Annotated in this window: 52 protein-coding genes and 1 pseudogene (2 of these 53 only partly in view); 8 read left to right on the forward strand and 45 right to left on the reverse strand. The window is 47.4% G+C overall.

Annotated elements, in window-relative coordinates; translation table 11 throughout:
- The 6 genes from BLS14_RS21165 to BLS14_RS21190 form a co-directional block, all read right to left on the reverse strand.
- Positions 1–198: the beginning of an NfeD family membrane protein gene (locus BLS14_RS21165; protein ID WP_063566870.1), read on the reverse strand. The gene continues 339 nt to the left of window position 1, outside the view; 198 of the gene's 537 nt are visible here — the first part of the coding sequence; its start codon is at positions 196–198; its stop codon lies off the left edge, out of view.
- Between the two features lie 261 nt (positions 199–459).
- On the reverse strand, positions 460–1,623 hold the full coding sequence (locus tag BLS14_RS21170) for an iron-containing alcohol dehydrogenase (protein ID WP_090953803.1): 1,164 nt from the start codon (positions 1,621–1,623) through the stop codon (positions 460–462).
- Between the two features lie 93 nt (positions 1,624–1,716).
- Positions 1,717–2,304, reverse strand: a complete 588-nt coding sequence (locus BLS14_RS21175; RefSeq protein ID WP_090809510.1) for an MSMEG_1061 family FMN-dependent PPOX-type flavoprotein — start codon at positions 2,302–2,304, stop codon at positions 1,717–1,719.
- Positions 2,305–2,453: 149 nt separating this feature from the next.
- Positions 2,454–4,052, reverse strand: a complete 1,599-nt coding sequence (locus BLS14_RS21180; protein WP_090953804.1) for a UDP-glucose--hexose-1-phosphate uridylyltransferase — start codon at positions 4,050–4,052, stop codon at positions 2,454–2,456.
- Between the two features lie 15 nt (positions 4,053–4,067).
- Complete coding sequence (galE, locus tag BLS14_RS21185; RefSeq protein WP_063566867.1) at positions 4,068–5,057, reverse strand: UDP-glucose 4-epimerase GalE; 990 nt, start codon at positions 5,055–5,057, stop codon at positions 4,068–4,070.
- A gap of 1 nt (position 5,058) precedes the next feature.
- Entirely contained in the window at positions 5,059–6,240 is a 1,182-nt protein-coding gene (locus tag BLS14_RS21190; protein WP_090953805.1) for a galactokinase, read from the reverse strand.
- Positions 6,241–6,396: 156 nt separating this feature from the next.
- On the opposite strand from BLS14_RS21190, the gene BLS14_RS21195 reads away from it, so the two are divergent.
- Positions 6,397–7,359 carry an AraC family transcriptional regulator gene (locus BLS14_RS21195; protein ID WP_063566865.1) on the forward strand — a complete coding sequence of 321 codons (963 nt, stop codon included), beginning with the start codon at positions 6,397–6,399 and terminating at the stop codon, positions 7,357–7,359.
- A 104-nt stretch (positions 7,360–7,463) separates the two neighbouring features.
- On the opposite strand, the gene mgrA is transcribed toward BLS14_RS21195, so the two are convergent.
- The 6 genes from mgrA to BLS14_RS21225 all read right to left on the reverse strand — a co-directional run bounded on the left by mgrA (position 7,464) and on the right by BLS14_RS21225 (position 12,741).
- Entirely contained in the window at positions 7,464–8,471 is a 1,008-nt protein-coding gene (gene mgrA / locus BLS14_RS21200) for an L-glyceraldehyde 3-phosphate reductase (protein ID WP_063566864.1), read from the reverse strand.
- A gap of 88 nt (positions 8,472–8,559) precedes the next feature.
- Positions 8,560–9,300, reverse strand: a complete 741-nt coding sequence (locus tag BLS14_RS21205; RefSeq protein WP_090953806.1) for an NAD-dependent protein deacylase — start codon at positions 9,298–9,300, stop codon at positions 8,560–8,562.
- A 21-nt stretch (positions 9,301–9,321) separates the two neighbouring features.
- Positions 9,322–10,107 carry an HAD family hydrolase gene (locus tag BLS14_RS21210; RefSeq protein ID WP_090953808.1) on the reverse strand — a complete coding sequence of 262 codons (786 nt, stop codon included), beginning with the start codon at positions 10,105–10,107 and terminating at the stop codon, positions 9,322–9,324.
- A 61-nt stretch (positions 10,108–10,168) separates the two neighbouring features.
- The gene (locus BLS14_RS21215; protein WP_090953810.1) at positions 10,169–10,933 is read right to left on the reverse strand and encodes an alpha/beta fold hydrolase; all 765 of its coding nucleotides are present in this window, start codon (positions 10,931–10,933) and stop codon (positions 10,169–10,171) included.
- Between the two features lie 90 nt (positions 10,934–11,023).
- Positions 11,024–11,689, reverse strand: a complete 666-nt coding sequence (locus BLS14_RS21220; protein WP_063566860.1) for a bifunctional 2-keto-4-hydroxyglutarate aldolase/2-keto-3-deoxy-6-phosphogluconate aldolase — start codon at positions 11,687–11,689, stop codon at positions 11,024–11,026.
- An 86-nt stretch (positions 11,690–11,775) separates the two neighbouring features.
- On the reverse strand, positions 11,776–12,741 hold the full coding sequence (locus BLS14_RS21225) for a sugar kinase (protein WP_063566859.1): 966 nt from the start codon (positions 12,739–12,741) through the stop codon (positions 11,776–11,778).
- A 221-nt stretch (positions 12,742–12,962) separates the two neighbouring features.
- On the opposite strand from BLS14_RS21225, the gene BLS14_RS21230 reads away from it, so the two are divergent.
- The 3 genes and pseudogenes from BLS14_RS21230 (at position 12,963) to ilvD (ending at position 16,378) form a co-directional block, all read left to right on the forward strand.
- On the forward strand, positions 12,963–14,015 hold the full coding sequence (locus BLS14_RS21230; protein ID WP_090953812.1) for an acyltransferase family protein: 1,053 nt from the start codon (positions 12,963–12,965) through the stop codon (positions 14,013–14,015).
- A gap of 112 nt (positions 14,016–14,127) precedes the next feature.
- Positions 14,128–14,376: pseudogene (locus tag BLS14_RS21235) on the forward strand (KGG domain-containing protein); the annotation flags it as partial.
- A gap of 316 nt (positions 14,377–14,692) precedes the next feature.
- Positions 14,693–16,378, forward strand: coding sequence for a dihydroxy-acid dehydratase (ilvD, locus tag BLS14_RS21240; RefSeq protein WP_063566857.1), 1,686 nt, complete (start codon positions 14,693–14,695; stop codon positions 16,376–16,378).
- A 107-nt stretch (positions 16,379–16,485) separates the two neighbouring features.
- Here the strand turns inward: ilvD and BLS14_RS21245 are convergent, their stop codons facing one another.
- Positions 16,486–17,886: a polysaccharide deacetylase family protein gene (locus BLS14_RS21245; protein WP_072734753.1), complete on the reverse strand. Its 1,401-nt coding sequence runs from the start codon at positions 17,884–17,886 to the stop codon at positions 16,486–16,488.
- A 186-nt stretch (positions 17,887–18,072) separates the two neighbouring features.
- Here BLS14_RS21245 and BLS14_RS21250 point away from each other — a divergent pair, with 186 nt between their 5' ends.
- Entirely contained in the window at positions 18,073–19,269 is a 1,197-nt protein-coding gene (locus BLS14_RS21250) for an AI-2E family transporter (RefSeq protein ID WP_090953814.1), read from the forward strand.
- Here the strand turns inward: BLS14_RS21250 and BLS14_RS21255 are convergent.
- The 16 genes from BLS14_RS21255 to cymR form a co-directional block, all read right to left on the reverse strand.
- Positions 19,248–21,056: a peptidoglycan D,D-transpeptidase FtsI family protein gene (locus tag BLS14_RS21255; RefSeq protein WP_256336623.1), complete on the reverse strand. Its 1,809-nt coding sequence runs from the start codon at positions 21,054–21,056 to the stop codon at positions 19,248–19,250. The genes BLS14_RS21250 and BLS14_RS21255 overlap by 22 nt on opposite strands.
- Positions 21,057–21,179: 123 nt before the next feature.
- A complete protein-coding gene (locus BLS14_RS21260) occupies positions 21,180–23,462 on the reverse strand; it encodes a methyl-accepting chemotaxis protein (RefSeq protein ID WP_256336624.1) in 2,283 nt (760 codons plus the stop codon).
- A gap of 235 nt (positions 23,463–23,697) precedes the next feature.
- Positions 23,698–25,026, reverse strand: coding sequence for a peptidase U32 family protein (locus tag BLS14_RS21265; protein WP_090953816.1), 1,329 nt, complete (start codon positions 25,024–25,026; stop codon positions 23,698–23,700).
- A gap of 17 nt (positions 25,027–25,043) precedes the next feature.
- Positions 25,044–25,973, reverse strand: a complete 930-nt coding sequence (locus BLS14_RS21270; protein WP_090953818.1) for a peptidase U32 family protein — start codon at positions 25,971–25,973, stop codon at positions 25,044–25,046.
- Positions 25,974–25,988: 15 nt separating this feature from the next.
- Entirely contained in the window at positions 25,989–27,029 is a 1,041-nt protein-coding gene (mltG, locus tag BLS14_RS21275; protein ID WP_256336625.1) for an endolytic transglycosylase MltG, read from the reverse strand.
- 75 nt (positions 27,030–27,104) lie between these two features.
- The gene (locus BLS14_RS21280) at positions 27,105–27,419 is read right to left on the reverse strand and encodes a DUF1292 domain-containing protein (protein WP_024633076.1); all 315 of its coding nucleotides are present in this window, start codon (positions 27,417–27,419) and stop codon (positions 27,105–27,107) included.
- The gene (locus BLS14_RS21285; protein ID WP_024633075.1) at positions 27,420–27,719 is read right to left on the reverse strand and encodes a DUF1292 domain-containing protein; all 300 of its coding nucleotides are present in this window, start codon (positions 27,717–27,719) and stop codon (positions 27,420–27,422) included.
- A 12-nt stretch (positions 27,720–27,731) separates the two neighbouring features.
- Entirely contained in the window at positions 27,732–28,148 is a 417-nt protein-coding gene (gene ruvX / locus BLS14_RS21290; RefSeq protein WP_063566850.1) for a Holliday junction resolvase RuvX, read from the reverse strand.
- Between the two features lie 16 nt (positions 28,149–28,164).
- Complete coding sequence (locus tag BLS14_RS32695; RefSeq protein ID WP_176854664.1) at positions 28,165–28,305, reverse strand: hypothetical protein; 141 nt, start codon at positions 28,303–28,305, stop codon at positions 28,165–28,167.
- The gene (locus tag BLS14_RS21295; protein WP_024633073.1) at positions 28,274–28,534 is read right to left on the reverse strand and encodes an IreB family regulatory phosphoprotein; all 261 of its coding nucleotides are present in this window, start codon (positions 28,532–28,534) and stop codon (positions 28,274–28,276) included. The genes BLS14_RS32695 and BLS14_RS21295 overlap by 32 nt, the downstream gene beginning before the upstream one ends.
- 242 nt (positions 28,535–28,776) lie before the next feature.
- Positions 28,777–31,407: an alanine--tRNA ligase gene (gene alaS / locus BLS14_RS21300; RefSeq protein WP_090953820.1), complete on the reverse strand. Its 2,631-nt coding sequence runs from the start codon at positions 31,405–31,407 to the stop codon at positions 28,777–28,779.
- A 421-nt stretch (positions 31,408–31,828) separates the two neighbouring features.
- On the reverse strand, positions 31,829–32,896 hold the full coding sequence (locus BLS14_RS21305; protein ID WP_063566848.1) for an AI-2E family transporter: 1,068 nt from the start codon (positions 32,894–32,896) through the stop codon (positions 31,829–31,831).
- A 243-nt stretch (positions 32,897–33,139) separates the two neighbouring features.
- Positions 33,140–33,349: a hypothetical protein gene (locus BLS14_RS21310; protein WP_024633070.1), complete on the reverse strand. Its 210-nt coding sequence runs from the start codon at positions 33,347–33,349 to the stop codon at positions 33,140–33,142.
- A 10-nt stretch (positions 33,350–33,359) separates the two neighbouring features.
- Positions 33,360–33,881 (reverse strand): PRC-barrel domain-containing protein, encoded by a 522-nt coding sequence (locus BLS14_RS21315; protein WP_024633069.1) that lies wholly within the window; start codon positions 33,879–33,881, stop codon positions 33,360–33,362.
- Between the two features lie 164 nt (positions 33,882–34,045).
- A complete protein-coding gene (locus BLS14_RS21320; RefSeq protein WP_090953822.1) occupies positions 34,046–35,197 on the reverse strand; it encodes a cysteine desulfurase family protein in 1,152 nt (383 codons plus the stop codon).
- A gap of 125 nt (positions 35,198–35,322) precedes the next feature.
- Positions 35,323–35,742: a cysteine metabolism transcriptional regulator CymR gene (gene cymR / locus BLS14_RS21325; protein WP_063566846.1), complete on the reverse strand. Its 420-nt coding sequence runs from the start codon at positions 35,740–35,742 to the stop codon at positions 35,323–35,325.
- A 323-nt stretch (positions 35,743–36,065) separates the two neighbouring features.
- On the opposite strand from cymR, the gene mnmA reads away from it, so the two are divergent.
- Positions 36,066–37,190, forward strand: a complete 1,125-nt coding sequence (mnmA, locus tag BLS14_RS21330) for a tRNA 2-thiouridine(34) synthase MnmA (RefSeq protein WP_143021570.1) — start codon at positions 36,066–36,068, stop codon at positions 37,188–37,190.
- A 140-nt stretch (positions 37,191–37,330) separates the two neighbouring features.
- On the opposite strand, the gene crcB (BLS14_RS21335) is transcribed toward mnmA, so the two are convergent.
- Genes crcB (BLS14_RS21335) through BLS14_RS21350 form a run of 4 tightly spaced genes read right to left on the reverse strand, consistent with a single transcriptional unit; the run spans position 37,331 to position 40,356 of the window.
- Positions 37,331–37,690, reverse strand: a complete 360-nt coding sequence (gene crcB / locus BLS14_RS21335) for a fluoride efflux transporter CrcB (protein ID WP_090953824.1) — start codon at positions 37,688–37,690, stop codon at positions 37,331–37,333.
- Positions 37,687–38,088 (reverse strand): fluoride efflux transporter CrcB, encoded by a 402-nt coding sequence (crcB, locus tag BLS14_RS21340; protein ID WP_090953826.1) that lies wholly within the window; start codon positions 38,086–38,088, stop codon positions 37,687–37,689. Before crcB (BLS14_RS21340) ends, crcB (BLS14_RS21335) begins: the two co-directional genes overlap by 4 nt.
- 28 nt (positions 38,089–38,116) lie before the next feature.
- On the reverse strand, positions 38,117–39,424 hold the full coding sequence (locus BLS14_RS21345; RefSeq protein WP_063566842.1) for a replication-associated recombination protein A: 1,308 nt from the start codon (positions 39,422–39,424) through the stop codon (positions 38,117–38,119).
- A 53-nt stretch (positions 39,425–39,477) separates the two neighbouring features.
- Positions 39,478–40,356: a LysR family transcriptional regulator gene (locus tag BLS14_RS21350; protein WP_090953828.1), complete on the reverse strand. Its 879-nt coding sequence runs from the start codon at positions 40,354–40,356 to the stop codon at positions 39,478–39,480.
- 162 nt (positions 40,357–40,518) lie between these two features.
- Between BLS14_RS21350 and BLS14_RS21355 the strand changes: the two genes are divergently transcribed.
- Together BLS14_RS21355 and BLS14_RS21360 are read left to right on the forward strand one after the other, a co-directional pair.
- Positions 40,519–41,259, forward strand: a complete 741-nt coding sequence (locus BLS14_RS21355) for an SDR family NAD(P)-dependent oxidoreductase (protein WP_176854672.1) — start codon at positions 40,519–40,521, stop codon at positions 41,257–41,259.
- Between the two features lie 34 nt (positions 41,260–41,293).
- A complete protein-coding gene (locus BLS14_RS21360) occupies positions 41,294–42,196 on the forward strand; it encodes a DMT family transporter (protein WP_063566840.1) in 903 nt (300 codons plus the stop codon).
- A 135-nt stretch (positions 42,197–42,331) separates the two neighbouring features.
- Here BLS14_RS21360 and BLS14_RS21365 read toward each other — a convergent pair whose 3' ends face one another.
- The 12 genes from BLS14_RS21365 to BLS14_RS21415 all read right to left on the reverse strand — a co-directional run.
- Complete coding sequence (locus BLS14_RS21365; protein WP_090953832.1) at positions 42,332–44,518, reverse strand: HelD family protein; 2,187 nt, start codon at positions 44,516–44,518, stop codon at positions 42,332–42,334.
- A gap of 177 nt (positions 44,519–44,695) precedes the next feature.
- Complete coding sequence (locus BLS14_RS21370) at positions 44,696–46,489, reverse strand: ABC transporter ATP-binding protein (protein WP_090953892.1); 1,794 nt, start codon at positions 46,487–46,489, stop codon at positions 44,696–44,698.
- A 69-nt stretch (positions 46,490–46,558) separates the two neighbouring features.
- Positions 46,559–47,857: an NCS2 family permease gene (locus BLS14_RS21375; protein WP_063567718.1), complete on the reverse strand. Its 1,299-nt coding sequence runs from the start codon at positions 47,855–47,857 to the stop codon at positions 46,559–46,561.
- 414 nt (positions 47,858–48,271) lie between these two features.
- Positions 48,272–49,030 (reverse strand): tRNA threonylcarbamoyladenosine dehydratase, encoded by a 759-nt coding sequence (locus BLS14_RS21380; protein ID WP_076287755.1) that lies wholly within the window; start codon positions 49,028–49,030, stop codon positions 48,272–48,274.
- A gap of 18 nt (positions 49,031–49,048) precedes the next feature.
- A complete protein-coding gene (gene aspS, locus BLS14_RS21385; RefSeq protein ID WP_063567716.1) occupies positions 49,049–50,827 on the reverse strand; it encodes an aspartate--tRNA ligase in 1,779 nt (592 codons plus the stop codon).
- Positions 50,828–51,030: 203 nt separating this feature from the next.
- Positions 51,031–52,284: a histidine--tRNA ligase gene (gene hisS, locus BLS14_RS21390; protein ID WP_090953834.1), complete on the reverse strand. Its 1,254-nt coding sequence runs from the start codon at positions 52,282–52,284 to the stop codon at positions 51,031–51,033.
- An 831-nt stretch (positions 52,285–53,115) separates the two neighbouring features.
- Positions 53,116–54,384: an SEC-C metal-binding domain-containing protein gene (locus BLS14_RS21395; protein WP_090953836.1), complete on the reverse strand. Its 1,269-nt coding sequence runs from the start codon at positions 54,382–54,384 to the stop codon at positions 53,116–53,118.
- A gap of 615 nt (positions 54,385–54,999) precedes the next feature.
- Complete coding sequence (locus BLS14_RS21400; RefSeq protein ID WP_090953838.1) at positions 55,000–55,446, reverse strand: hypothetical protein; 447 nt, start codon at positions 55,444–55,446, stop codon at positions 55,000–55,002.
- Positions 55,447–55,561: 115 nt separating this feature from the next.
- Positions 55,562–56,068, reverse strand: a complete 507-nt coding sequence (locus BLS14_RS21405; protein ID WP_072734768.1) for a type 1 glutamine amidotransferase domain-containing protein — start codon at positions 56,066–56,068, stop codon at positions 55,562–55,564.
- Between the two features lie 285 nt (positions 56,069–56,353).
- Positions 56,354–56,521: a hypothetical protein gene (locus BLS14_RS32700; RefSeq protein ID WP_157258400.1), complete on the reverse strand. Its 168-nt coding sequence runs from the start codon at positions 56,519–56,521 to the stop codon at positions 56,354–56,356.
- A gap of 77 nt (positions 56,522–56,598) precedes the next feature.
- Complete coding sequence (dtd, locus tag BLS14_RS21410; protein ID WP_063567712.1) at positions 56,599–57,060, reverse strand: D-aminoacyl-tRNA deacylase; 462 nt, start codon at positions 57,058–57,060, stop codon at positions 56,599–56,601.
- A gap of 12 nt (positions 57,061–57,072) precedes the next feature.
- On the reverse strand, positions 57,073–57,671 hold the final stretch of the coding sequence (locus tag BLS14_RS21415; RefSeq protein ID WP_063567711.1) for a RelA/SpoT family protein. Its footprint extends 1,585 nt past the window's final position; only the last 599 of its 2,184 coding nucleotides appear in the window; its start codon lies beyond the right edge, outside the window; the stop codon is at positions 57,073–57,075.

A 57,671-nucleotide genomic window follows, 5' to 3' on the forward strand; every position in this document is an offset into this window, starting at 1 on the left:
CGAGCTATAACGTGTCAGCATAATACCGGCTCCGCCAAAGGTTGTTATGGAACCAGCCAGCACAACAGGTTTGAAAAAATCAAGGCCTGGCAATTCAAAGGCCCCGTCCAGCAAGCCATCAATCAAGTCACCTAGCACAAGGCTGACGACTGCAAATATGGCTCCTCCGATTAGACACCCCCAATAGATTGACTCCATTCCCCGTTCCTCCTCTCTTCTGCCGCAATTCCATCCAACTGGGCATTCCTCATGTAAATAAATACGTAGCAACCCACTGTTATGTTTCAAAATCTTTCCTCATTTGGTTCCTAGACCCGATAATGGTTATTCTGGTTGAAAAATGGTCCAGTTCCTAGAACATTCTCCAATTCGCTCTTATTCACAACAAAAAAACCGCAAATCTCCGTTAAAGGAGACGTGCGGTTCAAGAACACATCGCTGTGTTTTTATGTTTTATTCTTATAGAGAAGCCTTGTAGATAGATACAACGTCTTCACGTTGCAATTTTTTGAAGTTACCAAATGGGCCGAAGAGCATGGCTTTGTCAGCCATCACTTCGATTTGGCTGTCATCGATATCATAATCAGCCAGACGGTTAGGCGCACCAATGGATGTCCAGAATTTGCTCAACGCTTCGATGCCTTCTTCAGCAATCTGTTTGTCCGATTTACCTTCAGGATTAACTTCGAACACATTGATCGCGAGACGTATGAAACGATCCACATTGACGTCCACATTATGCTTCATCCAATGCGGGAACAGAATCGCGAGCCCTCCGCCATGCGGAATGTCATACACTGCGGATACCGCGTGTTCGATATTGTGAGTAGCCCAGTCACCAGCGAGACCCATGTTCAGTACACCATTCAATGCCATCGTTCCGCAGTACAGAATCGTTTCACGCAGTTCATAGTTCTCCAGGTCTTCAACCAAACGAGGGGCTGCATCCATAACTGTGCGCAGAATCGTCTCACAGAATCCGAGTTGAACCGGTGTGTTGGCATCCAGATGGAAGTAATGCTCCAGTACGTGGGACATCATATCAACCATGCCATAAACCGTTTGGTCCAGAGGAACGGTATATGTATTTACCGGATCAAGAATTGAGAACGCAGGGAACGAATACGCGCTGCCCCAGCCCAACTTCTCCTGTGTATCCTGATTCGTGATAACCGAACCGGCATTCATTTCCGAGCCAGTTGCAGCCATTGTCAGCACGGTTCCGAGTGGAAGAGCATCCTGTGCTACGGCTTTGCGCTGAGCAAAGTCCCACATGTCGCCGTCATATTTAGCACCTACGGCAATCGCTTTGGCACAGTCCAGTACACTGCCGCCGCCTACAGCGAGGATCAGGTCAATGTTATTCGTTTTGCAAAGGTCTACGCCTTTGTGAACCGTCGAAAGACGTGGGTTCGGTTCTACACCAGCCAACTCCGTAACCTCAGCTCCAACTTCCTTCAGCAAACCGATCACCTGATCGTACAATCCGCTGCGTTTGATACTGCCGCCACCATATACAAGCAGAACCCGTTTGCCGTATTTCGGTACTTCGGTTTTCAGTGCTTCCAGCTGACCTTTACCGAAAATCAATCGGGTTGGATTATAAAATTGAAATGATCTCATATCTATGTCGCCTCCAATGGAGTTTAGAATTTTTTAGTGCAACTCCAATTATAGTACCCCGTTTATAGAAAAACAAATCCATAGTCACTCACTTTATAACAACCCGTTAATCTGCAAGTGGGCTCGAAACATCTCGCTCGTTGAAGGCAAATCTTCAGCATCCACCCAGGTTTCTGAGGCCCATAATCCAGCCTGTTTGAATGCCCGCGGACAATGGATAAAGCACTCTTCCACATCCACAATGACAGCCGCACCAATCGTTTTACCGGTCCAGCCCATACTCGCGATAAATTCTTCATCCTTGGTAATGGACGCTGTACCATTAATGCGCAGCACTTCATTCAGACCCGGAATCAAAAAGAGCATGCCAATACCAGGGTTAGACAAAATGTTCAACAAGGAGTCTATCCGCCGATTGCCCGGGCGTTCGGGATAGATGAGCCGATATGTATCATAAACTTTTACAAATCCCGCTCCATCGCCCCGGGGTGACACATCACTTTTCCCATCACGATCGGACGTGGAGAGGAAAAATAATGGTGATATGGATAGAAAGTTCTGAACATGTGAATCCACAAATGAGATTGCCTTGTTACGCACATGTTCATGCGGTTCACCCACCATGCCTTGCAGTTCCTCAGCATCTGTGATCAACGGAATATCCAATGCCTTCTTTTCCATATTATTAACCCCATTTCCTCAATTCATTGTGGTACTCTAAGACTTCCCTCTATTATAACTGGCTCGGTAGTTCATTCCAATGCACACAAATGTCAAGAACGACAAGAACACCCGCTCATGATTGGGCGGGTGTTTTGGTTAGTTGACTACTATTCGGTGTATCCCATGCTGCTTACAAAACGACGGAAGGCTTGACGTCCCGCCTCATCATATTTGTACACACCTGCATGCTCCAGAATCTCGGCGAATTTCAAGCCGACTTCCTGTTGCACGAGCGCAACAGCTTGCTCCTTGTTCAGGTTGGGACCGAAACGTTCGATCAGTTCTTCTGCCCAGCCCAGATGTTTATTCAACACATGTTCGGAAGCTTTGGCCGCCTCAGCAAGTTTGGTATCCCCAGCGAGAATATCCGCGATGCTGTCCAGCTCTTCTTTCAAACGACCTGGCAGGATTGCAAGCCCCATCACTTCGATGAGTCCAATGTTCTCTTTTTTCAAATGATGCATTTCACGATGCGGATGGAAAATCCCTTCGGGATGTTCATCATTCGTGCGATTGTTCCGCAGAACGAGGTCCATCTCATATCCTCCGTCCGCACTGCGACGAACGATTGGAGTCACTGTATTGTGTGGAATCTGTTCTCCATCAACCTCACTGAATGCCTCGATCTCCACCGTAGAATCACTGTATACCTTCCACGCTTCATATAATGCGTTACCCGCTTCAAGCAGCTCTGCAGGATCGTGTGAAGCCAGCCGCAGAACGGACATTGGCCATTTCACAAGACTAAGCGTAAGCCCCGGCGAACCAGCATGGCGGAATACTGCCTCTGGTTTCGCATTTTGAATGGCAAAGGTATGACGTCCACCCTGGAAATGGTCATGAGTCAGGATGGAGCCGCCAACGATAGGCAGATCGGCATTGGAACCGATAAAGTAATGCGGATACTCCCCCACGAAAGCCAGCAGCCTACGCAGCGTATCCTTGGTTAATTTCATCGGCACATGATCGTGATGGAAAATAATGCAGTGCTCGTTGTAGTACACGTATGGCGAGTATTGGAAGAACCAAGGTTCGCCGTTCAATTCCAATGGAATGACACGTAGGTTTTGACGGGCCGGGTGGTTGACCCGTCCCGCATAGCCCACATTTTCACGACAAAGTTGGCATTTCGGATATACCGGAGGCGGAAGCAGCTTTGCCATCGCGATTTCCTTTGGACTTTTCTCCGGCTTGGACAGGTTGATTGTAATCTCCATATCTCCATAAGCTGTATCCTGTGTCCAATACACATTCTTGGAGATACGGTCCATCCGAATGTAGTTGGAATGAATTGAAAGCTCATAAAATTGCGAGGTAGCCGCCTCAATGCCTTCAGTCTGCTCCGTATGACGGAATGCGCGCACCACCTCAGATGGACGTGCCATCAATTGACCCATAATTTTTGCATCGAGCAAATCACGGAACGTATCGCTATTTTCAGGAATAAGTCCAATGGTGAACCCATAATCAATTAACGTATCCAGCAATGGTTGGGGTCCATCCAACACCGTCTCGTTCAATACTCCAGCATACGGCTCGGAGAACCCAAACTGTTCTAGCAGTAGATTACGGCTGTAATCCCGATCCGCTTCTTCAATCAATTTGTTCTGCAAGGAAAATGCTACCAGACGTTCAATGGCATGCAGTGCTTCCTGCTGCTCCGGTGTCCGCTCTGTGGCACCTGCTGCAATATGAGTCTGTGACATATCGATGTTCGCCTCCTAGTTTTTTCCGTAGCCGTTAGGGTGGGACTGATGCCAGCTCCATGCGCTTTGAATGACATCTTCCAGATTGGTCCATTTTGGATTCCAACCCAGTACGGATCTTGCTTTGGCAGACGAAGCCACCAGTACAGCTGGATCACCCGCACGACGTGGTTCCTGTACAACCGGAATATCCAGTCCGGTTACTTTCTTAGCCGTCTCAATAACCTGTTTAACAGAGAAGCCTTGACCGTTGCCCAGGTTGAACACGTTGCTGTTCTCCCCTTTACGGAGATAATCTACGGCCCGCAGATGCGCATCCGCCAGATCACTTACGTGGATGTAATCACGTACACAGGTTCCGTCTTCTGTCGCGTAGTCGTCACCGAACACGGCGATGTGTGGACGTTGTTTCAATGCCGTTTGCAGTACGAGTGGGATAAGATGACTCTCCGGCTGGTGATCTTCACCGATTTTGCCGCTATCATGGGCTCCGGCAGCATTGAAGTAACGAAGGGAGACGTATTTAATTTCCTGTACTTTATCGAACCAAGACATCATGCGCTCCATCATCAGCTTGGTTTCACCATATACGTTCGTAGGCTCTGTGCGATCGCTCTCTTCAATCGGCACTTTCTCCGGCTCGCCGTAAGTAGCAGCCGTGGAGGAGAAGACGATGCGACGTACATTCGCTGCATTCATCGCTTCCAGCAGGCACAATGTGCCAAACACGTTGTTGTCATAGTATTTCACAGGATCTTTCATACTCTCGCCAACCAGTGAGTTAGCCGCAAAGTGGATGACTGCATCAATGGAGTTCTCAGCGAACAGCTTCGCCAGAAGTTCCTTGTCACGCAGATCACCTTCATACAATTTTCCGCCCAGCAGAGCTTCACGATGCCCTGTCTGCAAGTTATCCAGTACAACTACCTCTTCGCCACGCTCCAACAAAGCCGCTACCGTATGAGAACCAATATATCCTGCTCCACCTGTCACCAAAATCGCCATCTTAATTCGCCTCCTTCAATTCTTTAACGCCATCGCCTACTCCGCATACATAGAACTCGCCTTTTAGACTGGTGCGTGCTTCATATGCCGCTCCAACTTCGCTTACAAAACGCTCTACATCGTCCTCATGCACAAGAGATACCGTACATCCACCGAATCCTGCACCAGTCATCCGAGCACCCAGAGTGCCTGGAATACGTTGAGCCTCTTCAACCATCACGTCCAGCTCTTCGCAGCTCACTTCATATAGATAACGAAGGGATTCATGAGAAGCATTCATCAGCTTACCGAAGGTTTCCAGATCGTTATCACGCAGTGCATCCACCGATGCAAGTACACGTGCATTCTCTTCCACGACGTGCTGGGCACGCTGTCTTACCTTCTCATCCTTGATGTGATCCTGCAGTGTAACGAATTGTTCAGGTGTAAGTTGCGCCAAATAGTTCAATGCAGGCAGTTGTTCTTTCAAAATGGCAAGTGCTTGCTCACATTGGGAGCGACGTTCGTTATAAGCCGAGTCCACCAACCCCCGACGTTTGTTCGTGTTACCAATGACCAGCTTGTAGGCGCCGGTACGGAATGGCACTTTTTCATATTCAAGGGTGTCACACATCAGCAGGATCGCATGATCCTCTGCTCCATTAGCTACAGCGAACTGGTCCATGATGCCACAGTTGACGCCAACGAATTCGTTCTCTGCCTTTTGGGACAGCAGCGCAAGTTGAACCGTATCAATATCATTCACACCTTCAAGCGACTGGATAGCAAACCCGGTAAGAACCTCCAGCGATGCGGAAGAGGAAAGTCCTGCGCCGTTCGGAATTTCTCCATGATAGAGGAAGTCATAACCTTTGGTTACTTTTACGCCTTTGCCTTGCAGTTCAACCATGACGCCTACCGGGTAATCCGTCCATTCCCCTGTTTTCTCTTTGCCAATGGAGGACGTATCCAGCGTTCCTTCATAGGGCATATTCGTGGAAGCCAACTGCAACTTGTTGTCCTCACGCTCACGGATAATCAAAGTGGTACCGAATTCAAGCGCTGCCGGAAGCACGTACCCCCCGTTATAGTCAATGTGCTCACCGATCAGATTCACCCGCCCAGGGGCATGGAACACACGGATGTCCGCTCCACTCTCTCCGTACTTGTCAATAAACTTTTGTTTCAATTCATTTATGTTCATTGCTGCTGCACCCCATCTCAATGTTGTTGGTTTTCTTAATGTTATTATACAAGAAGGCGGTTCCTCTTGAAATGCAACCATGTGTGTTCCATATGGATAAATGTGACCTTTCGACGTATAATGAATGGAACACCCAGGAAGGAAAGGAATGTCATCATGACTGAACAACGTAAGGAAGGTCTAACGGGGGATCCGATAAAACAAATTCCGGAAACCTCTGGCAAAAGTGGAGCACTCAGCTATTCGGTTGCCTCCAATCCTGTTTATTATGAAAAAGGGGCATTGCATGTCCTCTTTGCAGGGGCAAGCCAGACCCTTCCCGGTCACGCCCTTGGCCCGAAGCTATACGATTATTATCTATTGCATTATGTAGAAAAAGGAGCCGGTACGTTCCGTACTGAACTACATACCTACGAACTATCCGCAGGAGATTGTTTCCTTATTCAACCAGGGCAGCTTGTAAGCTACCAATCTCATGCCCGGAATCCCTGGCAATACCGCTGGATGGCCTTTACCGGCAGCCAGACTGCCAAGCATATAGAGGAAGCAGGTTTCCGTCCGGAAAAATCCGTCTTTCATGCCGGTCCTTCCTGCGGTATTTCCGATTGGTTATCCGTGATGCAGACGGCTTTTGCCGAGCGAAAAGAAAGCTCTCATTTTACATCATTGGGTACGTTATATATGATTCTAGCCGAGGCACAAAATCACCTTTCTCAGGGGCAAACCTTAGTACCAGGTGAATCTTCCATACGACGAACTGTAAAACAGATGATTCAATACATGTCTACTCAATATGCCTACCCTGTCTCGATTGAGCAAATGTCGGCCAGTCTTGGCTATAACCGTGCTTACCTGTCCCGCATTTTCAAACAGGAAACCGGACTATCACCAGTTACCTACCTGCTTAAACTGAGGATCGATAAATCGCGCCAACTGCTGCGGGAACGTCCGGATCTGTCCATTGAACAGGTATCGGCCTCCGTGGGGTTGCCAGATGCGCTGTATTTCTCCAAACAGTTCAAGCGATTCCATGGGGAAGCCCCTAGTCTGTACCGGGAGAACATTCTTAACAGGCCCTTGCATCAAGCGACACGCCAAGTACCACCGAACCAGCGATAATCCTGTAATCAAAAGTAGGATCTCCTATCGCCTAGGTCAGCATAAATAATAAAAGACAAAAAAGGTGCATCCCGCCATTATGGCTAAGATGCACCTTTTGAACTTTATTTATGATCCGGTTCCGGACGAAGAATCGATTCAATGCGCTCCAATTCCTCTGAGGAGAATTCCAACTGGCTGAGAGCAGCCACATTCTCTTCAATCTGCGAAGGACGACTTGCACCAATCAGCGCAGAGGTTACTTTGCCATCACGCAATACCCAGGCCAGAGCAAATTGGGCCAGACTCTGACCACGTGATGCTGCAATCTGGTTCAGAGCACGCACTTTGCGCAATGTCTCTGGCGAGATGTTGTTCTCATTCAGAAACACAGACGGGCCCTTGGCACGTGAATCTTCTGGAATACCGTTCAGATATTTGTTGGTGAGCACGCCTTGTGCCAATGGACAAAAAGCGATGCTGCCTGTTCCATACTCATCAAGTACATCCTGCAGCCCATCCTCAATCCAGCGATCCAGCATTGAATATTTGGGTTGATGAATCAACAGAGGTGTACCCAGACCTTTGAGAATCTCGGCCGCCTGCTTCGTCTGTTCTGCAGGATAGTTGGAGATGCCGACATACAATGCTTTGCCGGAACGAACAATATGGTCCAGCGCCATCATGGTTTCTTCCAGAGGTGTTTCGGGATCATAACGATGAGAATAAAAGATGTCTACGTAATCGAGACCCATGCGCTTCAAGCTCTGATTGAGACTGGAAACCAGGTTTTTACGAGAACCCCACTCACCGTAAGGTCCAGGCCACATATAGTACCCGGCTTTGGTGGAGATGACGAGTTCATCTCGATATGGCTTCAGATCCTGTGCCAATACCTGACCGAATAACTGCTCTGCCGAACCTGCCGGCGGACCATAATTGTTGGCAAGGTCAAAATGCGTAATGCCCAGATCAAACGAACGGGTAATCATATTTCGGCCGTTCTCCGCATTATTAATGCCACCAAAATTATGCCATAACCCAAGTGAAATCGCTGGCAGTTTCAAACCTGAACGTCCAACGCGGTTGTATTTCATTGTTTCGTAGCGTGCATCGCTGGCTACGTAGACCATCATGAATCCCTTCTTTCCCCAGGTTCCGCCTCTAGTTCCCGGTCCGTATGCCGGAGAATGCGGTTATTCGGACAATGTCGACTTACGTTTAACCAAGAAGCTGGTCCACCTTATTCATTACCTCACCAATAGGGTCTGTAATCAGCAAATCAGCTCGCCTGTCGTAAGCCGTAGGTGTAGCGTTCAGCAAGACCGTGTGTTTCCCTTGAAAGTACGTAATCAATTGTGCGGCAGGATACACCGTTAGTGAAGTTCCACCAACCAGCAGCAAATCTGCCGAGGACAGTGCGTCAACCGAACGATATAATATCGTCTGGTCCAGTTCTTCTTCATACAGCACGACGTCCGGCTTGATCACGCCACCACATTCAGTGCAACGAGGAACCGTATCTTTTGCCGTAATAATGTCATCCAACCCGTAAAATCTCTTGCAATCCATACAAGCGTTTCGATGGATCGAACCATGAAGCTCCAGGACATTGCTGCTGCCAGCCTTCTGGTGCAACCCGTCGATATTTTGCGTGATAACCGCCTGAAGTTTTCCTTCCTGCTCCAATCTGGCGAGCAGTCGATGGCAGCCGTTGGGCATCGCATTGGGATGAAGCATTTTGCCTCGATAAAAATCATAAAAAATATCAGCATGCTGATCAAAAAAATGTCGGCTCAGCAGCTCTTCCGGTGGGTAGGGTGAATGCTGCTCTGTCTGGTATAAGCCAGCGGCAGAGCGGAAGTCGGGAATCCCGCTTTCCGTTGAAGTTCCGGCCCCTCCGAAAAAAACAATATTTGAACTTTCCTTAATCCAGGCAGCCAGTTGTTCTGTTGCGTTCATCCTCTCTCCTCCTTTATGAGATCACCCCTGTGAAGAATATTCAGAGATGATTTTTAACTCATCATAATTTTGGATAATTGCATTGGCGTCATGTAAATAGTGGCTTCTCTGGATTTCTGGACAGAAACCAATTCTATAGGACACCCCTGCGTTACGTCCCATCTGCATATCCCCATTGCTGTCACCGATCACCACACCCTCCTCAGGAAGAATATGTAATTCCCGGCAAGCCAGAACCGCAGCCTCTCCATCCGGTTTGCCCAGAGTCACCCGGTCACTGCCAACAATCGATGTAAAATATGACCGGATTCCCATCCACTCCATATGCTCCTCGGCAGCAGCTGTACTGTCCGAAGTGACCACTGCCATCGGAATCGATGCTTTCTGGCAGCTCTGCAAAAATGCATTTAATCCAGGCAGTGGTTCAGCCATTTTTCTCTGCCGTACCTCATCCATGGCGACACTGGAAAAATGGCGGATCGTAGTGATTGCTTCGTTCCACGGCATGCCTGCGGCATACAACTGCCCAGCAAGCAAACCGTTGCTCTCGTCCACCGTGGCAATAGCTAATGGCCCTTGAAGATCATATCCGATCAGCTGACCTTCGCGATTGCGGACCGTACCGAGAACTTGCTCACGCTCCACCGTGAACGAGGCACCAAGCTCTGACAGCTGTGATTCCAACTGATTCAGCAAAGACTCCGCCCACGGCCCCCATAGCTGTAAGAAATTCAGCAGCGTTCCATCCTTATCAAAAAGAATACCTCGGCAGGTAACTTGCTTACCACGGATTTGAAGCATAGACATACGTATCACCCCCAGTTCCCATCTGCTATGGATTCGTTCCATTCACCGTTGAAATTGCAGCTTACTTGATTGTATCCAGCCAGCCCACAGTCGTTTTAACCGTTTGAGACAGTTGTTCCTCTTCACTGACCCCAGCTTCGCCGTCACCGCTCTGGTGGCCATAGTCACCAAACTGCGAATGGTTACCACCTTCAATGGTGTAATACACCGTATCTTCTGGCAAATATGCCCGACCATTCTGATACTTTGTTGCATTCACAACTTCGTCATTCGTACCCAAGATGGATAACGCGGGTATCCCCAGTGACTTCACACTGCCTTTTTCATCCGGATAAGATGCGAGGAAAAAGATGCCCTGAAGTGCATCTGGATGGGAAGCAGCATAACGTGCTGCCATTGATCCACCAAGAGAATGCCCTCCCATAACAAATTGTTCATCTGGATAGGCTTTAATAATATCATCTGCGAGATTCTGCTTGATTACCGCCAGATTAAAAGGCATTTTTGCAATAATGGTATGATGTCCTGCTGCCGCAAGTTCATGGGCAAGAGGTGCATAACTTTCCGGTTTAACCAATCCACCTGGATAAAAAATAACACTCACCCCAACAGATTTGTCCGGTACAAAATCAATCCAGTTGTCTTTTTCAGTTACAGTCACCTGATTTGCAGTTTCCATGGCTGTCTGAGCCACCTCCTGTGGTCCATAAGGCGTAAACAGCTTCCAGGCCACAAACCCACATCCAATGACAATGAGCGCCAGAAGAACGAGCAGGAATTTCCCGATGCCCCTCTTCTTGCGCCCTGTATTATATCGGTTTCTCAACGTTCATCACCTTTCTGCACTTCCGCAGGTGCCGCGGCTTGCAGAACGGGAGCCTTCATTCCTGAGGCTCCCCTTCTCCATCATTCATCGCTATTCAGCCTTGGCCTTGCGGTAAGCATCCATATATTGTTCCGCTTTGCGGCGAACATGACTCAAGTCCCCCGTCTTCACTGCTTCCGCTGTAAGGTCCGAGCCAATACCTACAGCAACAGCGCCTCCCTTGATCCAGTCACCTAGATTGGACAAGGACACCCCACCAGTCGGCATAAAATTTGCTTGTGGCATAGGTCCCTTCATCGTTTTGATAATGGACGGATCGTAGAGATTACCGGGGAACAACTTCACAATATCCACGCCAAGTTCCAATGCACGTTGAACATCCGCAATGGTCATTACCCCTGGAAGAATCGGAATCCGGTACAGGTTGCAGATTTTCACAGTGTCCGGGTTCAGGGAAGGACCCACAACAAACTCGGCACCTGACATAATCGCGGCACGCGCTGTCTGGGGTTCAAGCACTGTTCCAGCTCCAATAATGGCAAATTTCTCTGGATCTTGCGTGTTCCAATGGTATACACGGCTTAATTTCTCGATGGCCTTGAGGGCACTAGGTACCGTCATCGTAATCTCGATAATCTTGATGCCACCCGCGATGGCTTGTTCGGCCATGGCGATAACCTGATCAGCAGAATCTGCACGCAGAACCGCAACAACCCCACTATCCGTTATTTTTTGTAGCAGCTGAAGCTTCTTCATTTCATTCTCTCCCTTGTCAATGTGGTTGTCTTTTACAAGCCTTACATTAATGAACGAAGATGAGACATATATGATATCAGCAGCGACTAGCGCTCAACATGAGCTACATTGTTCAGCTTGGCCTCGACCTGCTCCCACGTCGGGAGCGCCTCCCAATCGCCAACAGCCTGTATTACCATGGAACCGGTCAAATTCCCGAGACGGGTCGCCTCCTGCGGAGAATATCCTTTAATAAGGCCGGACAAAAAGCCCGCACAGAATCCATCTCCTGCCCCAACCGTATCCAGGACATGATCTGCCTTGAAGTACGGAACTTCCGTTAGGGTACCATTCACCAATACGTAGGTCAAATCAGGGCCGCCCTTCACGATACAGACTGCATTCATAGCGGACAAACGCTCAAGGACTTTTTGATCATCTTCTTCGTTATACAGAAGTTTCATCTCGTCCAGACCCGGCAAGAAATAATCCGCTTGCTCAGCCAGACGAAGCAGAACAGGACGCGCTTCTTCAGCTGACCACAGTTTAAGACGCAGATTCGGATCAAAACTCACTTTCACACCAGCCTGCTTAGCTATATGTATAGCAGCTTCAACAGTAGCAAGTCCCGACGCGCTTATTGCTGCGGTGATGCCTGTAACGTGAAGGATTTGCGCACCCGCAATATAATCCGTGTCCAGGTCTTCAGGAGTAATCGCACTTGCAGCGGATAGCTTCCTATAATAGTGCACCGAGGCTTTCCCGGAAGCGTTCTCACGAATCATCAAACCAGTGGGCTCTTTGTCGCTCATCCTTGCTCTGGATACATCTACACCTTCACCACGAATTGCCTTCAAGATCATGTTACCGATCGGATCATTACCCAGGCGGCCAAACCAGCCGCTGGTATGCCCAAGCCGTGATACACCAATAGCCAGATTACTCTCTGCGCCGCCAAATGATTTGTCTAATGTCGCTGCATATTCGAGACCTCTTGTATCCTTTGCTGTCAGCAAACCCATGCTTTCGCCAAACGTAACAATTTCAGGGCTAGGGCGGGTATTCGTCGACATGAATTCTCCCCTCCTTATATTTACAATTTCTCATCTTCTTTCCCCATTGTCAGCCTCTATGCAACCGTTGTCAATCCCGGAGCGTTCATTTTGTTGTCACAGCTTTGAGAAAGGATAGCGCTTACTATTGTGAAATATATCACAATGAATGTTACACATCCATATTACCCTTATTACAGAAGCAGATTGCAATCGCCAAGGGTTATCAGGGGGGCTACAACATGAACAAACCGACCATCATTCACAAAGATCAGGATTCCTTTTTTTACAACTTGCGCTTCATGCTCATTGTCTGTGTACTAGCAGGCAATGCTCTTGAACCAATCATTACGCGTCTTGCAGGAGCAGAGGCTCTGTTTCTGTGGATATATACGTTTCACATGCCGCTGTTTGTATGGGTAACCGGCTACTTTGCCAGACATTCACTCAAAGGTACATCTGGCCGCAATGTGCTTAAGCAGATTGCATTACAATACCTTCTGTTTCAGTCCTTGTATGCAATAATGGATTTCACCGTATTCCACACACCGCATATGCGTTTGTCTTTCTTTGCACCTTATCTATTGCTCTGGTTTCTGGCAAGTCATTTCTGCTGGCGGCTGTTGCTTCGTCTTACACTCTCCTGGAAGCCGATCTATAGATTACTGGGTGCCGTGATGCTGGGAGTATGTGCCGGATATTTACCCTTTGATGGTTTCTGGTTGAGCTTCAGCCGAACGTTTGTGTTCCTTCCTTTCTTTGTTATCGGGTATGACTACGGAGCGTCCATCCGCTCCCATTTGCGATCCGGCTGGGGCCGAAGAATTGCAGCTACGTTATCTGCTGCTCTTCTTGGTTGGATTGGACTCGGAGGGTTCAACATTTCACCAGGCTGGTTACTGGGAAGCATGACTTATGCAGAGCTTGGACATCATGAGTGGTTTGCAGGAATTTACCGCCTCGGAATCTATGCACTTGAAATTGGATCAGGAGCATTATTTCTCGCCTGGGTCCCTTCATTAACATCCAGATTGACTGAATTGGGACGACGCACTCTGTATGTGTTCCTTTTACATGGATTTCTCGTTCGCTTGGCGGTCTGGTCCGGGGTTTACAACTATCTGGAGACCAGCTTGTATATTCCGGTGATTGTCTCCATTGCGTTACTGTTCGCTATAACGCTGGCCCACCCAGCCGTCCGTCATGCCTTTCGCCCTCTCATTGAGCCCGATATTTCCCGCTTTCACTTCAACCATCAGGGGGTATTAAAACGTTCAGCATCCTGGTTTAGATAAACTGAAATCCTGCTCCTTTCCATTCAAATCGACTTGTTTCAGGCTGGAAATGTTGTGGTAAGTAGGAATACGCGCTACAACAATCTACTTATGATATAAGGAGTGATTTGTAATGGCACGTCCACAGACGTCTGAACACAAAATGAGTCGCGAGGAAGCGGGTAGATTAGGTGGCAAGGCCACATCCAAAAAGCATGATCGGAGCTTCTACCAAATGATAGGTAAAAAAGGTGGAGAAGCGACTTCAGATGCGCATGATTCTCAGTTCTATAAGGAAATTGGACGCAAGGGTGGAGAAGCAACTTCCGAAACTCATAATAAAGAATTCTATCGGGAGATTGGCCGCAAAGGCGGGAGCAGTTAGTCTATCCCCATAGGTAGCAGTGAAAGATCACCTGATGCAGTGCATCAAATCAAGAAAGCTTCATTCCACTAATGGATTGAAGCTTCTTTCTATTGAATTGTAGAATTATGACGACGGTTGTGATAGACTCTATAGAAAAACCGGGTTGTTCACGGGTTTAAAGCAGCAAAGAACTTCACAAACTACGGGAAGCTCGAAACCAGTATCACTGGTCAATTTTTTTAGAGTACGGATGAAATTAAACGACAGATGCACTGCCATTTATATTTCCATTCATGTTGCTCAATATTATAAATTTGGGGGGAAATACACCATGTCAGCCAAGAAGATGCGTTCCGATATGATCAAAAAAGGTTTTGACCGTGCACCGCACCGCAGTTTGCTCCGCGCAGCGGGCGTTAAAGAAGAGGACTTTGGCAAACCATTTATTGCCGTATGTAACTCTTACATCGATATCGTGCCCGGCCATGTCCACCTGCAGGAATTCGGTAAAATTGTAAAGGAAGCTATTCGTGAAGCCGGTGGCGTTCCATTCGAATTCAACACCATCGGAGTTGACGACGGAATCGCCATGGGACACATTGGTATGCGTTACTCGCTGCCAAGCCGTGACATTATTGCGGATTCCGTGGAAACCGTTGTATCTGCACACTGGTTCGACGGCATGGTATGTATCCCGAACTGTGACAAAATCACACCAGGTATGATGATGGGCGCACTCCGCTGTAATATCCCTACCGTGTTTGTCAGCGGCGGTCCAATGAAGGCAGGTCGTGACAGCAATGGTAAAGCTCTGTCCTTGACCTCCGTTTTTGAAGGCGTAGGTGCTTATCAAGCTGGTAAAATCGATGATAAGAGCTTGCTTGAACTTGAACAGTTCGGCTGTCCAACATGTGGATCATGCTCCGGTATGTTCACTGCGAACTCCATGAACTGTCTGGCTGAAGCGATGGGACTGGCTATGCCAGGTAACGGAACCATCCTGGCTGTTGCTCCTGAGCGTCGTGAGTTTGTTAAACAATCCGCTAAACAACTGATGGAACTCATCAAATTGGATCTGAAACCACGCGATATCGTTACTGTAGAAGCCATCGACAATGCTTTTGCACTGGATATGGCTATGGGTGGTTCCACGAATACGGTACTTCATACATTGGCACTGGCTCATGAAGCAGGCATCGAGTATCCAATCGAGCGAATCAATGAAGTTGCTAACCGCGTTCCTCACTTGGCCAAATTGGCACCTGCTTCCGATCTTCACATCGAAGACGTTCACAATGCGGGTGGCGTAAGTGCAGTTCTGAACGAATTGCTCAAGAAACCAGGTGCAATTCATGGCGACTGTATCACGGTAACAGGTAAAACGATCCGTGAGAACGTTGAAGGTCAGGAAATCCAAGATACCAATGTCATCCACCACCTGGATAACCCGCATTCCGAAAAAGGCGGCTTGGCTGTATTGTTTGGTAACCTTGCACCACAAGGCGCCATCATCAAGGTTGGTGCTGTTGACGCTTCGGTTGGTGGATATCACAAAGGTCCTGCTATTTGCTTCGACTCCCAGGAACAAGCGCTCGAAGGCATTGCAAACGGCAAGGTAAAAGAAGGACATGTTGTCGTTATCCGTTATGAAGGACCAAAAGGCGGACCAGGTATGCCTGAGATGCTCGCTCCTACTTCCCAAATCGTAGGTATGGGCCTTGGTGCCAAAGTAGGTCTGATCACCGACGGACGCTTCTCTGGCGCATCCCGCGGAATCAGTATCGGACATATCTCTCCAGAAGCTGCTGAAGGCGGTCCAATCGCTTTTGTTGAAGAAGGAGACATCATTGAACTTGATCTGAACAACCGCATCATCGAATTGCATATCAGTGACGAAGAATTCGAACGTCGTCGCGCAGGTTGGAAAGGCTTTGAACCGAAAGTAAAAACCGGTTACCTCGCTCGTTATTCCAAACTGGTAACGAATGCAAGCAACGGCGGCGTACTGAGTATCTAATTCAAGTATGAGATATCCGGTGAATTTCTATATCGGAAACATAAATAAAGGGTTGCTCTTCAGCCGACTTCGGCGAAGGGCAACCCTTTTCTTTATTCATTTCGCAATCAGTTTCGTTCAGGTACAAGATCCTGTTCAGGAACCAACAATTCCTCAGAGGACTGTTCCGCCGTTGCAGCTACCAATGCGTGCTGACCATATCGATCCAGCAACACGTCAAGCGGCATGGCAATCATTTTTGGAACCAATTGTTCGGATCGCTGCTTCAGACGTTTCGTTCCTGCCGGATGAATGACGCTTAGCAGCAGTTTCAGATACACTTTGGATGCAGAACTGAACGGCCCAGGAGCCAACTCCCGAACCGTAAACCCGAATTTCTCCGGTCCCCGGTTAATCATGCTCACACCGTATAGAGCCTTGGCTGAACGAAGTTCAGGTTCAAGTGCGACCTGCCGGGCCAAATCAGGAAGTTGCTGTTCCATGGCCCGAATCATGCGAATGGCCAGATGCATACTTGAGCGTGAAGTCATACCTAGATCGAAAAGCTTTTTATTATCAAAATGAAGTTCAATAACCGGATCTCCGTTACGAATCACATGCCCGTCATTCATTTCAACCAATGCTCCATGATATACGCGGGAGCGGTAATGCAGCAATGGGTCCTCCGGTGACGCTGTATGCAGATGGTATACCCAATGAAACAACTTCTCCCACCCTAGCCACAAAGCAACAACCATCCGTTTCCAAGGTGATAAATGTGTTTGTGGTTGATTTGTACTTTTAGGTTCGCTCACCGTAACGCCTCCCATCAACGTATCGATGCGTACACTGTGCAACTGCTGCCTGTTTGCCTCCTGCAATACGACTTCGAGCGCCTGGAGCATCTGCTCCGGCGCGTGTGCATCAGCGCCGAGGGTAGTCCCTCGATCATGCAGCAACATGACCTCTCCGCCCCTTAGCTCCTTCAACATTCGTTCTGTCAATTTCTCAACGCCTACACTACTTCTCCAGTCCTCAAACATGGACGACCACAGAATAATCCGACGATCTTTTTTACTGAAAAAATCAAACAGATTCATAATCCCCCACGGTGGACGATAATAACAAGTTCTTACCCCCGTAACCTCCTGAATAATCTGACCTGTTCGTTGAATCTGATCTCGAACCGTACGCGGTCGCATCAACCAATTCGTTTTGTGAATATAATTATGAATTCCGAGAAGATGACCTTCCTCATGTATACGCTGAATGAGTTCGGGATGACGGGCTGCATGCTCCCCGACTACAAAAAACGTTGCCTTTGCCCCATACTGGTGTAGTAAATCAAGCAATCTGGGTGTGTATTCCGGGTCCGGCCCATCATCAAAGGTTAAGGAAAACTCCGTCTCACTTCTCCCGCGCCTGAACACACGAAAACCGAAAAATCTGCTAACTAAACTCGGAATAAAGGCGTAAAACGATGAAATGTACAATAACCACAGTAATATGCTCTGAAGTAAATTTGTCATGCTACAAACTCCCCGCTTCTCTTGCTGAATTACCGTGCCATAATATAGCACTAACCAAAATAAACCGCCTTTAATTTTATCATAATTCAGCCTTTTCTTGAATCCTCTTTTCCCAAAAAGATAGCTATCGTGTACAATAAATGCATCCTAATTTTTACCTTAATGACCAACAAAGGAGCCCTGCCCATGCTGCCGCTTTACAAAAAATATGGGCGCACCGTCTTTGACATTGCGCTGCTCGTATTAACCGTGTACTTTATCATGTACGGATTCAGTCGATTATATCAATTGGCTGCGCCAGTTTTTCTTTCATTTATAGTGTATTGGATGATCGAACCCCTGGCAAGATTTCTGCACCGCAAAGGATTGCCCAAAACCTTGGGCGCCGCTATTTCGGTTTTGTTGTTTCTTGCTGTTATTGTTGCTGCCTTTTTTGGATTGGGATTAATTATCGTATCCCAAATTTCTAATTTGCAGGATAATTTTCCTTATTATATCGAGATGGTCCAGCGTGAATTCACCAATCTGGTTTATTTTATTCAGGACAAGTCCGATGCTTTACCTGACGGAATAACCGAGAAGGTTAGTGACTATTTTGCTACACTGACCGGATTCCTGTCCAAATGGGTGACCAGTGGTGCACAAATCGTCATCGGTTTTCTCAGTTCATTTTCTTCCTTTATTACTAATTTCGGGATTGCCATTATTCTCGCGTTTTTTCTCAGTATCGAGATTGAATCCTGGAGGAAATTTGCCCGGGCCAAAACACCAAAAACGTTGAAGCTGGCTCTTGAATTTATGCGTAATCATGTGTTCAAGACGATCCGTTCGTATTTGAAGGCCCAAATGATTATGATGCTGATTACTTTTGTATTGATTTATGCAGGCTTGTTGATTCTTGGAACTGCCAATGCCTTCACCATCGCAGCCATCTGCGCCGTTTTTGACCTTGTGCCTTTGCTTGGTGTTCCAGTTATATTCATTCCGTGGATTGTGTATCTGTTCATTGTGGGAAATAGCAGCCTTGCGATTGGCTTAATTGTAGTCCTTGCTGTAACCATGCTGACACGCCAACTGCTGGAGCCCAAAATATCGGGTAATTCAATCGGAGTCTCTTCCGCATACTTGATGCTTTCTTTTATGTTGATCTCGCTCTCTGTCTTTGGTCTGGCCGGTGTGGTATTGTCTCCGGTGCTGCTGATTCTGCTCAAAGAACTACTGCAACAAGGATATCTCCAGCAATGGATTCACTTGCCGAAGGATGAATTCGAATCCTCCCCATTAGTGATGGACACACCGGGTAGCACCACCTCTCGTATGAATGCTGAGCCTTCGGTGCAAGAACCTGCTCCTCCCGGTAATCATGAGGATTCAGCCAAATAGTCCATCACTTTTCTGAACATCGCCGTTGCTTGATGACGGCTGCTTGGAGCAACGTTTTGGACAAGGACAGCTACAGCATATTTGGGTTGTTCCGTAGGTCCATACCCGATAAACCATTGATGGTTACGTTTCTCTCCATGCTGCTGTACCTGTGCTGTGCCTGACTTCCCTGCCACCTGCCACCGTGCATGTTGCAGGGATTTTCCCGTTCCGTCACTGACAACCTTCTTCATCCAAGATAACAGTTGATGCGCCGTAGCTGGAGAGATCCGTCCTGCCGAAGATGGTGAATCATGCATCGGCATATCCAGCATCGTATCGCCATCGGCATATCGGATACGCTGAACAAGGCGTGGAGCACTCACCTTGCCATCATGCAAGAGCGTAACGATCAGATTAGCCGCTTGTAATGGAGTCACCAGAACGTCCCGCTGACCGATAGCCGTCTGTACCTTGGCTCCTTCATCCAGAGGAGAGACGGATGGCAGTCTCACTCTTCCTGCGTCCTCATGATCAAAATGATGCAGTACCGTCATTCCTGCGATTTGCTTTCCCTCCCAGCCAACTGGACGTGCCAATCCCAAAGCATCTGCCGTACGTTCCAACTGCTCCATACTGAGCCGACGAGCAGTTTCAGCAAATACAATATTGCAGGACTCGGCAAACCCTTGCTCCAGATTCAATGTCCCATGCCCATGCTCCTTCCAGCAGGACAGACCATATTTCCCCCACTCGCCACCACAATGAAAAGTCTCCCTTTTGGATACTGCGTGATATTCCAGCGCGGCCGCTGCTGTAACGATTTTGAATATGGAACCCGGTACAGCCCCCTGCACGGCACGATTCGACCAAGCCGTTTGTTTAGGGTCTACATGCTGCGGATTATAGAACGGTGCCGAAACCATTGCACGTACGTCTGCATTGGCTGCATCCAGCACAACGATAGCTCCTTCCTTCATTCCGGACTTCTTCACAATCTGCTCTATCCCTTGCTGCACATCGATATTGATCGTCGTCTCTGCATGCAATGGATAGTGTGTATTGGAGGGGGCAATCACGCGTGGCTGGATATCCGGAATAACTTCTCCTGAACCTGTAACCATGCGTGTTAACAGAGTAGGCCCAATGCCCATCAATAAAGGCTCCATTGTTCTTTCCAACCCAGCTGCTCCAGATTTCATGGCAAAAGGCTGCTTCACCTCATTTTTGTGACCCGACTGCACATTCGAGAACCCAGGCTGTTCAGCAAGATAACCCAACCATTGCATGCCCGTAGCTGCTTGTCCATAACGTGTCATGAGAGGATACACACTCGCTCCGTCTGCCTTCAATTCACGTAGTCGGGCAACCTGAGAATCGGTCAACGTACTCGGCTGGTTGGCACCTGCTGTCCAGAAATGGGGTGCGTTCCCTTGATTCCATTCCTTTTGTAACGACTTCACATCAGTATGTAAGAGAGCCGCCAATTCCTTAACTTCCGAATTTGCCATTGTGGATAGATATGCATGACTTGTTTGATCTGAATGTGGAAAAAGGACCAACCCCCATTCCAGCTTGCCTGTTAGGGGCTGCCCCTTATAATCGGTAAACTGTCCTCGTCCCGTATCCAGAACCACTCCACGCTCTCGCTGCAATACAGACATTTCACGAACGGTACGTTGAAATCCTGGCATCGTGCGGTTGATTTGAATGCCCTGAACCCAAGCCAAACGAATCATAAGCAAAGCGAATAAACCCGTAAGAAGAATACATGTAATATAAATGCGCCGCTTCAGTTGTACATGCATCTGGCCACCCCGTTCAGCGTTTTGGCATAGTATTCTACATTCAGAATGGAATTATCCGGTAACAACAAGAAAACCTGTCCCTTATTAGGGACAGGCTTCTCAAATGAAGCAAACAGGTTCAAATTAGACTGTAAAGCGAGACAATGTATCTTTCAATTCTGTCGATACATTCTCTAGTTTTGCTGACAAATTCACCAGTTGGTTGCTGATATTTTGTTGTTCACTGCTCAAGGAGGCAACTTCCTGGGACGTTGCAGAAGATTGTTCAGCTACTGCGCTGACATTACTCATCGCTTCGGACAACGTACCTTGAGATTGATTCAAATCTCCGATTGAGCCGGTGACCATGCTCAGACTCTCAACAAAAGCACCCATTTGTTGCTGTACTGAAGCAAATATTACATTGGTATCTTTTACGGCATCCATCTGTTCCTTAAATAATGGATAAGCTGCAGACAGTTGATCTACCGTCTCATTCATTTCGGTCATAATCTTGTCTGTAATGTCGCCGACCATATCAATGGACTGTCTTGATTGTTCAGCCAACTGACGAACCTCATTTGCTACCACCATGAACCCGCGTCCAGCTGTACCAGCACGAGCGGCTTCAATTGTTGCATTCAAGGAGAGAATGTTCGTTTGTTTGGTAATATTCTGCATGACGTCAAGCACCTTCAGAACAGAGGATGTGCTCTCTTTCAAGGAATCCACTTTGTTCACCAACGCACCAATCATTTCTTCTGTCTTCTGTGTTTTGGTCATCAACTGGTTCAGATGCTGTGTACCTGTCTGACTGGATTTCTCTACATGGCGGGCTGAATCACCCATTTGTTCATTTGCGGCGACCACACTCTCCATCTGACGGGAGATATTGTCGGTCAATTCGTTTCCACGCTCCGCTTCTGTTGCCAAACTGCTTGCTCCACCTGCAATTTCTTCAGTGGCAACGGCAATCTCTGAAGCAGAGACTGCTGTTTTCTTGGATGCACTGCTTAGCTCAGAAGCAGTATCCAATACTTCCTGTGCAGATCGGTTGGTTTGCTCCACGAGTTTCGTAATTTGCTCCATCATCAGATTGAATGCAGCCGATAATTGGCCAATTTCATCCTGGGAGCTATAAGGTGTACGCACCTTGAGGTTCCCTTTTGCACCTTCTTGCATCAGATCTTTCAATTTGCCCATTGGGCGGGCAATCATACGAACCATCCAAATACCGATCAGTATCGCAATAACGGCATCAATCAATGCCATCCACAAAGTCAGTGTAAGAATACCCTTGGCATCTTTCACCAGGATCGAAGTTGGAACCATCCCAATCAGTTTCCAATCGGATGTATCCATGGTGCTGTATGACGCCAGCATATTGGTTGAATTTCCATCCACCGTATACTCCGTATTCGTGCTGCCGGATTTTTCTTTCAACTCTTTTATAAAAGCCAAATCCGTATCTTTTCCTGTACGATCAGCAATCGTTGAAGCTACAACCTTGTTGTCCGGAGCAATGAGCTGGAGGACTGCGCCTTCACCCAAGTCAAGTGATTTCAATTGCTGCTCCAGAACCTCCAATTTCAATTCAATGATTAACACATAGGACTGGGTTGTCCCTTGCAGGTTCTTCATTGAACGGGCAATTCGGAACGTTGGTGTGCTGCCGTCCTCTTTGACTTCCGTTGGAAGCCAGCGATATCCACCTGCTTGTACCAACTCGTCGTACCAACTCTCATTCCGAATGTCGCCCATGGAAGAACTGCTGTTACCTGTGCCCATTGTAGATCTTGTTTCGTCTGTAGGCACAAGATAAATCGCTTCCATAGATTTATTCGTAAAAGCAATATTCGATAATTGTTTGTTGATGGAGCTTGAATTCACAAACGTATCATATGCTGACAAATTCTTATCAGACATCTTTTGAAGCAAGGACTGCATTTCCGGATCGAAGAAAATTTGTGTAGATGTGTCTACAAACCGTTCCAGGATAATGTCCATTTTTTGTTTGGTTTGTTCAATCGTTTCCTGATTTGATCGGGATGCATTCTTCTCAATCGTATCTTTGGCTTTAGCATAGGATAATAGACCTAAACCAATAACAAAAAACATGATTCCTACAAAAAAGACCAAAAACAGCTTGACGCCTACCGATTTAACCGGATTAGCCTTCTTAATCTGTGTAAACGTGGTTCCCCCAACATCTTTCCAGTTTTGATTCTTCAACTGGTTTTTGGTCTTGTTCCACCCCGACTTCAGCTTACCTGAGCCCAATGTAAAAGACTTTTTGCCTGAGGCATCCCCTGTCTTACTTTTAACACCTTTTTCTTTCTTCACTTTCTGAACCTTCTCGGGCTTAACCTTCTCGGGTATTTTCAACTCTTCCCCACTGTCCTTCTGCTTCTTTTGAACCAATCCCATTCACCTGCCAGTAATTTACTTGTTGGATTTTTCTTTCTCTCCCCTATAAATATGTAGTATTCGACAGCTTTCTCCTTTCCCCTTTCGTTTTTTCGAAATTTATTACAACTTTTTTCCTATTTTTCTATAAAAAAAAGACCCCCATATACCGATATACGGAGGTCAAATTTGTAAATTTTATAACACTATATTGTTAAAGCATAATATTATTTTGTTAAAAACTAGGCATTTGAACCTACTTCTTTTTTCTCATCATATCAAAGTAGGAAACAGGTTGATCCACCTTCATTTTTACACGCTGTAACGGGTGACGAGCTGCATCGAGCACATTGCCTTCTTCATCCTGCAGTTCCCCAACCACTTGTTTGAAAAAGTGGCCTCCCGGACCGAAAAATTCGATTTCCTGTCCAGGTTTGAAATGATTGCGCTGTTGAATGGTCGCCATTCCTGTAGCCGCATCATAGTCCATAACCAATCCAGCAAAGTCGAAAGGTACCGCTTTTTCTTCCGGTTCATAGATGTGGTCCTCATGATCCGGTGTATCATAGAAAAATCCGGTATTCAGTGGACGATTCGCTGCCTTGTTCATTTCCTCTACCCACTCAGGCTTCAATACATAGTTCTCCGGGTCAGCCACATAAGAATCAATAGCTTGACGATATACGTTAACCACGGTAGCCACGTAGTGAATCGACTTCATGCGTCCTTCGATTTTGAAACTATCCACACCAACATCAATCAGCTCAGGAATATGCCCAATCATGCACAGATCCTTCGAACCCATGGAAAAAGAATTGTCCTGTTCCTGGAATAGGGGCAGCTGGTTCTCGCCCAATTTGAATGGTGCAGGTGCCTGCATTTGCATTTCTTCTTCGCTGACCCACACGGTATCTTCCCGGGCATCTTCAAAGAGATCATACTTCCAGCGGCAGGATTGGCAGCAGCCACCCCGGTTGGAGTCACGATCCGTAAAATGGTTGGACAACACACAACGTCCGGAATATGACGAACACATCGCTCCATGAATAAAGGCTTCGATCTCGATATCCACATTGGCTTTGATTTCTTCAATCTCCTCAAAGCTTGTCTCACGACCAAGAACGACGCGTGGAAGACCTTCATCCTTCCAGAACTTCACAGCTTGCCAGTTCAGAGTGGATTGTTGTGTACTCAAATGCACTTCCAGACCCGGTACGGCACGCTGAGCCACTTCAATAATTGCTGGATCTGCTACGATAATAGCTGCAATTCCTGCATCATACAAGTTTTGCAAATACGCTTGAATGCCTTCGATATCTTCATTATGCGCATAAATATTGGTTGCCACGAAAACTTTAGCTCCATATTTTTTAGCAAATTCCACACCTTCACGCATCTCTTCAAAGCTAAAGTTATCCGCGTTGGAACGCAATCCGTATGCCTGTCCACCGATATACACAGCATCTGCACCATAATGGATTGCAAATTTAAGTTTTTCCAGGTTGCCCGCCGGAGCAAGCAACTCCGGTTTGTCCAGACGGTTACGTTTACCCGAGAACTTCCGCTGTACCGCCACTGTTTCCATGTTGTTCACCTCGTCTATTAATACACCTGTTCTTTATAGAAAAATCCAAACGACAATTCCCGTTCAGGGTCCTGCAACTGACGAACCTCGTCCAGCCATTCTTCACAAAATGCATAAGCATCGGCATCAGCTGCATAACTGTCCAGAGCTATACGGTATGCACGTACAACAGCTTCGTTATACGCAAGCGATTTTAACATGCCTTCGATTTTGAAGCTGTGTACCCCGGCCTCCATCAACAGATGAAGATCTTCGAGAATACAAATATCCTCCGAACTCATGATGTGAGTTCCGTTCAGGTCTTCATAGATCGGGAACTTCTCATCCCGGCGTTCAGCCTCGATCAGAAATAAACCACGCTCTTTACCCAAATGCCCCTCTACAGGACGCCCCTGATGGGACATATAACTTTGCACCAGACTCCGTTTGGAATGATAAATGTTCGTCATGCCATGTACCTGAACCTGAGCTTCCACCTTCAGAAATGGAACCATCTCTGTCAGCTCGTCCATATTCAGCTCCCGAGCAAGCACGACACGACTCGCTCCTTTGGCCCCCCAGTAGTTGGCTGTTGCATAGTTGGTCGATGTCATCTCAGCGTTCCAGTGCAGCTGGATATGCGGAGCATGCTCCTTAATAGCGGCGAGCACAGATGGATCGTTGAACTCCACCCCATGAACACCGATTTTACCCAGAGCTTGAACGTATTCAGGTAATTCCTTTAGCAACTCGTTGGACATCAGATTGTTCATGGACACGTATACACGAGCCTGATGTTTCGCTGCAACGGCAACGACCTCTGCTGTTTCTTCCACACTGAAGCTGCCGGGAAGACGCATGCCGAAGCGATCATCCCCAATTAACAAAGCATCTGCTCCTACTTGGAGCAGCACCTCTGCCTCTTTCACATTTGCCGCCGTAACGAGCAGTTCATGTTTCGTACTCATATACATCCCCTCCGCTTATTGCGCAGCCTTACTTTTGGCTATATTTTGCTGATGTTCCTTATACGTTTTGGCAAATAGATGTCCAGACGAGCCATCCTTTTTCGTCACATAGAACAGATACTCCGAAGCTTCCGGATTTAGCGCTGCCTCAATGGACGGAAGACTTGGACTGGCAATTGGACCTGGTGGCAAGCCTTTATTCAGATACGTATTATAGGGACTTTGCACCTTTAGATCCTTGAAAAACAACCGCTCCTTCGGCTTGTCGAGCAGATATTGCACGGTAGCATCAATCTCCAGCTTCATATCCTGATTAATCCGATTGTAGATTACACCGGCAACCAGAGCACGTTCCTCATCCACTACAACTTCTTTCTCCACCAGTGACGCAATGGTCAGCAGTTCATGCAGGGAAAGGTTCTTCTCTTGGAGCTTGGCTTCCAAATCAGGAATGGAATTAATCTTGGTCTGAAATTCTTCCAGCATCCGTTGCATCACATCATGCGTGGAACTTCCTTTTTTCAGCTCATACGTTTCCGGGAACAGATACCCTTCCAATACGTAGCGAAGTTCTTCATCCACTGGAATATTTTTGACGATATCTACATCAAAGGCCGAAGGATCATTAGCCAGCTTGATGAATTCATCTCGATCTACGACATGCTCATAAGAAAGCTTACCCGCCATTTGCAGAACAGTATAACCCTCCGGAATCGTAAATTTCACCATTTCCTCTGGTACAACTTCGCCACTACTCAACTTGCTAACAATCTCATCATATGTCACGCCAGGATTCATAGAATATGTACCCGCCATGAAATTAGAACCTAGGTTTTTCCACTTTAAATACCCTTTAAATGTTAACCCGCTTCGAATGAGGCCTTCCTCTTGAAGCTGATCCGCGATTTTCGAAGTTCCCGATCCGCTCTTAATCTCGAATACGACCGGTTCTGTAGAAGCTTCCACGGGACGCATCATACTCCATACGTAACCGCCTGCGCCTCCGGCAAGAACTACAATGATAAGCAGTATGACTACTATTGCTTTCCCTTTCAAAAAAGAAACAACTCCTTTACACAACCAAAAAGAGCGGACTTCTCCGCCCTCCCGGTTTCTTCAATTTGAAGCTGATTAATCTTCGTCAATGGGGAGTGTACATTCATCATACAGTTCCGAGATGTTCTCCCACTCATCATCATCGTCAATCGTAACTAATTCCGGCATGATCTGGCCTTCACTTCCCGGTAAAACCCGCAGAAGTTCAACTTCGTCATAAGGACGTAATGAACTGCGGAGCACCGCATACTGTTGGCCCTTCACTTCAAACTCAGCCAACAGGTCATACGGATGCGATTTACCGTTCTCTTCTTCCAGCTCAACGTGAGCACCAAAAGCCAGACGCAGCGAATCTGTCCATTTCAAGTCTTCGCGGCTGTATTCTGTCATTTAGTTCGCTTCCTCTTCATCTTCTGCAAGAAATGTATTAAACGTCTCCTCGACGATATCCCATTCGGCATCATCTTGGATGACGAAAAGTTTAATATCGTCGCCCTCTTCTTCATAACGGAATGCATAAACATCCGTCTCTCCATCTTCGGGTTCAACCGGAGCAACCATCATGTACTTGGCCTCCGAACCGTCCACTTCGAATTTCATGATGACTTCGAATTCCTCTTCATTACCCTCGTCATCCGCAATGTAAATAATCTCCGATTCTTCTTCCATACCCAGTTGATCTTCAGCCATTGTTGATCCCCCTCACCTTTTACTATTGGCATCCAAATAATTTTGCAAAATCAAGCTTGCGGCCATTTTGTCCACAACCTGCTTGCGTTTTTTGCGACTGACATCCGCTTCAAGCAGCGTTCGTTCTGCTGCCATAGTTGTCAGCCGTTCATCCCAAAGGTGAACAGGTAAATTCAGTTCGCCCCGCAGGCGGTCGGCAAAAGCGATGCATATTTCACCACGCGGCCCTACGGTGCCGTTCATGTTTTTGGGAAGTCCGACTACGATCTCGCCAATCTCATGCTCACGCACAAGTTCAGCAATACGAACGAACTCACCTTCATCCCGGCGGCGTTCAAGTACTTCCAATCCCTGGGCAGTCCAACCGAAGGCGTCACTAGCGGCAACTCCGATTCTTCGGTCCCCATAGTCCAAACCTAATATTTTCATCCATGCTCTCCCATCCTCAAGCCTGCTTAGGTCGATTAATAATCGCCTTCTCAAGCTTCAGGCTGTCTTCTGTCGGTTCATTTCCCGCTGCCTGCATAGCTGCATCACAGCGGAAGCGATGTACATTACCGGTGATTGGCCAGATAAGAACGAACAAGCTCTTCAATCAGCTCATCACGCTCTTTTTTACGGACCAGACTGCGTGCATTGTTGTGACGAGGGATGTATGCGGGGTCTCCAGAAATCAGATACCCGACAATCTGGTTAATAGGATTATACTCCTTATCCACCAGTGCATCATATACCGTGAGAAGAATCTCTTTGGAGGATGCTTCCTGCTCGTCGGCTTTCACATTAAATTTAACCGTCTTATCCATGGAGTCCATTGATGACACCTCGCTCCTGCATGAACATGGGGACCATGTCCTGCCGAATTGATTTCTGCTTATATAATAACATATTCTGACTGCCACAAGTAAACAAAGGATAAGCCAATTGTGTTTTTTGCTTGTCCTTTACTGGCTTCAGCATATTGCATCATTCGATTCCACTCGCTCTTGGGTACAAAATATAAACGAACAGAACCATTTCGACTTATATTTTGAAGATTGAAAGCCGCTCAATGGATTTATGCAATATGCCCGCTAACCAGTGAAACCGCCAGTTTCAACGCTTCATCCAGCTTGGTTGCATCCTTGCCTCCGGCTTGCGCCATATCAGGACGTCCGCCACCTCCGCCGCCGCATACTGCCGCAACTTCCTTGACGATTTTACCTGCATGCAGCCCTTGTTTTACTTGTTCAGCAGGGACAGCTACAACAAAATTCACTTTGCCGTCAGATGGAGCACCCAGTACGAGTACTGCATTAGGCAGTTTTACTTTCAATTCATCAGCCACTGTACGCAGTGCATCCATGTTCGGAGCATCCACACGAGCTGCAAGCAATTGTGTATTTCCTGCTTGTACCACTTGATCTGTCAATGCGCCTGCTTCCATGGCACTCAGTTTGCTTTGCAGTGATTCAGTCTCTCTCGCAGCTTCTTTCAATTGCTGATTCAAACCTTCAATGCGTTTAGGAACATCCGCCACATTTGCTTTGAGCAGGGATGCGGATTGTTTGAGCAATTCAAGCTGACTTTCTACATACAGATACGCGCCACGGCCAGTCACAGCTTCGATCCGACGTACGCCGGAGCCGATTCCGCTCTCGCTCACCAGCTTGAAGATACCAATCTCTGATGTATTGTTTACGTGACAGCCGCCACAAAGTTCCAAACTATAGTCTCCGACTTGTACCACACGTACGATATCGCCGTATTTTTCACCGAACAGTGCCATTGCACCCATTTCTTTAGCTTCATCAATAGCTTTCAGTTCAATGTTTACGTTCAGACGATTCCAGATCTGTTCGTTTACCTGACGCTCGATCTCTGTTAATTCTTCCGGCGTAATGCTGCCGAAGTGCGAGAAGTCAAAGCGCAGACGTTGAGGCTCTACGAGTGATCCTGCCTGATTGACATGCGTTCCGAGCACATCTTTGAGCGCTTTGTGCAGCAAATGAGTTGCGGTATGGTTTTTGATAATATCGCCGCGTTTGGACGCATCCACTTCAGCTTTAATCACATCACCCACACGCAGTTCACCGGACTCTACAGTCACCAGATGTACGTGTTGTCCCAGCGGAGCTTTGAACAGACCTTGCACTTTCGCCGTTACACTGGCTCCGCGCAGCAAGCCCTGGTCACTCACTTGTCCGCCACTTTCCGCATAGAACGGAGTCTTATCAAGGATGACCTGGCATGTCTGTCCTTCGCTTACGGAGTCTACCAGTGCGTCACCAGCAACGATGGCTACCACTTTTGCTTCCGTCAACAGGTCATTATAACCAACAAACTCGCTTTTAACCGCAAGATCGGCAAGCGGTCCGCCTTGAACCTTCATGCTCTCGCTTTCTTGGCGTCCTGCACGTCCCAGCTCACGCTGCTTCTGCATCGAAGCATCAAAACCTTCACGATCTACCGTCAGACCATGCTCTGCTGCATAATCTTCTGTCAGGTCAAACGGGAAACCGTACGTATCATATAGTTTGAATGCTTCAGGCCCGCTAATAACCGTACGTCCTTCGGACTTGGCTGTGCCGCTGATATCCGCAAGAATAGCCAGACCATCTGTGAGTGTTTCGTGGAAACGCTCTTCCTCGGTTTTGATCACTTTAGCGATAAACTCCTGTTTGTCCACGACTTCCGGGTAGTACATCCCCATCACTTCACCAACAGTCGTTGTCAGTTCATATAGGAATGGACGGTCCAGTCCCAGTACTTTTCCGTAACGTACGGCACGGCGGAGCAAACGGCGAATGACATATCCGCGTCCTTCATTACTTGGCAGAACGCCATCACCCACAGCAAAGGCAACGGTCCGAATGTGGTCGGCAATGACTTTAAGTGCAACGTCAATCTCTACGCTGTCATTATATTTCACACCGGCAAGAGCCGCTGTTCTTTGAATCATTGGTTGGAACAGATCTGTGTCAAAGTTGGAATCCACATTTTGCAGAATGGATGCAAAGCGTTCCAGACCTGCGCCTGTATCAATATTTTTGTTCGGAAGCGGTGTATAGCTACCGTCCTTGTTGTGATTGAACTGGGAGAATACCAGGTTCCATACTTCGAGGTAACGTTCATTTTCCCCGCCTGGATACATCTCGGGATCATTCATGTCGTTGCCATAAGCTTCGCCGCGATCATAGAAGATTTCGGTACAAGGTCCACACGGACCTTCGCCGATATCCCAGAAGTTCTCATCCAGTTTGATGATACGCTCAGCAGGCAAGCCTACTTTTTCGTTCCACAGTTTGAAAGCTTCTTCGTCTTCCGGGTATACCGTTACGGAGAGACGTTCCGGATCAAAACCGATCCATTCTTTGCTTGTGAGAAATTCCCATGCCCAAGTAATCGTCTCTTCCTTGAAATAGTCTCCGATGGAGAAGTTACCGAGCATTTCGAAGAACGTATGGTGACGGCGAGTTTTGCCGACATTTTCAATATCGTTCGTACGAATACATTTTTGGGAGTTGGCAAGACGTGGATTCTCCGGTTTCTCCCGACCGTCAAAATACGGTTTCAACGGTGCCATACCCGCATTGATCCACAGAAGGGATGGATCATTATGAGGTACAAGCGATGCGCTTGGCTCGATTTTGTGACCTTTACTTGCAAAAAACTCTATCCATTTGGACCGGATTTCACTGGCTTTCATACGGAGTGCCCCCAATTAATTATAATAGTCCGGTGCGTATTCGCTCCGGGTTGTTAACAAGTAAAAATAAACACAAAAAACGCCCCTGATAGTCAGGGACGATTGTAATCGCGGTACCACCCTGGTTATTGCTGTTCATCCGCAGATGAAACAAACAATCTCCTCGTTGATGCGAAATAACGGTCGCTCCCGGCAGGGTTGTCCTGCACTCCGAAATTAGCTTTCCGCCGCTTCAACTTTCAAGACTCTTCCAGCCATCGGGCTCAGATTACATCTGATCCGAAGAAGTCTATTCTCTGAGGAAAGGAACCTCGGCGTACTTCATTTCATCATCGATTTCTTGTTCTAAACATACCCCTCCATTATATCGATATGCCTATATGGTGTCAACGCACCCTTTAGGACCAGACTGTTGCTACGATTAGTCCGTTCTTCTTTTGATGTAATAGGCAAAAAAGTGCTGCACAATGACCTTCAGAACAGCAAAAACTGGCACCGCTAGAATGAGACCTACTATGCCCGCCAGTTCGCCTCCCACAAGGAGCGCGAAGATAATCGACAACGGATGTAAATGCAAAGTCCGCCCTACCACCTGAGGGGAGATGACGTTGCTCTCCAGCACCTGGCACAGTGTGTTCACAATAACAACGAAAAGCACCATTTTGAACGATACCGTAGACGCCATCACCACTGCAGGAGCAGCTCCAAGAAACGGCCCCAAATAAGGCACGATGTTAAATACAGCGACAATGCTCGCGAGCAGCAGTGCATAAGGCATATCAATGACCATGTAACCAATGTAGGCAAAGATGCCCACAATCACACAGACGATAAATTGTCCGCGAATATAGTTTCCCAAGGCCGTGTCAATCTCTTTCATAACCGAAACAATGGCCTTGCGCCGTGAGCGGGGCAGGTACGCCACAATCGTACGCTCGAACACCTCAAAATCTTTTAACATATAGAAAATGAGAAATGGCACGATAAACACGTTGAACAACACATTAATGGTTGTCCCGATATTATCCATCAGCTTCGTGATCCCCTGGGTCAGCCGATCCTCCATCTGGAAAAACCAGCTGTTCATACCTGTACGCACACTTGGCGGCATCAATTTGTGATCCATATTGTTCATCAGACTCTGAGCACGCATCGACAGTTCAGGCATATGCTCGTTCAGTTCCTCCAACTGTTCAATCAACACCGGAATGACATTCATCAGGATGACCCCGATACAGGTGAGGAAAAAAGCATAGATTAACAGCACGGCAATGGTTCGAGGGACTTTGCGCCCTCCCAGCATGCTTACAATCGGATTGAGAACATAGGATATGATGAGGGCCACGATAAATGGTGCCAGCACTGTTTTCAAAAATCCATATATATGAAGCAGTAATGGCCGCAGCAGCCATATAAAATATAGAATAATCAATCCGAGTAGCAGCCAGATGGCATAACGGAACAGCTTGTTTTTGGTTAATTGTTCCACTTGCATCTCTCCCTTTTGGACTGGCTCTGAAAGTCAGTATATGTAAGGAAGGGAATATTTATTAACACACAAAAAAAGCGTCTCCTTCATAACGAAGGAGACGCATCTTGTGATCCGGGTTAGCATATATTCATACAAGTTCCCTTGAACCACTATGTAACCGCAACTATATACATCTGTCATGACAGCATTCAATGACAGTCTTTATCATGAAACCGCATATAGAAGAAGTTATGCTTCTTATTAAGAAGAAGCATGAAGATGAGGGAAGTCTTGCGGCAGCTCTTCCCCGAAGAACAGATCATCGAGGGAGCTGAGCGTGCCATCTTCTTCCACTTGGTATACGGACATTTTCTCACCGTTCACTGTTAATTCGATAAAGCATCCCCAGCAATAAAACTGGTGGGAACCGATTTTCCCAATATCTTTGGAACTACAGTTTGGACATTTCATATTCATTCACCTATCCATTAACAGAATGAATGGCATTTTCCAAGCGCTGTTCACTCAGCGGCGGCACCATAATGGCACTTTCCCCAATAGACATATCGCTTGTACATGGCAGCCATTTGCGGCCCTCAATCAAATCGGACACAAAACCGTCCGTAATTTCAATCCCTATTATTGTATTTCCCAACTCCTGGTCAAAATAAACATCAGAGACACGTCCAAGCAGCAAACCTTCTTCGGTGAGCACGGACATCTCCTTCAATTTAGACTGGCCGAGGAGGTACGTGTGTTTTATGTCGTCGGCTCCCGTTTTGCGGACAGCCTGTTGATTACGGATCATGACGGCATCTTCGCCGTAGGCAACGATATCTTGCCACTGCACGATTTTGACATGACTGGTAAACAGGCCTTTGTTTTCAAGTTCAATGCCTTCAATTTTCCAATCGTCATTCACAATGAAATCCTGGATTTTACCGACCTGCTTTCCATCCTCAACGTCAAAAACGGCAAGTCCGATCATTTCCTGAAGCTTCATCGCAGGGTCCCCCTCATCTTCTTATCATTAAATAGTCGCGGCGCTATTGCTAGGTATGCCCAAAGTTGATGAGTGGCAATCAGACGCCGATCATCAAAACCGCTTCTATCCAACCGATGAAATGGAACTTCTTCCCTCCTTCTGTTCCATGTGCAAAGAGCCCCTTAGGCTCTATTACGCAGTCGCCCAAGAATGGTTCCAATTTTTTCGGCGGTTATCATGATTTCTTCCGTAGTATTACCCAACCCCCAGCTAAAACGAATCGCGGAATGCAAAAATGTCTCCGGCAGCTTCATCGCTTTGAGTACATGGGATACTTCGAGGGAACCGGAAGTACATGCCGAACCGCTCGCAACTGCGATGCCTTCCATATCCAGATTCATGAGCATCGTCTCTGTGGATACTTCCGGAAAGCTGATGTTTAGGATATTAGGCAGCGTATATTCCGGATGTCCGTTGACGTGGAAATGCTCCAACCCTACATGCTGCTCCAATTGTTCCAGAAGTACTAATCGCAATGCCAAATCATGTTCACGGCGCGCATCCGCTTGTTCTCCTGATATTTTCAACGCCTCCGCAAAACCAGCGATACCCGCTATATTCTCGGTACCCGCCCGTCGTTGCCGTTCCTGAAGGCCACCATGAGATCTCGCTTCCAGTACAATTCCGCGTCGTACGTATAGTGCACCCACGCCTTGAGGGCCATTAATTTTATGAGCAGAGAAGCTGATCAGATCCACAAGCAGTTCCTTGCAAGATATTTCCTGGGTGCCAAGAGCCTGAACTGCATCGGTATGGAACAAAATATCATGTTGACGAGCCAGTTCACCAATTTCGCGGATAGGCTGAATCGTACCCACTTCATTATTGGCATACATCATGGTGATCAGCACTGTATCTGGCCGGATGGCATCTTTCAGCTCTTCCAAACGTATTCTCCCGTACTCATCTACAGGCAAATAGGTCACGTCATAGCCTTGTCGCTCCAGCTCCTGACAAGTATGCAGTACCGCATGATGCTCAATGGCCGTTGTAATGATGTGCCGTCCCCGTTCATTTCTCGCTGAAACTGCGCCAAATATCGCCAGATTGTCACTTTCCGTGCCGCCTCCGGTAAATACGAGTTCATCTGGGAAACAACCCAAAGACGCCGCAATGACATCCCTTGCTCCACTGACGGTCCGTTTGGCTTCACGCCCAAAGGCATGGATACTTGATGCATTGCCATATTGCCCTGTCATAACTTTCATCATCGCTTCCGCGACTTGTGGGTGCATAGGTGTCGATGCGGCGTGATCCAAATATATTCTTTTCATTGATTTCACCCCGTTATATGTTGGACTTCCATATTTTCAAACCATTAAAGAAGCTTGTTGCACGGCTAAAGCCCCCAAATATGGGGGCTTTAGTGTGTCGTCTGTGATGCTCATCATCAACTATATTAGATATAGAACATGTAGCTGTCTTTTTGCTCCTGATCCTGGAATGTAATCAGATCCTTCAGCGTTGTTGAATCCAATACTTCTGCAATGCCATCACGGATGCGCAACCACAAGTCGCGCTTCGCCGGATCATCTTCCTCCGTGAAATCCACTGGAGAGATTGGACCTTCCAGTACACGAATAACATCCCCTGCCGTTACGGTAGCAGGATCGCCTGCCAGAATGTAACCGCCGTAGGCGCCACGGATACTCTTGACCAGTCCTGCATTACGCAGGGGAGCGATCAATTGCTCCAGATAATGCTCCGAGAGCTGGTTGCGCTCGGCAATACTTTTCAAAGATGTAGGGCCTTCGCCTGTTCTGGCTGCCAGCTCCATCATGATTGTGAGCCCATAACGGCCCTTTGTCGATATTTTCAAAGGAGTCACCTCTTTCAATTTTCGAAAAAACAAGTTGTAAAACATAAAATAACAGGATGTGGTCCAAGACCGTCTTTCTAGGATCCGCCACAGCGGGATATGAAAAATACAGACCTAGTCCCTCTAATCCTCCGTATTCCGATCATAACCCTCAGCTAATGTTAACATATCTGCATGCTTTATGGAAAAGAAAGATTGACGAAATTCCAAAATGTGCGCCTGTGGTGGACACTATCCAAAGTTGGCCGGGTGTATCGTAACTTGAGTCCGGTTATGCTAGAATAAGAAACGAAACACATTTATATAGAGAAATGGTGATAACGATGTCCAAAACAATTGAAAATACACGGATCGTCGTTGGCATGTCCGGAGGTGTCGATTCTTCCGTCACCGCACTGCTGCTGAAGGAGCAGGGTTACGATGTCATCGGCATTTTCATGAAAAACTGGGATGACACGGACGAGTTCGGCCACTGTACTGCTGAAGAAGATTCAGAGGACGTACGCCGGGTTTGCGAACAGATCGGCATTCCTTACTACACTGTCAACTTCGAGAAAGAGTACTTTGATAAAGTATTTTCCTATTTCCTTGATGAATATAAGTCGGGTCGGACTCCGAATCCTGATGTCATGTGTAATCGTGAGATCAAATTCGGCGAATTCCTGAACAAAGCACTGGATCTCGGCGCTGATTATGTGGCTACAGGCCACTATGCTCGCCTCATTGAAGAAGATGGAACGTTCAAACTGCTGCGCGGTGTGGACAGTAACAAAGACCAAACGTACTTCCTCAATGCACTGAATCAGAACCAGCTGTCCAAAGCCATGTTCCCGATTGGTCATCTTCCAAAACCGGAAGTGCGCAAGATTGCAGAAGCAGCTGGCCTGTACACCGCGAAGAAAAAAGATAGCACAGGTGTCTGCTTCATCGGCGAGCGCAACTTCAAAGAGTTCCTGAGCAACTATCTTCCTGCCAAAGGTGGAGACATGGTTGATATTGCAACCGGAGAAGTGAAGGGCCGTCATGATGGTCTGATGTACTATACGCTTGGACAACGTCAAGGTCTCGGCATTGGCGGTTCCGGTAATGGTGAACCCTGGTTCGTGGCAGACAAGGATTTGGAGAAAAATCAACTGCTTGTCGTTCAAGGCGATGCACATGCAAGCCTGTATTCAACCGGTCTGACTGCAACAGGTGTAAACTGGATCGCAGGTGCAGCACACATGCCTAACGTACCATTCCGTTGTACAGCCAAATTCCGCTATCGTCAGCCGGATCAGGGTGTAACCCTGACATGGCAGGAAGATGGCAGCGTGGATGTACAGTTTGACCAACAGCAAAAAGCGATCACGCCAGGTCAAGCCGTTGTGTTTTATGATGGAGATGTGTGTCTCGGCGGCGGAACGATCGATCAGGTTCAAAAAGTGCCTGTACCGGCGCTGCAATAGATCAATAACAGAAATGAATCCTTCCCCATATGGATTTTGCACAATACCCTGTATTCCTATAACAAAAGCCATCTTTCATGTATACCATGACGGATGGCTTTTTTCCTTCTTTTTCCTGCAAAAAAAATAATTATTTTCACTTATGCAGCCAGCCACACTCCTGCAAAAGAAGCCGCAACCCCCAGCAGTACCGAACTGATGACGTATATAACTACTCTTAAGTAACGTTCCTGCCCCATCAAACCAAGGGTCTCATATCCAAATGTAGAGAATGTGGTATACGCTCCGCAAAATCCAGTCCCCCCTATCACCCAGACTTCTTCCGGGATTGAAGCTGACTTATGCCAGCCATAGAGTAATCCAAGAAACAGAGAACCACTGATATTAATGACCCATGTCCCCCATGGGAAGGCCGTTCCGAGCGAACCGGATATCCATCTACCCAAACTGTAGCGGAGCACTGCACCCAACATTCCTGCAAGACCAATCCAGATGATCATGGTGCAACACCATCCTGCGTCGGTTTACTCAGCATTCGCTGTCCAACTTTAATCCCCAATGCACACAGCAATAACCCTGCAAATACACTCACAACGAGGTATATAACAGCCTTCCCCCACATTCCTCCCTCGGATAAACGGACCATATCGAGAGTAAAGGTGGAGAATGTGGTGAATGCCCCAGTAAATCCCGTACCAATTGCAAGACGAAGTTGAGGCGTTATTTTACCTGGAACAGCTATGGTGAAGAACCAACCCAAAAACAGGCTCCCGATGGCATTGATCAGCATCACTGCCCAAGGAAAGCCCTCATTGGCTGCTGGCATCCATAACTGTATCCCATATCGGCATAATGTACCCAAAATTCCACCGATTCCAATATAGAATATTTCTTTCATCGTTCAAGCATCTCCCGGGTCATGGATCTTACAGCTCTCTGCGCCGCTGCTGGTTTAGACGAATCTTGGATTCATTGCCTTGTTCCGTTGCTTCATAGAAAATGCGGCGTGAGAGCTGTTTCGGTAAATATTCCTGCTTCACATAATGGCCCGGATAATTATGAGGGTATTGGTAACCTTCATGTCCCAGCTTCACTGCACCGGAATAATGGGTATCCCTCAGATGAAGAGGGACTTCAGCCGATTTCACCTCATCAATGGCATTCATCGCTTTCGAGATCGCAGTGTACACCGCATTGGACTTCGGACTTTCAACAGCAAACAGGATCGCTTGGGCAATGTTCAGCTTGGCTTCAGGCCAGCCATTATTGCGATAAGCATCCAGCGCCCCAATGGCCTGGGTCATCGCTTGCGGATTCGCAAGTCCAATATCTTCACTGCTCGCTGCAATCAGACGACGTATAAACGTCATCGGGTCCATGCCCAGCTTCTCTACCGCATACAAAAACCAGAACAGTGCTGCATCACTGGAACCCCGGATACTTTTATGAAATGCCGACAATACATCATATTGTGTCGATTCATCTGCCTTCACAATCGGACGACGAATAGATTCTTCAGCTACATCAAGCGTAATGTGAATCGAGCCGTTCTTCTCTGGCGGTGTAGTCAGTGCAGCAAGTTCCAAGGCGTTCAGCGCACGCCGAATATCGCCATTTGCCATCGTCGCAATATGCTCCAATGCCTCCTCGTCTGCCTGCAGATCCATGAATCCCAAACCTTTATCCACATCCGTCAGTGCCCGGCGCATCGCAATCAGGGAATGCTCTTTGTTCAAAGACTCCAGCTGAAACAGCGTGGAACGGCTCATCAAGGCCCCATTCACATAATGAAAGGGATTCTCTGTCGTTGCACCGATAAAAATGATCGTGCCCTTCTCTACTGCAGGCAGCAGTGCATCCTGACGTGAACTATTAAAACGGTGTACTTCGTCGAGGAACAAAATGGTTTTTGTTCCGTACAACTGCTTGTTCGTTTGCGCCTGCTCGATGACTTCACGTACATCTTTGACAGAAGCATCCACCGCATTCAGACGGACAAACTGTCCTTGAGTATGCTGGGAAATAATATGTGCCAGTGTCGTCTTGCCACATCCCGGAGGACCATAAAGCAAGATAGACGAGATCTGATCCGCTTCGATAGCGCGCCGAAGCAATTTCCCCGGTCCAATAATGTGTTCTTGCCCAATATATTCATCAAGACGCTCTGGCCGCATGCGGTCAGCGAGCAGTCTTGCTTGAGGTTCTGAATCTTGCTGAAACGAAAATAAATCCATTGCTCATCACTTCCTTAACGGATTGCCTTTACTTGTTCCTTATTAAATTCTGATTAATCGCTATTCTCTATCATATCATACTCCCGCGGCAGCATACCCATAAATGCGCCAAGCGCACTGCTGACAAAAGCATCCTTGCGCGTAATAAAATGAGTCATCATCCGATTCATGCCTGCCGGGAGTGTGTGCTTGCGCAGTGATCCATTTTCGATCTGATGCCGAATGACGATTTCGGGTAACAGTGAAATTCCCATGCCGGATGTAACCCCGCTAATAATTGCTTCAAGGGTTCCAAATTCCATAATGACCGGACGGGTTACACCGCTAGCCGATAACCATTCCTCCAAAATCTGACGATACGAACATCCCATGCTGTAGACCAGAATCGGTTTACTGGTGAGTTCTTCATCTTCTGGTCCCATACCAGAGGAGACAACGAATAGTTCTTCATCAAATACGGGAGTAGAAGCAATATCAGGGTGATCACATGAACAACCGATAAACGCCCCTTCCAATTCATACCCAATAACCTGATCCATAAGCACTTGAGAGTTACCTGTATTCAAAGATAAGGAGACAGCCGGATGCTGTTTATAATATTTCACAAAAAGCTCAGGTAAACGTACCGCTGCGGCAGTCTGCGTGGAGCCTATGCGTAGTGGTCCAGAAGGTTCAATTGTAGAGCTCAACGCTTTACCAGCCTCATCGAGCAGGCCTACAATTTTATCCGCATACGTCAGAAGCATCTCACCTGCTGGAGATAACGTCATCCCCCGATTATGACGAATAAACAGCAGTGTCCCTACTTCGGATTCCAGATGTCGTATCCTTGCTGTCACATTGGACTGCACGTAACCGAGGCGCTCCGCAGCTCGGGTCAGATTCCCCTCTTGTGCGACACATTGAAATATCCTTAAATCCCCACTTTCCATAGTAACCTCCCAAATAAAACGATATCCATTCTGACATCATTTAAAATGATATCTAATCCATTAACAATCATTATACAGTATAGCTGCTTCGAGCTACAATCGGGGTAATCAGAACACAGCAACTTACTACTGGCTGAGTTCACTTAAGGAGTGTTAATAATGATCAACTGGACGAACACTGTAGCTTTGGTAACAGGAGGTGGTACGGGTATAGGCCGAGCTACCAGTATACTGCTCGCTAATCGTGGAGCAACCGTTGCCATCAATTACTCCCGCTCCCAGGATGAGGCCGAAGAGACTGTACAACATATTCTGAATGCGGGAGGTCAAGCTTTTGCAGTTCAGGCTAATGTGGGTTCAGATGTCGAGGTTCGTCAAATGGTAGCCTTTATCACTAATAAAGTTGGCCCTGTGACCGCACTCGTAAATAACGCCAGCATTACGCATCATATCCCAATGAAGGATCTGGAATCCGTAACGGATGACATATGGAATGAACTATATGACGTTAATGTTAAAGGCATGTTTTACTGCGCACGAGCTGTAGCGAAAGGAATGCAGCAGGCAGGTCAAGGCGCAATCGTTAACCTAGGCAGCATCGCTGGCAGCACAGGATCTGGGTCCTCCCTTCCTTACGCAGTTTCCAAAGCAGCAGTACACGGTTTGACGAAGTCTTTGGCACACTCGCTATCCCCCGATATTCGGGTTAACGCTATCATTCCGGGTGCAGTCGCAACCCGATGGTGGGCAGGAAAGGAAGAACAGATGCATCGTCTGGGTGGTGAATTATTGTTGCAGCGAATAGCGGCAAGCGAAGACATTGCACATATGATATGCGCCGCGTTGGAGCAACCATCCATGACCGGGCAACTGATTACAGTAGATAGTGGTCAGACGTTATGATTATGAGCATGGGAAGCGAAGTGGAGGAATCCTGATGAAGCCTTTAAAATATACGCTCCTGATCCTTGTTACAACTCTCATCATGGGAACCTCGTTTCCCGTAGGCAAAATCGGTATGATGTATGCTCCTCCCTTTTTGTTAATGGGACTTCGCTATATATTGGCAGGAGCATTACTAGCGTGGATCATTAGAAAACGTCCCATGCCTGTGGGGTGGAAACAGTGGATGCAAATCGCCGTAATCGGTCTGTTCCAGTCGGCGGGAGTAATGGGATGTGCCTACTACAGCATGAACTGGATTAGTTCGGGAGAATCCGCCATTATCACGTTTACGAATCCTTTGCTTGTCATCATCCTGAGTGCTGCTCTATATGGTGTGTCCTATCGTTTTAGCCAGTGGACCGGTGTGATTCTCGGATTTGTCGGAGTGGCGTTGACCTTTGGATTCCATCTAAGCTTGAGTCCAGGGACATGGATTGGGTTTGGCGGCGCTGTCTCCTTTGCTGTATCCACGTTGCTCATTAAGCGCTGGGGAGCTGCTCATGATACATTTGTACTTACCGCTTACCAAATGCTCGCTGGAGGCGCAGTATTGCTTCTACTGAGTGTGTTTACAGAGCAGCCTCATTTTATCGTAAATACAACGTCCATCGTTGTCCTGGTTTGGCTGACAATTTTCTGTTCCATCATTCAGTTCACCCTCTGGTTTTATTTGCTGCAGAACACAGATCCGGCCAAAACCAGTTCCTTTCTTTTTCTGGCACCGCTGTTTGGACTGCTGTCGAGCTTCGTCTTGTTGGAAGAGCATGTCGGCTGGATTGTGGGTGTAGGTGGGGTAATGATCTGTCTGGGGATTTTCCTGGTTAACCGACGTCCCGTCAGTCATAACTCAGCTTTGGATAAACCGGGTTTGACCCAACGTACACCTGCAAGTTAACTAGCAGAAGAATAACAGCGAAACTTTAGGTGAGCCACTCGATAATAATACTCATCTGAAAAGTACAAAAAAGAGCATGGTGCTTTAACAGCGCCATGCTCTTTCTATATTAATGCTATGTTCAACAACAAGGTTTCACTCTGCCTCGCTGTCAGGCCAACCCTGAATGGCAACAGACTCGCCTTCCGGATTGTGGGTTGCAGCAGCATAGTCTGGCAATGGGCCGTCGTGGAATAACCACAGTTCGTGCAATGCCCGTGTACAGCCAACGTACAACAGCTTCGCATCACCCGCATTGGGCAAATAGTGTTTCTCATCGCTATCCGCTACGATAACTGCATCAAACTCCAACCCTTTCGACAAATAGACAGGTAAAACGGAATGACCGCCTGTGTACTGTTTTTTGCCGCCGTCAATCAAGTTCAGATCCCAGCCTGCGGCCTGGAGTTCATGGTGAAGCTCCTTTGCCTCACGCAGGGTACGGGTCAGAATAGAGACTGTGCGATAGTCTTTGACCGTCAAGAGCTTCAGAGCCTGTTCGAGGCTTGCTGTGCGCCCTTCTACCCCATAGGACAATGTCCGTACAGGATCACCACTCCGGAATACAGGAATTGCCGTAATACCGCTTTTGACGCCCCGCTCCAGAATCGTATTGGCATAATCGATAATTTCCATTGTCGAGCGATAACTCCGGGTCAATGCAAAGTATGCATTCTGTTCCTCGGGAAACAGCGAACTCATCTCTTCCCACGCGTGAACACCACGGTACTCATGAATGCCTTGGGACAGATCCCCCAGTATGGTGAAAGAATGCCCTTTGACAAACTGATCCAATAGCGCTACATGAAAAGGAGAAAAGTCCTGCGCTTCATCAATGACGACATGATCGAATCGCTCGGAGCCTTCAATATCATGAACCAAGGTATGAATGTACACCAATGCAGGCAAATCCTCTTCACGGATGATATCCTGCTTCAGATCTGCAGCCGTTTGCTTCATCACCAATTTGGGAATAAGCCCGCTGAGCGAGGCAGGTACCGAACCGCCTTTAACAACCTTAAACAGCTGTTTGTACAGCGTAAGCGGTTCATATTGAGGCCATTTTTTGGCGTAGGCCTTCTCACGAGTTGCCGCTTTCTTCTTACGCTCTTTGCGAATGGCTTCCGGGGAAGGTTTCTTGAGTTCCATCTCAATCCAGCGGTGAATACGCGCCATAACCCGCTCTTTGCGTTTCGCCAGCGGATAATGTTTGTACTCATCCCCGAACCAGTTCTCAATCTCGGCTTTGCTGAGCACTGCACCATCCCATGGACTGAAGTCCATATCAGGTACGGATTCCTCTTCCATCCCGGATAGCCACTCCCCAATCAGTTCCATGAAGCGGATCGAGCCTTTATAACGCCCAGGCACATCATCATTGAGTTCAGGACGTGCATCCGGCGTTTCAAACCAGGTGTTCAATGTCTCCGACGTGTCCGCCAAAGGCAGGTCCAGCCCCAGCAGGTTCATCGCCCAATCCGGGAATGTACGCTGCTGAATATCTCCTACACCGAGCTCCGGGAGTACATCTGATATGTAATCCAGGAACATGTGGTTGGGTGCGAAAATAACCATTTTCTCCGCTGATACCTGTTCCTTGTATTGATATAGCAAAAAGGCAAGCCGATGCAGTGCGACGGTTGTTTTACCCGAACCGGCCACACCCTGAATGATCAATGCGGTGTTTCTCGCCGCACGAATGATCTGATCCTGCTCCGCCTGAATGGTGGATACGATATCACGGAGCTTGTTGTCCTTGTTCTCTCCCAATCGATACACAAGGAATTCATCCGATACAGCTGGCTGGTCACTGTCCCGATTGTACGTATCCGCTACACGTTCCAATATACGCTGCCGAATAACAACGTTTCGTTTCAGATAAACCAGGCCCTCAATAAGTCCCTCTGGGGCTTCATACGTTGCGGAGGCTTCCCCTCCGGTAAATGAGTAAAACAGGCTTGCGACAGGAGCACGCCAATCAATGACGAGCGGATGCTCTCCCACCTCTTCGCGGTCTACGCCGATTTTGCCAATATACAGCGGTTTCCGTGCACCACTGCCCTGTTCTTCGAAATCCAAGCGTCCGAAATAGGGTTGCTGCGCGCTCTTGGACAAGGCGGTGCGGCGCTCTTCACGTCCGGCCTCCAGCACTTGCTCTGTGAAGTCGTGGCCGGTGTATACCGGGATATTCTGCAGCCGTTCCAGCTGACTGTCCACTTCCTTCATCGTTCGCTCTAACCTGTACTCTTCTTCTTGATAGGCACTTTGAAAGCTGTCTGACATGTTTCAGTTACCTCCTAAGAATATGTTTTGCTCTGCATAGTCAATCGCTGACGACACAAAAGGATACCCACTATATCATATTGATGTATAAAAAGCTACAGTAGCCTGGATAGCAAAATGAAAGAAACCGCTGTTCCTGTTCTGGAAAGAACAAAAGAACAACGGTCATTATTTAAATCATACCGGCTCAGAATCCGGCTTCCCATCCTGTGCCACAAACTGTTTCTGTGCCAGTTCACGGTATACCGGATGGTTGCTAATTAGCTCCGCATGTGTTCCGGTTCCCGTCACATGTCCCTGTTCCAGAACAACAATCTGATCAGAATCGACAACGGTGGACAATCGATGTGCAATAACAACTGTCGTTCGTCCTTCCATCAGATTGGACAAGGCTTGCTGTACCTCATGTTCCGAGGTGCTGTCCAGACTGGACGTCGCTTCATCCAGCATCAGAATATCCGGGCTGCGCAGCAGTGCACGAGCAATAGCGATCCGTTGACGTTGACCACCGGAGAGCTTGATTCCGCGTTCTCCCACTTCTGTATCGTAGCCCTGAGGCAATTTATCAATAAAAGCGGAGGAATAAGCCATTTCTGCCGCCTGTCTAATTTCGTCCATATTCGCCTCACGGCCCAGCCCGTATGTCATGTTTTCCTTAATTGTGCCTGCCATCAGAGGGCTCTCCTGTGATACATATCCAATCTTGCTTCGCCAGGAGGCTAATGAATAATCCGTTATAGCTTGTCCACCATACGATATACTGCCCGACCCCGGAAGATAGAACTGTTCCAACAGGGAGAATAGCGTTGATTTCCCGCTGCCGCTTGGCCCAACAATGGCCGTCACTTTACGGGCCGGAACGGTCAGATTAATTCCATGCAGTACCTCTTCCCCTGTTACATAAGAGAAGTGCAGGTTGTTAAATGTAATTGTCTCATTGCCCTTAGGAGCTATTGCTGTGCTATGACGAGGTTCTTCTTCATGTGCCAGAATGGCCTGAATGCGTTCTGTCGCACCGACAACCTTTTGCAGACGTGAATACAGTGTCGTAAATTGCCCCATCGGCATAATCACTTGGAACAACAACAGAATGAAGGCGACCAGTTCACCCGGAGACAGCAAGCCAGAAGCTACCCGCATGCCGCCAACACCCAGAATAACAACCAGTACAGCCGTCATGACAAACGTAAAGAGTGGACCGATCAACGCCAAAATCCGCGCTTCCTGGAGTCCAAAAGCAAACATCTTCCCAATACGGGAATCGCCTGCTTCCGCCTCCTGTTTCTCCGTACCATAAGCTTTCACCAAACGAATCTCGCCAATGACTTGGCTGAGCACCGAAGTAAGACCTGCCATTTCGTCCTGCTGCTTTTTGGAGATTTTGTACATTTTACGACCAACAGGCAGCAGGATGAGTAGCGTTAGCGGCACCAGACTCAGAATAATGAGTGACATGACCCAGTCCAGATAGAAAAGCAACGCTACCCCGCCCACAACCGCAACGATATTGGATACAAAAGAAACGAGATAATCCGCAATTAGCGTCATAATCTGACTTGTATCATTCGTGATTCGACTCATCGTATCACCCGTACGATTCCGGTCGAAATATGGCATCGGCAAGGATAACACCTTGTTCCACAGCTTCGTTCGCAATGTCGCAACCACCCGTTGACCTGCATAGTTCAACATATAGATGCTGATGCCTGAAGCGATGGCCTGAATAACAAATGCCCCCAGCAGCAGGAAAATAACGGACTTGTTCAGCGCAGACATCGTGAGCCCATCAATCAGGCCTTTGGTCATCAGCGGAACAATCAGTCCGGCTGTCGTCTGAATAAGTGTCAGGATCAACGCTATGATCAGAATAAGCTTCGGTGGATTTGTGGCAGCAATCAGCTTCACAAAATCCTTGAATCCCTTTTTTCCTATTTTCGATTCAGCTTGACCTGCCTGTTGTTGCTCTTCCATTTCCGTTCCCCCGTTCTCTCCTTGTTCACCAGAGATCATACGTACGAACTACATTACGTTTCCTGTCTTTTACAATATCCCATGCAGCACGAAATTGGCCAAAAACAGGATGGCAATGCCATACATGACTTTAGGCACCTGTTTGCCCTGACCCGCCGCCAGCTTCGCCACCGGATACGCAATGAATCCAAATGCCATACCGTCCACGATGCTATACGTAAATGGAATCATGACCATGATCAGAAAAGCCGGAAAAGCTTCCGTGAAATCACTGAAATCCATATCCTTCACACTTTGTACCATCAAGCCGCCAATAATGATCAAAATCGGTGCAATAGCACTGTCCGGAATATAACCCAACAGCGGAATAAAGAAGAACGTTGCACCAAACAGCACTGCGGTAACCAGTGGAGTCAAGCCCGTCCGCCCACCTGCTGCTATGCCCGCTGTTGTCTCCGCCGCAGCTACAGTAGGACTACTGCCAAAAATTCCAGCAAAAATATTGGAGATCGACAGCGCCCGCAAACTGCCTTTAAACCTTTGGGGGCGACCAATAAGATGGGTTTGGGCTGTGATCAGGCCGATGTTCTCAAATACAACGATCAGCAACAACAGAAATACTGCAATCCAGAACGATAGATCCAACAGATTTGCAAAGGAAAGCTGGGCAAACAAACCACCATATTGATGCAGTGCTTCTGTGGCAGACACCGGATCACCTGGTTTTACAGCGCCAAGCACATAAGCTAGTCCAGTTCCCGCCAAAATACTGATCAGAAGCCCGCCTTGTACATTGCGTATAAATAAAATCAAGGCGATCACAAGAGTGACACAGGCAGTGATCACTCCAGGATCATTAAAATGTCCGATCGCCACAAATGTGGTCTGGTGTGCGATGACGATTCCGCTTTTTTGCAAACCAATAAACGTCAGGAACAAGCCAATCCCCACCGTAATGCCATGCTGCAGGTTTTTCGGAATGGCCTCACTAATTATTTTATATAACGATGTAAAAGCTACGACCGCAAACAGCACACCGGTGACGGATACAACCGCCAAGGCTTCCTGCCAGCTCAATTTCATCGAATGTACGAGTGTGTAGGTGAAAAATGCATTGATACCCATGCCAGGTACAACGATAATCGGCGACTTACCGCCAAATGCCATCAGCAAACAACCTGCGATGGACGTCAGCAGTGTACCCACCATTGCCGCCTGTAGCGGCATTCCGGCATCGGCCAGAATTGTTGCATTGACCATTACGATGTACACCACGGCAAAATAGGAAATGGCCCCCGCCACAATTTCCTTCTTCCACTGGTCTCCCGGCTCCAGGCCAAGTCGTCTGGTCATCCATCCTTGTTTCATTCGTTCCGTTCCCCTCTCTCTATGTAAGCCGAACAAAAGTATTTACACTCTACCACTACACGGACAGAACAACCTTCCGATCGCTGTTATCCCCAGATTTTTAGATTTATGTTTTTTAAAGTTAAATCCGGTGATAGCGTATGCTTCCGAAGTAGCTTTCTTTCAGAAAGCTTTTAGGCGCACGCTTCGCTTCTCCAGTTTTTTTCTGTCCTCTTCGTTCTTGTGTAAATCTTATATTCATCTTATATAGCTGCGATTTCTCTATGTATCTACCATCATTTCGCACAGCACCACATATCATACACGCTTTTGGGATTGAAGTACATCACGTAACCCTGACATTTGTTAAGGTTTGCGCATGCAAAAAAAAGCGCAGGTACCTTGTCGGCACCTACGCTTTTTATTCACAACAGATTACTGCTGCTTATTCTCTGCAATTTCGATCAGTTCCTTGACGGCCACACTGACCATGATCAGTCCGGCTACCGGAGGAACAAAGGCGTTACTCGCTGGCGGCTGCTTGGCCTTGCGAATCTCCGGCGCATTCTCAGGAACGATTTTTTGCGTTACATCTGCACGCGGTTTCAATGGTTCTTCGGTGGAGAAGACCACTTTCACACCTTTTTTGATGCCTTCTTTCCGCAGTTTTGTGCGGACAACACGGGCAATCGGGTCCATGGTCGTTTTCGAAATGTCCGCAACCTGGAATTTCGTCGGGTCCATTTTGTTTGCCGCACCCATGCTGGAAATGACCGGAATCTTACGTTTCAGGCATTCCTTGATAAGGTGGATTTTGTAAATGATCGTGTCGGAAGCATCCAACACATAATCCAGCTCATACTTGAACAATTCCTCATACGTTTCTTCCGTGTAAAACATATTCAGTGCAATCGCGTCGCACTCCGGATTGATGAGCTTCACGCGCTCCACCATCAGATCTGCTTTTTTCTGACCAACGGTCGTGGTCAAAGCATGAATCTGACGATTGATGTTGGTGATATCCACTACGTCTTTATCAATCAGAATGATACGGCCAACACCACTGCGGGCAAGAGCTTCCACTGCAATACCGCCCACGCCGCCGATGCCGAGCACAGCTACTGTACTATTTTTCAGGGCGTTCAGACCTTCAGGTCCGATAGCCAGTTCTGTTCTTGAAAATTGATGGAGCATTGAGAATCGATGCCTCCTTTATTTCTTTTCCGCCACCGGTTTACGGGCTACGCGGATGTGAAGTTGTTCCAATTGGGAGTTATCCACTTCAGAAGGTGCATTCATGAGCAGATCCGTTGCACTTGCTGTTTTCGGGAAGGCAATCGTTTCACGCAGATTCGTGCGACCTGCCAGCAGCATCACCAGACGGTCGAGACCAAAAGCGATTCCGCCGTGTGGTGGCGTTCCATATTCAAATGCTTCGAGCAGATATCCGAATTTCTCGTTGGCTACTTCCGGAGAAAGTCCCAGAGCAGCGAACATTTTTTCTTGAACATCACGTTTGTAGATACGCATCGAACCGCCGCCCACTTCATAACCATTCAGAACGAGGTCATAGGCTTGAGCGCGAATAGCACCCGGATCTGTATCAAAAAGATGTACATCTTCGTCTTTAGGACGTGTGAATGGATGGTGTTCTGCTACATAACGTTTCGCATCTTCATCGTACCCGAGCAATGGGAAGTCCACAACCCATGCAAATTTGAATTTGCTGTCATCGATCAAGCCCAGTTGACGACCGATTTTCAGACGAAGTGCGCCCAGTACATCTGCAACCACTTTTTTGGTGTCAGCAGAGAAGAGCAACAAGTCGCCTTCTTCAGCGCCAGTACGTTCTTTGACTGCTTCGATCTCTTCTGGCGTAAAGAACTTCACGATTGGTCCTTTGAACTCGCCATCTTTGACTTGAATCCATGCCAATCCTTTTGCACCGTAACGCGCTGCGAATGGTCCGAGATCATCGATTTCTTTACGGCTCCATGTACCACAGCCTTTGGCGTTCAATACTTTCACTTCTCCACCTTTTTCAATGACAGAAGCAAATACTTTCACACCACTGTTCGCTACGATATCGTTCATTTCAACCAGTTCCATACCAAAGCGCAGATCCGGTTTGTCTGAACCGTATTTGCCCATAGCATCTGCATACGTAATCCGTTGGAAAGGCAGTTCCAGCTCAATACCTTTCGTTTCACGCAGCAATTTGGCCATCAGTTCTTCCATCATTGGCAGCAGGTCATCCTGTTGCAGGAAGGAAGTCTCGATGTCGACTTGGGTGAATTCCGGTTGACGGTCCGCACGCAAATCTTCATCACGGAAACAACGAGCGATCTGATAGTAACGCTCAAGTCCGCCGACCATCAGCAATTGTTTGTAAATTTGCGGTGATTGCGGCAGGGCGAAGAATTCACCTTCATGCACACGGCTTGGTACGAGATAATCACGTGCACCTTCCGGGGAGCTCTTGGTCAGGATTGGTGTTTCTACTTCAACGAATTCTTCTCCATCCAGATAATCACGGAACACTTTGGATGCTTTGGAACGCAATTTCAATGTTTCAAACATTTCCGGACGACGCAAGTCCAGGTAACGATATTTCAAACGAAGCGACTCGTCGACTTCCACACCATCTTCGATGAAGAATGGAGGTGTTTTTGCCGCGTTCAGTACTTCAATCTCGGTAATTTGCACTTCGATTTCACCTGTAGGCAGGTTTTTGTTTACTGTCTCTTCGTCACGTTTAACCACTTTACCCGTTACTGCGATAACGTACTCGCTCCGCACTCTGTCAGCGATTTGCAATGCTTCGCCAGAGTAAGCCGGGTTGAAAACAACTTGTACAATTCCGCTGCGGTCACGCAGATCGATAAACAGTACGCCCCCCAGGTCACGGCGGGTCTGTACCCAGCCGTTCAATGTTACGGTCTCACCGATGTGTGCGGGTGTTAATGCGCCGCAATGATGACTTCTTTTCATAACCAAACTCCTCTTATGTGAATTTCCGTTCTGTATGGGCGGGCAGAGCCCGCTTTTCAACAGTGCGGTTGCGTGAAGACGATTTTATTCAAATGGCATGTTATTACCTCTGGCTCTCCAACTTCCGATTAATCGGAAACATTGGTGAACCTCCGTAATTTTGCCGGATCAATTGTTGCTATTTTACAGTTTCAAACTCGTGCTTATTTACTTCCGCGTATAGCAGCTACCAGATCATCCAGCTTCACCGTTTGTTGTTCACCTGTATCCATGGACTTCAGGGCAATTTCCCCGCGTTCCAGCTCATCATCACCCAGAATGGCAGTGTAACGTGCTTTGAATCGGTCAGCAGATTTCATCTGAGCTTTCATCTTGCGACCGAGATAGTCGCGTTCGCCGGACAGACCCGATTGACGAAGCTTAAACAGCTGACGGTTGACTTCACGATCGGCAGCTTCACCGAGAGCAACAAAATATACATCCAGTGGAGCAAGGGAACTAACATCAATATTCTGGTGTTCCAGAATCAGTTGAATACGCTCCAGACCAATACCGAAACCAATACCAGGCTGATCCGGTCCACCGATATCTCCAACGAGACCGTTGTATCTGCCGCCACCGCCGACTGTATCAATCGCGCCAATGCCTTGAGCTTTCAGTTCAAAAGCAGTCAATGTGTAGTAATCCAATCCCCGTACCAGACGATTGTTCACCGCATAATCTACGCCAAAATCATCCAGATACTCTTTCAGCTTAGCAAAGTGGTTCAATGATTCTTCATCCAGACTATCCAGTATGGACGGTGCCCCTACGAATTTGTCCTGATCAACTTTGCAGTCGAGCACACGCAATGGATTACGTTCCATCCGGGATTGGCAGTCCTTGCACAGGCTGTCCTTCATCGGTCTGAGGAATCCAAGCAATTTTTCGCGATATTCTGCACGGCTAGTTGGGTTACCCACCGAGTTGATCTCGACTTTGACATCTTTCAATCCCAGTTCTACACACAGTTGATACCCAAGCGCAATGACTTCAGCATCAATCGCTGGATCAAGGGCACCGATGGCTTCTACACCGAACTGGTGGAACTGACGCTGGCGACCTGCTTGCGGACGTTCATAACGGAACATCGGACCGATGTAATAGAGCTTGCTCACATCCGGTTCGCCATAAATTTTATTTTCCACATAAGCGCGGACAACACCCGCTGTCCCCTCCGGACGAAGGGTCATGCTGCGGTCCCCTTTATCATTGAAGGTGTACATTTCTTTTTCAACAATATCGGTTGTTTCCCCAACGCCACGTACAAATAAAGAAGTCTGTTCGAAGATCGGTGTGCGAATCTCGCGGTAATTATAACGGCGACACAGATCACGCGCTTTTTCCTCTACGAACTGCCACTTTTCCACAACACCAGGCAGCAAGTCTTGCGTTCCAGTCGGTTTTTGAAAAGCCATCTTTCATCCCTCCAGCATCTATTTTTCTCTGTATAATAAGTTGTTCCAGGACTGTTACACCTGCCCACTCCGATTGCAGTACCATCTTCCGATCGCTGTTATCCCCAGATTTTTTAATTCAATTTTCAATGGGGAAATCCGGGGATAGCATATGCTTCCGAAGCAGCTTTCTTGCAGAAAGCTTTTAGCCGAACGCTTCGCTTCTACAGATTGGTTCTGCAATCTCCGTTATGGTATAAATGTTAGGATCAACTTATATAACAAAAAAATCCCTCGCCCTGTCGCTGTATAAACAGCAAACAAAGGGACGAGGGATTGTGTTTACACATTCACCCGTGGTACCACCCACATTCCGGAATCCCTGACACTTTCGCCGTTCAGGTGATCATGTAATGATCTAAGGTTGCTCCAGGCAATCCGATCATACAGATCATTCCGCTCTACGTATAACGCACGCCCTGCGCAGGCCAGCTAATAACCATCAGATGTAAATCTAATGTGTTCGCTGTCTGTTCTCGGGGAAGTCATTCGTCCGCTCATCAAGAGAATCCTTACAGCCAAGGGATTCTTCTCTGTTCATGTGGGCACGGAGTACTTGGTCCCGTCATCAAATCATCAAGTTATATCGTTTAAAGTTATTATATAACGTTTAAAGTTAATTTATTTTCTGATTGTAATGAACCGCAGTGCTAAAGTCAAGGGCTAACACAAAAAGATAGCACTAGAAAAAAATATTCACACGTCATACGGAATGCATAGTCCACAGAAATCAAGACTAATAGAAGCTGGACTCATCAAATGAATTCCAACTTCTATTGCCTTCTTATATCTCTATTGTTTCAGCATCCACTTCAGCAGATCCGGCACATTCGCCCATAGACGGGAGTGCATAATGACATATTCAATCGCTTCGTCGGAATTGCCCATCCCGACAAAATCAGGGAGGTTATACGGCAGCTGCTTCAAACCCAGCAGATAATCAGGCACATGGTTGTTCACACCCCGGGCCACACGGTACAGCATTTTGAGCTGGGAGGTGATTCCGTTCTTCTTATACTCCAGAATGATCTGGTCATAGGCAAAGGCGGCTGCAGCGTCACCTTTCCCATACTTCTCCATCAGTTGCTCTGCCTGCTCCAATTGGTTGCTGTACAAATACACAGCAGCGAGCAGGTAACGCGCTCCGGTATTGTCTTCCGTATTAAGCTCCAAAATATGCTCCAGGATTTGTGCCGCTTCGTTGGTATCTCCACCAAACCAGCAGGATTCGGCGTAGCTTTTGCATATCCGGATATATGGACGAGTCTCATGAAGCGCCCAGAAGTCCCCCTTGTTCTTCTCAAAAAACAGTTCGCCCAATTCGCGTTCGCCAGCAGCGATTCCGGCCTTGAGGTAAGCTCGTGCATCAGACTCATTGTCCGATTCCTCAGCCAGAATACGATATGCATCAGAGCTGTCTGAATACATCTCCAGGGCCGTTTTCGCCAGCTGTATTCTGCGTTTGGAAGAACTAGCTTCCATCGCCTTATGTAGCAGAGCCTGCGCTTTGTCCTTCGATGTACCTAGGCTGTTCAGAATCATCAGCTCGTCCGTTTCGCCACCCATGCCGTATTCTTCGATGTATTCGAACATCTCCTTAACCTTTCGGGAGATCGTTGATGTCGTTACCTCATATTTATCTGACAGCTCAGCCTTCGAAACATTGAAGCCGTATTCCTCAGACAGCAAGTACTCGATTGCAGCAAAGAACGAGCCTGTCTTCTTCACAGTAGGGCGGGTCTGACGGGAATAGCCATTCCATAGCACCAGAGCTTCCAATATCAGCTCCCGCTCGTAATGGTTCCTCATGTTCTCAATAAGCTGCAGGGCCAGCTGTTCGTGAGCCTGATGCTCCCATTTCAGTTCGCGCTCCACCATCTTTTTCAGTTTGGTCAAGGTTAGTTTGCTCTCAGGCTGAATCGAGACTTCCTGGACATGCTGCTCCGTTGATATCAGCCCCAGTATGGATTCTACCGCAGAAGGCTCCTTGCCCAGACAGCATTTCTTATATTTTTTCCCGCTTCCGCACGGGCATAAATCATTTCTTCCAACCTTACTCAAAACTAATTCCCCCTTAAATCTGTCACTAGCCATTCGCATGAGAACACTGTTGCTTTAGCATTATAGGTGTCATTTCTCAAACGAGGCATTCTATATAACTTACAATTTCTAGCATCATGCAGAAACGGTTGCCGCCCTTATATAAGGGCGGGGCCGTTTCAGCGAGTATATGTTCATCTAGAATATAACGATCACTCTGGCGATGAATTCCTCATACTCTCGATCATAGGATTGGATTTGCCTGAGCCCAATCGCTGGAAGCATGATTTACCGTCCAATATAGCCCAACTATGAAAACAATGCGCTTTAAAATACATTAACCCATTTCTCTATTCTAGCAAAAAATTTAAATAAGGGGTAAGCTTCGCCCAAAACATATAAATTCTCATTTCAAAAAAAAAACCTGCACACGGTGTGCAGGCTCAAAGGATATATAAAAAAAGGGGGTCATGTGTGTTATTATAAACGGGCTATGTTAAAGGCTTATGTAACTAATATTACAGTAATATTACAAAAATGATAGCGCTTTATATTTTGTTGTTTTCTCCATTATTAAAGCCCCTGCAGATGGCCCTGACATGGAAGTCAGACCCTGCAAGGGCTTCATACTACATATTAATTCAATTCTTCCACATAAGCTTGGTTGGAACGAAGTTTATGAACGATTTCCTCATAATCCTCATCCCTTACTTTGGCAGACAAAACATAATGCAGATCGTCATAGTCAGCCGAGGACACATCCGCAGCATTCAACAGATCGCCATCCTCATTGACATTATCTCGTGAACCTCGCTCCGTATCACGATCCACATTGCTGACGACCGGGATTACATTTTCGCTGGCGGGAACCCCAGGTGCTGCACCCACTCCCATGGCTCCATTGGTTCCTACGCCACCCGCTGTGTTATAAGGCACCAGAGGTACCATAATCCGTTTGTCTCTGCCAACCGCGCTATCCAGTTGCCCTACCTCCAAATGCTCTGTACGGAACGTCTGAAGTGAGGTTCTTGCCCCCTCTGCCTCGTCCTCGGTCCGAAAATACGCCTGAATATGTTTTGTCATGTCAAACCCTCCTTTATCGGAATAAATGCATTGGTGTAACGAAAACTTAGAAGCTTTGAGCTTCAATCTTCATTTTAATCAGTAATCACATTATCGTACGGTCCGCCCCAAGTCATTAAATGACTTTTAACAACTCGCGGACAAATGCCGGTTCATCGGCAGGCGTACGGGATGTAATATAATTTCCATCTACAACAGCTTCATGATCCTTGAATTCTGCCCCAGCGTTCACCATATCATCCTTGAGCGGAGGATAGGCTGTAATCGTACGGCCTTTCAACAGATTCGCACTTGCCAGAATTTGCGGACCGTGGCAGATCGCCGCGATAGGTTTCTTCGCACTGTTGATCTCCGTTACGAATTTCAGGATATGTGCGTCTGTACGCAAATTTTCAGGAGAAGATCCACCAGGAATGACAACTGCGTCGTAATCCGAAGCCGAGACCTCAGCGATCGCTTTGTCCGAAGTATAGGAGGCTTTACCACCTTTACCTTTCAGCGTCTCTCCTGCTTTCAAGCCGATAATTTCCACGTCGTGTCCGGCTTTTTTCACCTCATCATATGGAACCTGCATTTCCGAATCTTCAAAATCATTCGCCAATAAAAAAGCAACTTTACTCATAACGTATGTTCTCCTTTCCGTGTTCGAAATTTCTTGAAATCGGGTATTCGCAGAAATTGTTGGTGTACATTTCTTGTTCATTGCCCGTAATAAATACTGAACCTGGCACGCCATCGTGCCTCGTTCTGTTATTACCCTAACCAGAGCCGTTTATAACATGACGAGCCTGTATTATTTTGACTTTGATCAGACCATCTGATTCAGCTACAGTTAAGTTCCATAACAAAAAAAGTCCTGATTCGATGATCGAATCAAGACTTTTCATTCATTCCAAATGGTCAGCACTCAGTCACGCGGAAGACGGCTCTGCTCCCCTTTGTCCGAATCCTGAAGGGCCCAAACCGTTGTTGTACACTCGGCAGCAGCGCGGGCAAGCTTCAGGGACTCATACAGGTTTCCAGGCAGAAGCAAAGGTTCTATTCGGGAACGTGTTTCCTTGACGGATTGGCGCATAATGGGTGGGATACTCCTTTGATCATCTTATGTTAATGAACCGAATTATCCCTCATTATGGCCTGTTCCCCAACCAATTATGCATGTGTTTCTTGACGAATAGGGCTTTCGAGCATTAAAGTCACCGGTCCCCAATTCGTGAAAGTCACATCCATCATCGCTCCGAAACGTCCGGTTTCCACCTGAATTCCTTTATCACGTAACAGCTGATTAAACGTTTCATACAACAATTCTGCCGCTTCAGGTCTCGCTGCAGCTGCAAAGCTTGGGCGTTTTCCTTTGCGACAATCTCCGTACAATGTAAATTGTGAGACAGATAATACAGCCCCGCCCACATCGATCAGACTGAGATTCATCTTTTCCTGCTCATCTTCAAAGATACGAAGTCCAGCGATTTTGTCTGCCAAATATATGGCATCCTTCTCCGTGTCCTCATGTGTAATTCCCACGAGCAACATCAATCCGGATTCAATTCTTCCCGTCAGTTCTTCTCCAACGGTCACCTGAGCCTCTTTACAGCGTTGTACAAGCACCCTCATCTTACAGGCTCCTTACTGCATAATCCGATGCACAGAATAGACATCTTTCACTCGTTTGATCCGTTCCACAACCGAATGCAGATGCTCCGTATTACGAATCAGAATTGTGACGTGCACCAATGCTAATTTATTTTTATCTGTACGTCCGGTGACGGCAGATATATTGGTTTTACTTTCCGAAACAGCCTGAAGCACTTCATTGAGCAAGCCGTTGCGATCATGGCCCGTAATCTCAATATCCACACTGTAGTTGGCTTCAATATTCTCTTCCCACTCGACTTCAATGACGCGAGCTGCTTCTTCCCCATCCGTACTGGACGGGATATTTGGACAGTCCGTTCGATGCACCGAAACCCCACGTCCACGTGTAACATACCCGATAATAGCATCCCCTGGTACAGGGTTACAGCAGCGCGCAAAACGTACAAGCAAATTGTCTATACCTTTGACACGGATGCCATTCGTCGGACGGTTTTTGCGCTCAGGTGCAGGCTTCAGCTCACGCATCTCGGAGTTCAGCTCAAGCAAGCTGGATTCTTCCTGCTCCTTGCGAAGTTTCTCCGTTGCTTTGGTCACGATCTGTGCAGCCGTAATGCCACCGAATCCAACAG

Source organism: Paenibacillus sp. OK060, assembly GCF_900101205.1.
In the GTDB taxonomy this organism is placed as follows: Bacteria; Bacillota; Bacilli; order Paenibacillales; family Paenibacillaceae; genus Paenibacillus; species Paenibacillus marchantiae.

Bases quoted from the DNA above. Each gene is read 5' to 3' on its own strand.
- BLS14_RS21170 (WP_090953803.1), bottom strand. From the start codon at position 1,623: ATGAGATCATTTCAATTTTATAATCCAACCCGATTGATTTTCGGTAAA.
- BLS14_RS21175 (WP_090809510.1), bottom strand. From the start codon at position 2,304: ATGGAAAAGAAGGCATTGGATATTCCGTTGATCACAGATGCTGAGGAA.
- BLS14_RS21180 (WP_090953804.1), bottom strand. From the start codon at position 4,052: ATGTCACAGACTCATATTGCAGCAGGTGCCACAGAGCGGACACCGGAG.
- galE (WP_063566867.1), bottom strand. From the start codon at position 5,057: ATGGCGATTTTGGTGACAGGTGGAGCAGGATATATTGGTTCTCATACG.
- BLS14_RS21190 (WP_090953805.1), bottom strand. From the start codon at position 6,240: ATGAACATAAATGAATTGAAACAAAAGTTTATTGACAAGTACGGAGAG.
- BLS14_RS21195 (WP_063566865.1), top strand. From the start codon at position 6,397: ATGACTGAACAACGTAAGGAAGGTCTAACGGGGGATCCGATAAAACAA.
- mgrA (WP_063566864.1), bottom strand. From the start codon at position 8,471: ATGGTCTACGTAGCCAGCGATGCACGCTACGAAACAATGAAATACAAC.
- BLS14_RS21205 (WP_090953806.1), bottom strand. From the start codon at position 9,300: ATGAACGCAACAGAACAACTGGCTGCCTGGATTAAGGAAAGTTCAAAT.
- BLS14_RS21210 (WP_090953808.1), bottom strand. From the start codon at position 10,107: ATGTCTATGCTTCAAATCCGTGGTAAGCAAGTTACCTGCCGAGGTATT.
- BLS14_RS21220 (WP_063566860.1), bottom strand. From the start codon at position 11,689: ATGAAGAAGCTTCAGCTGCTACAAAAAATAACGGATAGTGGGGTTGTT.
- BLS14_RS21225 (WP_063566859.1), bottom strand. From the start codon at position 12,741: ATGTCGACGAATACCCGCCCTAGCCCTGAAATTGTTACGTTTGGCGAA.
- BLS14_RS21230 (WP_090953812.1), top strand. From the start codon at position 12,963: ATGAACAAACCGACCATCATTCACAAAGATCAGGATTCCTTTTTTTAC.
- ilvD (WP_063566857.1), top strand. From the start codon at position 14,693: ATGTCAGCCAAGAAGATGCGTTCCGATATGATCAAAAAAGGTTTTGAC.
- BLS14_RS21245 (WP_072734753.1), bottom strand. From the start codon at position 17,886: ATGACAAATTTACTTCAGAGCATATTACTGTGGTTATTGTACATTTCA.
- BLS14_RS21250 (WP_090953814.1), top strand. From the start codon at position 18,073: ATGCTGCCGCTTTACAAAAAATATGGGCGCACCGTCTTTGACATTGCG.
- BLS14_RS21255 (WP_256336623.1), bottom strand. From the start codon at position 21,056: ATGCATGTACAACTGAAGCGGCGCATTTATATTACATGTATTCTTCTT.
- BLS14_RS21260 (WP_256336624.1), bottom strand. From the start codon at position 23,462: ATGGGATTGGTTCAAAAGAAGCAGAAGGACAGTGGGGAAGAGTTGAAA.
- BLS14_RS21265 (WP_090953816.1), bottom strand. From the start codon at position 25,026: ATGGAAACAGTGGCGGTACAGCGGAAGTTCTCGGGTAAACGTAACCGT.
- BLS14_RS21270 (WP_090953818.1), bottom strand. From the start codon at position 25,973: ATGAGTACGAAACATGAACTGCTCGTTACGGCGGCAAATGTGAAAGAG.
- BLS14_RS21280 (WP_024633076.1), bottom strand. From the start codon at position 27,419: ATGACAGAATACAGCCGCGAAGACTTGAAATGGACAGATTCGCTGCGT.
- BLS14_RS21285 (WP_024633075.1), bottom strand. From the start codon at position 27,719: ATGGCTGAAGATCAACTGGGTATGGAAGAAGAATCGGAGATTATTTAC.
- ruvX (WP_063566850.1), bottom strand. From the start codon at position 28,148: ATGAAAATATTAGGTTTGGACTATGGGGACCGAAGAATCGGAGTTGCC.
- BLS14_RS21295 (WP_024633073.1), bottom strand. From the start codon at position 28,534: ATGGACTCCATGGATAAGACGGTTAAATTTAATGTGAAAGCCGACGAG.
- alaS (WP_090953820.1), bottom strand. From the start codon at position 31,407: ATGAAAGCCAGTGAAATCCGGTCCAAATGGATAGAGTTTTTTGCAAGT.
- BLS14_RS21310 (WP_024633070.1), bottom strand. From the start codon at position 33,349: ATGAAATGTCCAAACTGTAGTTCCAAAGATATTGGGAAAATCGGTTCC.
- BLS14_RS21315 (WP_024633069.1), bottom strand. From the start codon at position 33,881: ATGAAGCTTCAGGAAATGATCGGACTTGCCGTTTTTGACGTTGAGGAT.
- BLS14_RS21320 (WP_090953822.1), bottom strand. From the start codon at position 35,197: ATGAAAAGAATATATTTGGATCACGCCGCATCGACACCTATGCACCCA.
- mnmA (WP_143021570.1), top strand. From the start codon at position 36,066: ATGTCCAAAACAATTGAAAATACACGGATCGTCGTTGGCATGTCCGGA.
- crcB (WP_090953824.1), bottom strand. From the start codon at position 37,690: ATGATCATCTGGATTGGTCTTGCAGGAATGTTGGGTGCAGTGCTCCGC.
- crcB (WP_090953826.1), bottom strand. From the start codon at position 38,088: ATGAAAGAAATATTCTATATTGGAATCGGTGGAATTTTGGGTACATTA.
- BLS14_RS21345 (WP_063566842.1), bottom strand. From the start codon at position 39,424: ATGGATTTATTTTCGTTTCAGCAAGATTCAGAACCTCAAGCAAGACTG.
- BLS14_RS21350 (WP_090953828.1), bottom strand. From the start codon at position 40,356: ATGGAAAGTGGGGATTTAAGGATATTTCAATGTGTCGCACAAGAGGGG.
- BLS14_RS21360 (WP_063566840.1), top strand. From the start codon at position 41,294: ATGAAGCCTTTAAAATATACGCTCCTGATCCTTGTTACAACTCTCATC.
- BLS14_RS21365 (WP_090953832.1), bottom strand. From the start codon at position 44,518: ATGTCAGACAGCTTTCAAAGTGCCTATCAAGAAGAAGAGTACAGGTTA.
- BLS14_RS21370 (WP_090953892.1), bottom strand. From the start codon at position 46,489: ATGGAAGAGCAACAACAGGCAGGTCAAGCTGAATCGAAAATAGGAAAA.
- BLS14_RS21375 (WP_063567718.1), bottom strand. From the start codon at position 47,857: ATGAAACAAGGATGGATGACCAGACGACTTGGCCTGGAGCCGGGAGAC.
- BLS14_RS21380 (WP_076287755.1), bottom strand. From the start codon at position 49,030: ATGCTCCATCAATTTTCAAGAACAGAACTGGCTATCGGACCTGAAGGT.
- aspS (WP_063567716.1), bottom strand. From the start codon at position 50,827: ATGAAAAGAAGTCATCATTGCGGCGCATTAACACCCGCACACATCGGT.
- hisS (WP_090953834.1), bottom strand. From the start codon at position 52,284: ATGGCTTTTCAAAAACCGACTGGAACGCAAGACTTGCTGCCTGGTGTT.
- BLS14_RS21400 (WP_090953838.1), bottom strand. From the start codon at position 55,446: ATGACAAAACATATTCAGGCGTATTTTCGGACCGAGGACGAGGCAGAG.
- BLS14_RS21405 (WP_072734768.1), bottom strand. From the start codon at position 56,068: ATGAGTAAAGTTGCTTTTTTATTGGCGAATGATTTTGAAGATTCGGAA.
- BLS14_RS32700 (WP_157258400.1), bottom strand. From the start codon at position 56,521: ATGCGCCAATCCGTCAAGGAAACACGTTCCCGAATAGAACCTTTGCTT.
- dtd (WP_063567712.1), bottom strand. From the start codon at position 57,060: ATGAGGGTGCTTGTACAACGCTGTAAAGAGGCTCAGGTGACCGTTGGA.